This window comes from Aminobacter sp. LjRoot7 (assembly GCF_964252895.1).
Taxonomy (GTDB): Bacteria; Pseudomonadota; Alphaproteobacteria; order Rhizobiales; family Rhizobiaceae; genus Aminobacter; species Aminobacter aminovorans_B.
The window spans coordinates 1-53,606 of sequence record NZ_CAXUPX020000005.1 but is presented as its reverse complement, the minus strand read 5'-3'; the positions used below and the strand labels follow the sequence as shown (position 1 = coordinate 53,606).

61 protein-coding genes and 1 pseudogene (1 of these 62 running past the window's edge) are annotated in these 53,606 nt (G+C 64.4%); 27 read left to right on the top strand and 35 right to left on the bottom strand.

Annotation, left to right across the window (positions count from 1 at the left end):
* On the bottom strand, positions 1-311 hold the 5' portion of the coding sequence (gene gyrB / locus ACSQ3E_RS15720) for a DNA topoisomerase (ATP-hydrolyzing) subunit B (RefSeq protein ID WP_310319815.1). 2,137 nt of this gene lie to the left of the window's left edge; only the first 311 of its 2,448 coding nucleotides appear in the window; the start codon lies at positions 309-311; its stop codon lies beyond the left edge, outside the window.
* Positions 312-585: 274 nt separating this feature from the next.
* Positions 586-1,155, bottom strand: a complete 570-nt coding sequence (locus ACSQ3E_RS15715; RefSeq protein ID WP_436123419.1) for an NADPH-dependent FMN reductase — start codon at positions 1,153-1,155, stop codon at positions 586-588.
* Positions 1,156-1,395: 240 nt separating this feature from the next.
* On the opposite strand from ACSQ3E_RS15715, the gene ACSQ3E_RS15710 reads away from it, so the two are divergent.
* Positions 1,396-2,766, top strand: coding sequence for a cytochrome P450 (locus ACSQ3E_RS15710; RefSeq protein ID WP_436123418.1), 1,371 nt, complete (start codon positions 1,396-1,398; stop codon positions 2,764-2,766).
* A gap of 181 nt (positions 2,767-2,947) precedes the next feature.
* Complete coding sequence (locus tag ACSQ3E_RS15705; RefSeq protein ID WP_436123417.1) at positions 2,948-3,226, top strand: acylphosphatase; 279 nt, start codon at positions 2,948-2,950, stop codon at positions 3,224-3,226.
* A 167-nt stretch (positions 3,227-3,393) separates the two neighbouring features.
* On the opposite strand, the gene ACSQ3E_RS15700 is transcribed toward ACSQ3E_RS15705, so the two are convergent.
* The 4 genes from ACSQ3E_RS15700 to ACSQ3E_RS15685 all read right to left on the bottom strand — a co-directional run bounded on the left by ACSQ3E_RS15700 (position 3,394) and on the right by ACSQ3E_RS15685 (position 5,663).
* Positions 3,394-3,624, bottom strand: coding sequence for a DUF3297 family protein (locus ACSQ3E_RS15700; RefSeq protein ID WP_436123416.1), 231 nt, complete (start codon positions 3,622-3,624; stop codon positions 3,394-3,396).
* A 121-nt stretch (positions 3,625-3,745) separates the two neighbouring features.
* Positions 3,746-4,117: a YraN family protein gene (locus tag ACSQ3E_RS15695; protein WP_436123415.1), complete on the bottom strand. Its 372-nt coding sequence runs from the start codon at positions 4,115-4,117 to the stop codon at positions 3,746-3,748.
* Positions 4,110-5,009 (bottom strand): 16S rRNA (cytidine(1402)-2'-O)-methyltransferase, encoded by a 900-nt coding sequence (rsmI, locus tag ACSQ3E_RS15690; protein ID WP_436123414.1) that lies wholly within the window; start codon positions 5,007-5,009, stop codon positions 4,110-4,112. The genes ACSQ3E_RS15695 and rsmI overlap by 8 nt, the downstream gene beginning before the upstream one ends.
* Positions 5,010-5,225: 216 nt before the next feature.
* Positions 5,226-5,663, bottom strand: a complete 438-nt coding sequence (locus ACSQ3E_RS15685; RefSeq protein WP_310319794.1) for an EamA family transporter — start codon at positions 5,661-5,663, stop codon at positions 5,226-5,228.
* Between the two features lie 92 nt (positions 5,664-5,755).
* On the opposite strand from ACSQ3E_RS15685, the gene ACSQ3E_RS15680 reads away from it, so the two are divergent.
* On the top strand, positions 5,756-6,229 hold the full coding sequence (locus ACSQ3E_RS15680) for a GNAT family N-acetyltransferase (RefSeq protein ID WP_436123413.1): 474 nt from the start codon (positions 5,756-5,758) through the stop codon (positions 6,227-6,229).
* Between the two features lie 546 nt (positions 6,230-6,775).
* Here the strand turns inward: ACSQ3E_RS15680 and ACSQ3E_RS15675 are convergent.
* The 5 genes from ACSQ3E_RS15675 to rph are packed head-to-tail and all read right to left on the bottom strand — an operon-like array spanning position 6,776 to position 10,059.
* Positions 6,776-7,096 carry a low molecular weight protein tyrosine phosphatase family protein gene (locus tag ACSQ3E_RS15675; RefSeq protein WP_310319787.1) on the bottom strand — a complete coding sequence of 107 codons (321 nt, stop codon included), beginning with the start codon at positions 7,094-7,096 and terminating at the stop codon, positions 6,776-6,778.
* A gap of 12 nt (positions 7,097-7,108) precedes the next feature.
* The gene (gene hemW, locus ACSQ3E_RS15670) at positions 7,109-8,275 is read right to left on the bottom strand and encodes a radical SAM family heme chaperone HemW (protein ID WP_436123412.1); all 1,167 of its coding nucleotides are present in this window, start codon (positions 8,273-8,275) and stop codon (positions 7,109-7,111) included.
* Positions 8,275-8,922, bottom strand: a complete 648-nt coding sequence (gene rdgB, locus ACSQ3E_RS15665; protein WP_310319784.1) for an RdgB/HAM1 family non-canonical purine NTP pyrophosphatase — start codon at positions 8,920-8,922, stop codon at positions 8,275-8,277. Before rdgB ends, hemW begins: the two co-directional genes overlap by 1 nt.
* Positions 8,922-9,332, bottom strand: coding sequence for a VOC family protein (locus tag ACSQ3E_RS15660; RefSeq protein WP_436123411.1), 411 nt, complete (start codon positions 9,330-9,332; stop codon positions 8,922-8,924). The genes rdgB and ACSQ3E_RS15660 overlap by 1 nt, the downstream gene beginning before the upstream one ends.
* Positions 9,333-9,342: 10 nt before the next feature.
* The gene (gene rph / locus ACSQ3E_RS15655; RefSeq protein ID WP_310319778.1) at positions 9,343-10,059 is read right to left on the bottom strand and encodes a ribonuclease PH; all 717 of its coding nucleotides are present in this window, start codon (positions 10,057-10,059) and stop codon (positions 9,343-9,345) included.
* Positions 10,060-10,208: 149 nt separating this feature from the next.
* Here rph and hrcA point away from each other — a divergent pair, with 149 nt between their 5' ends.
* The gene (gene hrcA / locus ACSQ3E_RS15650) at positions 10,209-11,279 is read left to right on the top strand and encodes a heat-inducible transcriptional repressor HrcA (protein ID WP_115733499.1); all 1,071 of its coding nucleotides are present in this window, start codon (positions 10,209-10,211) and stop codon (positions 11,277-11,279) included.
* Positions 11,280-11,302: 23 nt separating this feature from the next.
* Positions 11,303-11,500, top strand: coding sequence for a hypothetical protein (locus ACSQ3E_RS15645; protein ID WP_192567143.1), 198 nt, complete (start codon positions 11,303-11,305; stop codon positions 11,498-11,500).
* A gap of 41 nt (positions 11,501-11,541) precedes the next feature.
* Here the strand turns inward: ACSQ3E_RS15645 and ACSQ3E_RS15640 are convergent, their stop codons facing one another.
* The 4 genes from ACSQ3E_RS15640 to ACSQ3E_RS15625 form a co-directional block, all read right to left on the bottom strand.
* Positions 11,542-12,870, bottom strand: coding sequence for a calcium-binding protein (locus ACSQ3E_RS15640; RefSeq protein WP_310319775.1), 1,329 nt, complete (start codon positions 12,868-12,870; stop codon positions 11,542-11,544).
* A 124-nt stretch (positions 12,871-12,994) separates the two neighbouring features.
* The gene (locus ACSQ3E_RS15635) at positions 12,995-13,786 is read right to left on the bottom strand and encodes a YiiX/YebB-like N1pC/P60 family cysteine hydrolase (protein WP_436123410.1); all 792 of its coding nucleotides are present in this window, start codon (positions 13,784-13,786) and stop codon (positions 12,995-12,997) included.
* Positions 13,787-13,837: 51 nt separating this feature from the next.
* Positions 13,838-14,767, bottom strand: coding sequence for a CHAD domain-containing protein (locus tag ACSQ3E_RS15630; protein ID WP_436123409.1), 930 nt, complete (start codon positions 14,765-14,767; stop codon positions 13,838-13,840).
* Positions 14,764-15,240 (bottom strand): CYTH domain-containing protein, encoded by a 477-nt coding sequence (locus ACSQ3E_RS15625; protein ID WP_436123408.1) that lies wholly within the window; start codon positions 15,238-15,240, stop codon positions 14,764-14,766. The genes ACSQ3E_RS15630 and ACSQ3E_RS15625 overlap by 4 nt, the downstream gene beginning before the upstream one ends.
* 78 nt (positions 15,241-15,318) lie before the next feature.
* On the opposite strand from ACSQ3E_RS15625, the gene ACSQ3E_RS15620 reads away from it, so the two are divergent.
* The 5 genes from ACSQ3E_RS15620 to ACSQ3E_RS15600 all read left to right on the top strand — a co-directional run bounded on the left by ACSQ3E_RS15620 (position 15,319) and on the right by ACSQ3E_RS15600 (position 19,993).
* Positions 15,319-16,002, top strand: coding sequence for a CerR family C-terminal domain-containing protein (locus ACSQ3E_RS15620; RefSeq protein WP_310319764.1), 684 nt, complete (start codon positions 15,319-15,321; stop codon positions 16,000-16,002).
* Positions 15,999-16,949, top strand: a complete 951-nt coding sequence (locus ACSQ3E_RS15615; protein WP_436123407.1) for an HlyD family secretion protein — start codon at positions 15,999-16,001, stop codon at positions 16,947-16,949. Before ACSQ3E_RS15620 ends, ACSQ3E_RS15615 begins: the two co-directional genes overlap by 4 nt.
* Positions 16,950-17,025: 76 nt before the next feature.
* Positions 17,026-17,943 (top strand): ATP-binding cassette domain-containing protein, encoded by a 918-nt coding sequence (locus tag ACSQ3E_RS15610; RefSeq protein ID WP_436123406.1) that lies wholly within the window; start codon positions 17,026-17,028, stop codon positions 17,941-17,943.
* Positions 17,940-19,082 carry an ABC transporter permease gene (locus ACSQ3E_RS15605; protein WP_436123405.1) on the top strand — a complete coding sequence of 381 codons (1,143 nt, stop codon included), beginning with the start codon at positions 17,940-17,942 and terminating at the stop codon, positions 19,080-19,082. The genes ACSQ3E_RS15610 and ACSQ3E_RS15605 overlap by 4 nt, the downstream gene beginning before the upstream one ends.
* 89 nt (positions 19,083-19,171) lie before the next feature.
* Positions 19,172-19,993 (top strand): DUF2066 domain-containing protein, encoded by an 822-nt coding sequence (locus ACSQ3E_RS15600; RefSeq protein WP_436123404.1) that lies wholly within the window; start codon positions 19,172-19,174, stop codon positions 19,991-19,993.
* Positions 19,994-20,065: 72 nt separating this feature from the next.
* On the opposite strand, the gene ACSQ3E_RS15595 is transcribed toward ACSQ3E_RS15600, so the two are convergent.
* Positions 20,066-20,389 (bottom strand): hypothetical protein, encoded by a 324-nt coding sequence (locus ACSQ3E_RS15595; RefSeq protein WP_310319749.1) that lies wholly within the window; start codon positions 20,387-20,389, stop codon positions 20,066-20,068.
* A 176-nt stretch (positions 20,390-20,565) separates the two neighbouring features.
* On the opposite strand from ACSQ3E_RS15595, the gene mbfA reads away from it, so the two are divergent.
* The gene (gene mbfA, locus ACSQ3E_RS15590) at positions 20,566-21,549 is read left to right on the top strand and encodes an iron exporter MbfA (protein WP_310319746.1); all 984 of its coding nucleotides are present in this window, start codon (positions 20,566-20,568) and stop codon (positions 21,547-21,549) included.
* A gap of 204 nt (positions 21,550-21,753) precedes the next feature.
* On the opposite strand, the gene ACSQ3E_RS15585 is transcribed toward mbfA, so the two are convergent.
* From ACSQ3E_RS15585 to ACSQ3E_RS15575, 3 genes are all read right to left on the bottom strand, one after another.
* Entirely contained in the window at positions 21,754-22,098 is a 345-nt protein-coding gene (locus ACSQ3E_RS15585) for an antibiotic biosynthesis monooxygenase family protein (RefSeq protein ID WP_310319743.1), read from the bottom strand.
* On the bottom strand, positions 22,095-22,427 hold the full coding sequence (locus tag ACSQ3E_RS15580) for an NIPSNAP family protein (RefSeq protein WP_436123403.1): 333 nt from the start codon (positions 22,425-22,427) through the stop codon (positions 22,095-22,097). The genes ACSQ3E_RS15585 and ACSQ3E_RS15580 overlap by 4 nt, the downstream gene beginning before the upstream one ends.
* Before the next feature lie 64 nt (positions 22,428-22,491).
* A complete protein-coding gene (locus ACSQ3E_RS15575) occupies positions 22,492-22,695 on the bottom strand; it encodes a DUF1127 domain-containing protein (RefSeq protein WP_310319739.1) in 204 nt (67 codons plus the stop codon).
* An 85-nt stretch (positions 22,696-22,780) separates the two neighbouring features.
* Between ACSQ3E_RS15575 and ACSQ3E_RS15570 the strand changes: the two genes are divergently transcribed.
* Complete coding sequence (locus tag ACSQ3E_RS15570) at positions 22,781-23,461, top strand: ArsR/SmtB family transcription factor (protein ID WP_436123402.1); 681 nt, start codon at positions 22,781-22,783, stop codon at positions 23,459-23,461.
* A 287-nt stretch (positions 23,462-23,748) separates the two neighbouring features.
* Positions 23,749-23,901 carry a hypothetical protein gene (locus ACSQ3E_RS15565; RefSeq protein ID WP_165915964.1) on the top strand — a complete coding sequence of 51 codons (153 nt, stop codon included), beginning with the start codon at positions 23,749-23,751 and terminating at the stop codon, positions 23,899-23,901.
* Positions 23,902-24,134: 233 nt separating this feature from the next.
* Here the strand turns inward: ACSQ3E_RS15565 and ACSQ3E_RS15560 are convergent, their stop codons facing one another.
* Entirely contained in the window at positions 24,135-24,755 is a 621-nt protein-coding gene (locus tag ACSQ3E_RS15560; protein ID WP_436123401.1) for a glutathione S-transferase family protein, read from the bottom strand.
* 271 nt (positions 24,756-25,026) lie between these two features.
* Between ACSQ3E_RS15560 and ACSQ3E_RS15555 the strand changes: the two genes are divergently transcribed.
* Together ACSQ3E_RS15555 and ACSQ3E_RS15550 are read left to right on the top strand one after the other, a co-directional pair.
* The gene (locus ACSQ3E_RS15555; RefSeq protein WP_310319726.1) at positions 25,027-25,377 is read left to right on the top strand and encodes a YciI family protein; all 351 of its coding nucleotides are present in this window, start codon (positions 25,027-25,029) and stop codon (positions 25,375-25,377) included.
* Position 25,378: 1 nt separating this feature from the next.
* Positions 25,379-26,623, top strand: coding sequence for an RNA polymerase sigma factor (locus ACSQ3E_RS15550; protein ID WP_436123400.1), 1,245 nt, complete (start codon positions 25,379-25,381; stop codon positions 26,621-26,623).
* 174 nt (positions 26,624-26,797) lie between these two features.
* Here the strand turns inward: ACSQ3E_RS15550 and cysK are convergent, their stop codons facing one another.
* The gene (gene cysK, locus ACSQ3E_RS15545; protein ID WP_436123399.1) at positions 26,798-27,778 is read right to left on the bottom strand and encodes a cysteine synthase A; all 981 of its coding nucleotides are present in this window, start codon (positions 27,776-27,778) and stop codon (positions 26,798-26,800) included.
* Positions 27,779-27,932: 154 nt separating this feature from the next.
* Entirely contained in the window at positions 27,933-28,550 is a 618-nt protein-coding gene (locus tag ACSQ3E_RS15540; protein ID WP_436123398.1) for a LysE family translocator, read from the bottom strand.
* A 214-nt stretch (positions 28,551-28,764) separates the two neighbouring features.
* Between ACSQ3E_RS15540 and ACSQ3E_RS15535 the strand changes: the two genes are divergently transcribed.
* A complete protein-coding gene (locus tag ACSQ3E_RS15535; RefSeq protein ID WP_436123397.1) occupies positions 28,765-30,021 on the top strand; it encodes an Hsp70 family protein in 1,257 nt (418 codons plus the stop codon).
* Positions 30,022-30,048: 27 nt separating this feature from the next.
* Here the strand turns inward: ACSQ3E_RS15535 and ACSQ3E_RS15530 are convergent, their stop codons facing one another.
* The 3 genes from ACSQ3E_RS15530 to ACSQ3E_RS15520 all read right to left on the bottom strand — a co-directional run bounded on the left by ACSQ3E_RS15530 (position 30,049) and on the right by ACSQ3E_RS15520 (position 32,869).
* The gene (locus ACSQ3E_RS15530; protein WP_436123396.1) at positions 30,049-31,764 is read right to left on the bottom strand and encodes a SulP family inorganic anion transporter; all 1,716 of its coding nucleotides are present in this window, start codon (positions 31,762-31,764) and stop codon (positions 30,049-30,051) included.
* An 85-nt stretch (positions 31,765-31,849) separates the two neighbouring features.
* Positions 31,850-32,095, bottom strand: a complete 246-nt coding sequence (locus ACSQ3E_RS15525) for a helix-turn-helix domain-containing protein (protein ID WP_310319707.1) — start codon at positions 32,093-32,095, stop codon at positions 31,850-31,852.
* A gap of 90 nt (positions 32,096-32,185) precedes the next feature.
* Entirely contained in the window at positions 32,186-32,869 is a 684-nt protein-coding gene (locus ACSQ3E_RS15520; protein WP_436123395.1) for a phosphatase PAP2 family protein, read from the bottom strand.
* Between the two features lie 252 nt (positions 32,870-33,121).
* Between ACSQ3E_RS15520 and ACSQ3E_RS15515 the strand changes: the two genes are divergently transcribed.
* Entirely contained in the window at positions 33,122-35,107 is a 1,986-nt protein-coding gene (locus ACSQ3E_RS15515; protein WP_436123394.1) for a PhoX family protein, read from the top strand.
* Positions 35,108-35,155: 48 nt separating this feature from the next.
* Here the strand turns inward: ACSQ3E_RS15515 and ACSQ3E_RS15510 are convergent, their stop codons facing one another.
* From ACSQ3E_RS15510 to ACSQ3E_RS15475, 8 genes are all read right to left on the bottom strand, one after another.
* Positions 35,156-35,494, bottom strand: coding sequence for a hypothetical protein (locus ACSQ3E_RS15510; RefSeq protein WP_310319698.1), 339 nt, complete (start codon positions 35,492-35,494; stop codon positions 35,156-35,158).
* A 167-nt stretch (positions 35,495-35,661) separates the two neighbouring features.
* Entirely contained in the window at positions 35,662-35,970 is a 309-nt protein-coding gene (locus ACSQ3E_RS15505) for a hypothetical protein (protein ID WP_436123393.1), read from the bottom strand.
* 158 nt (positions 35,971-36,128) lie between these two features.
* Positions 36,129-36,878: a hypothetical protein gene (locus tag ACSQ3E_RS15500; RefSeq protein ID WP_436123392.1), complete on the bottom strand. Its 750-nt coding sequence runs from the start codon at positions 36,876-36,878 to the stop codon at positions 36,129-36,131.
* Positions 36,879-36,915: 37 nt separating this feature from the next.
* Positions 36,916-37,518 (bottom strand): GNAT family N-acetyltransferase, encoded by a 603-nt coding sequence (locus ACSQ3E_RS15495; RefSeq protein WP_436123391.1) that lies wholly within the window; start codon positions 37,516-37,518, stop codon positions 36,916-36,918.
* A 96-nt stretch (positions 37,519-37,614) separates the two neighbouring features.
* Positions 37,615-38,094 (bottom strand): DoxX family protein, encoded by a 480-nt coding sequence (locus ACSQ3E_RS15490; protein ID WP_436123649.1) that lies wholly within the window; start codon positions 38,092-38,094, stop codon positions 37,615-37,617.
* A 36-nt stretch (positions 38,095-38,130) separates the two neighbouring features.
* Positions 38,131-38,880: an HvfC/BufC family peptide modification chaperone gene (locus ACSQ3E_RS15485; protein ID WP_436123390.1), complete on the bottom strand. Its 750-nt coding sequence runs from the start codon at positions 38,878-38,880 to the stop codon at positions 38,131-38,133.
* Between the two features lie 2 nt (positions 38,881-38,882).
* Positions 38,883-39,770, bottom strand: a complete 888-nt coding sequence (bufB, locus tag ACSQ3E_RS15480; protein ID WP_436123389.1) for an MNIO family bufferin maturase — start codon at positions 39,768-39,770, stop codon at positions 38,883-38,885.
* 74 nt (positions 39,771-39,844) lie between these two features.
* Positions 39,845-40,132: a BufA1 family periplasmic bufferin-type metallophore gene (locus tag ACSQ3E_RS15475; RefSeq protein WP_310320482.1), complete on the bottom strand. Its 288-nt coding sequence runs from the start codon at positions 40,130-40,132 to the stop codon at positions 39,845-39,847.
* A gap of 193 nt (positions 40,133-40,325) precedes the next feature.
* On the opposite strand from ACSQ3E_RS15475, the gene ACSQ3E_RS15470 reads away from it, so the two are divergent.
* The 4 genes from ACSQ3E_RS15470 (at position 40,326) to ACSQ3E_RS15455 (ending at position 45,621) form a co-directional block, all read left to right on the top strand.
* Complete coding sequence (locus ACSQ3E_RS15470; RefSeq protein ID WP_310319678.1) at positions 40,326-40,862, top strand: sigma-70 family RNA polymerase sigma factor; 537 nt, start codon at positions 40,326-40,328, stop codon at positions 40,860-40,862.
* Positions 40,863-40,872: 10 nt separating this feature from the next.
* Entirely contained in the window at positions 40,873-41,511 is a 639-nt protein-coding gene (locus tag ACSQ3E_RS15465) for an NrsF family protein (RefSeq protein WP_436123388.1), read from the top strand.
* Between the two features lie 89 nt (positions 41,512-41,600).
* Complete coding sequence (lepA, locus tag ACSQ3E_RS15460; RefSeq protein WP_436123387.1) at positions 41,601-43,409, top strand: translation elongation factor 4; 1,809 nt, start codon at positions 41,601-41,603, stop codon at positions 43,407-43,409.
* Between the two features lie 238 nt (positions 43,410-43,647).
* On the top strand, positions 43,648-45,621 hold the full coding sequence (locus ACSQ3E_RS15455; protein ID WP_436123386.1) for an NAD(P)-binding protein: 1,974 nt from the start codon (positions 43,648-43,650) through the stop codon (positions 45,619-45,621).
* A 687-nt stretch (positions 45,622-46,308) separates the two neighbouring features.
* Here ACSQ3E_RS15455 and ACSQ3E_RS15450 read toward each other — a convergent pair.
* Positions 46,309-46,587, bottom strand: a pseudogene (locus ACSQ3E_RS15450) (GIY-YIG nuclease family protein); the annotation flags it as partial.
* A gap of 307 nt (positions 46,588-46,894) precedes the next feature.
* On the opposite strand from ACSQ3E_RS15450, the gene ACSQ3E_RS15445 reads away from it, so the two are divergent.
* The gene (locus ACSQ3E_RS15445; protein ID WP_436123385.1) at positions 46,895-48,496 is read left to right on the top strand and encodes a P-loop NTPase fold protein; all 1,602 of its coding nucleotides are present in this window, start codon (positions 46,895-46,897) and stop codon (positions 48,494-48,496) included.
* Positions 48,497-48,598: 102 nt separating this feature from the next.
* Here the strand turns inward: ACSQ3E_RS15445 and ACSQ3E_RS15440 are convergent, their stop codons facing one another.
* A complete protein-coding gene (locus ACSQ3E_RS15440; protein ID WP_436123384.1) occupies positions 48,599-49,063 on the bottom strand; it encodes a hypothetical protein in 465 nt (154 codons plus the stop codon).
* 148 nt (positions 49,064-49,211) lie between these two features.
* Between ACSQ3E_RS15440 and ACSQ3E_RS15435 the strand changes: the two genes are divergently transcribed.
* The 5 genes from ACSQ3E_RS15435 to ACSQ3E_RS15415 all read left to right on the top strand — a co-directional run.
* Positions 49,212-49,391: a hypothetical protein gene (locus ACSQ3E_RS15435; protein WP_436123383.1), complete on the top strand. Its 180-nt coding sequence runs from the start codon at positions 49,212-49,214 to the stop codon at positions 49,389-49,391.
* 689 nt (positions 49,392-50,080) lie between these two features.
* Complete coding sequence (locus tag ACSQ3E_RS15430; RefSeq protein ID WP_436123382.1) at positions 50,081-50,488, top strand: hypothetical protein; 408 nt, start codon at positions 50,081-50,083, stop codon at positions 50,486-50,488.
* A gap of 20 nt (positions 50,489-50,508) precedes the next feature.
* Positions 50,509-51,138 (top strand): CDGSH iron-sulfur domain-containing protein, encoded by a 630-nt coding sequence (locus ACSQ3E_RS15425; RefSeq protein ID WP_436123381.1) that lies wholly within the window; start codon positions 50,509-50,511, stop codon positions 51,136-51,138.
* 142 nt (positions 51,139-51,280) lie between these two features.
* On the top strand, positions 51,281-53,299 hold the full coding sequence (locus ACSQ3E_RS15420) for a hydantoinase/oxoprolinase N-terminal domain-containing protein (RefSeq protein WP_436123380.1): 2,019 nt from the start codon (positions 51,281-51,283) through the stop codon (positions 53,297-53,299).
* Between the two features lie 147 nt (positions 53,300-53,446).
* A partial coding sequence (locus ACSQ3E_RS15415; protein ID WP_436123648.1) for a hypothetical protein occupies positions 53,447-53,606 on the top strand: 160 nt, incomplete at its 3' end.

Below are 53,606 nucleotides of genomic sequence, written 5' to 3'. Positions count from 1 at the left end.
ATCACCTCGGCGGCGGAAACGCCTTCCGAGGGGTGGATATCGGTCGGAATCCCGCGGCCGTTGTCCGTCACGGTCACCGAACCATCCGGATTGAGCGACACCGTCACCAGCGTGGCATGGCCGGCCAGCGCCTCGTCGATGGCGTTGTCGACGACCTCATAGACCATGTGGTGCAGGCCCGAGCCGTCGTCAGTGTCGCCGATATACATGCCTGGGCGCTTGCGGACGGCGTCCAACCCCTTCAAAACCTTGATGGAATCTGCGCCGTACTCGGCTTCTGCGCCGGGAAGGTTCTCGGACTGGTCGCTCATGAAAAACTTTCGTCTGACTGCCGCAGGAGGACGCGGCAAAATCGGCCCCGAATCGCACGCCCGTTGGTCCCCAAGATATAGGCGTTAAGTGTGGTTTTTCCAAGTTTTACCGGGCTTTTGGGCGGGGATAATGGGCTCCCTGCGGGCCGGTCGCAGTCACCGTGCGGGCGATGATTGCAGGTGGTGAAAACGACGCTGTCACCGTCGGGACAGGCAAGGTCTTTCCAGGTGGTCGGTTGCCGCCCCGATGATGCTCCGGGGCGGCACGGGCGTGTCAGGCGGCGCGCAGCGGCTTCAGCGCTTCGCTCCAGCGGTGCAACTCGTCAAGCATGGTCCTGGCGCTGTCCTTGACCAGATCGTTGGCCTTGAACGCGCCGTCCTCGTCGAGGTGCTGGGCAAAGGCCGGGATCGCGATCGCCTCGGGGATCGGCATGATCTTCAGCGTCGTCAAAAGCATCTTCTCCGACTGCACGGCGCGCAGGCCGGCGGAGACGCCGCCATAGCTCAGGAAGCCCGCCGGCTTGTAGTTCCACTCGCGCGCCAGGTAGTTGACGGCGTTCACCAGCGCAGGGGCTGCGAAGAAATTGTACTCCGGCGTCACGAACACGAAGGCGTCGCCGGCGTTGATCGCCTCGGACCATTTCTTGGTGTGCTCGTTCTCGTACTGGCCAAGCCTCGGGTGCCTGGGCTCGTCGAAGATCGGCAGGCCGAAGGCCTCGATGTCGGTGATCACGGGTTCGAACTTGCCGTGCTCGCGCGCATAGACATCGAGCCAGCGGGCGAAAACAGGTCCGACGCGGCCGGGACGGGTGCTGGCCACGACGATATTGAGCTGGTGTTTCAAGATTTCAGTCCTTGGGCAGATAATGGGGGCGGTATCAAAAAGTGACCGGCAGGACATAGTCGTCCGAACCCTCCAGTGGCAAGAAGGCACCTTTTGGTGACCTATGCATGACCCAGAAAATCGGAGCCGATTTTCGGAAAGGATCATGCACAAAGTACGTCACATCTAGGTCATCGCCCCGTTCCGCCGCATGGACGCGCCCACTCTCCATGCCTACATTCGACGGGTGAGGCAGATTTGATGGACACGAGACCCGAACCCTTCGTCCCGCCCGCGCCGACGCCGCGCACCACGCCGCCGTCGACGCTGGAGATGATGCGGATCGTCTACCGCAACCCGCTCGAACTGTGGGGCGAGCCGTCCTACAACGAGCCGTGGATTTCGGTGAACGGCGTCGGCGGGCCGCTGGTCATCGCCAACGATCCCGGCCTCATCCGCCACGTGCTGGTCGATAACGCCAAGAACTACAAGATGGCGACCGTGCGCCAGATGATCCTGCGCCCGATCCTGCGTGACGGGCTCCTGACCGCCGAGGGCGACGTCTGGAAGCGCTCGCGCAAGGCCATGGCGCCTGTGTTCACGCCGCGCCACATCTTCGGCTTCGCCCAGCCGATGCTCGCCCGCACCCTCGATTTCGTCAAACGCTACGACGGTGTGTCAGGCACCGTCGATGTCGCCCACGACATGACCATGCTGACCTACGAGATCTTGGCCGAGACACTGTTTTCGGGCGAGATCGCGGGGGAGGCCGGCAGCTTCGCCCACGAGATCGACAGGCTGTTCGAGACCATGGGCCGTGTCGACCCGCTCGACCTGTTGCGCGCGCCCGAATGGCTGCCGCGCCTCACCCGCATCCGCGGCCGCAAGACCATGGCCTACTTCCGCAAGATCGTCACCGACACGGTGGCGATGCGCAGCGAGAAGCTGGCGCGTGATCCCGACGGCGCGCCGGAGGATTTCCTGACGCTCCTGCTGCGCGCCGAAGGCCCCGATGGCCTGTCGCGCCAGGAGATCGAGGACAACATCATCACCTTCATCGGCGCCGGCCACGAGACCACGGCGAGGGCGCTCGGCTGGACGATCTATTGCCTCGCCGAGGCCACCTGGGAGCGCGACCGCATCGAACAGGAGATCGACGAGGTGCTGGCCCGCTCACCCGATCCGGTCAAATGGCTCGACGCCATGCCGCTCACCCGCGCCGCCTTCGAGGAGGCGCTCAGGCTTTACCCGCCAGCGCCCTCGATCAACCGCGAACCGATCGCCGAGGACGAGTACAGGGGCTTCAGGATCCCGCGCAAGGCGCAGGTCCTCGTCATGCCCTGGACGGTCCACCGCCACCGCAAGCTTTGGGACAGGCCGGAAGCCTTCATGCCCGAGCGATTCCATCCCGAGAACCGCGACAAGATCGACCGCTACCAGTACCTGCCCTTCGGCGCCGGCCCGCGCGTCTGCATCGGCATGAGCTTTGCCATGCAGGAAGCGATCATCGCCCTTGCCATCCTACTTTCCCGCTTCCGCTTCGACACCGTCGCCGAAACCAAGCCATGGCCCGTGCAGAAGCTGACGACCCAGCCGCAAGGCGGCCTGCCGATGCGGGTGACGAGGCGCTAGGCGGCCTCATCCTGAGCCTGTCGAAGGATGGAAAGGCGCGACGCCAACGCCGCCTCCCCTTGTGGGGAGGGATACCGGGTGGGGGTAGTCGTAGAGCGATGCGGTGCCAGAGGCACCCCCACCCCTAACCCCTCCCCACAAGGGGGGAGGGGAAACCCAGGGCCATCAAAGGGAGGCAAAGATGAGCGACCGCGCGCTTCTCGTCCGCATCACCGGCCGCGTTCAGGGCGTTAGCTTCCGCGTCTGGACACAGCGCGAAGCTAAGCGCCTTGGCCTGAATGGCTGGGTCCGCAACGAGCGTGACGGCTCCGTCAGCACACTGATTTCAGGTTCGAAGGAAGCGGTCGCCTCGATGCTCGAGGCATGCTGGCAAGGGCCGCCCGGTGCCGACGTCAGAAGTGTTGTGCCTGAGCCTGCTGATTCGGCGGCTGTACCAGCTGGCTTCGATATCACCAGCTGACAAGTGTACGTCAGGTCGCGTTCGCGCCCTATGCCCCGCTGCTAGTGGGCAGCGGCAGTGACGACTATAGCTTCCTCTCCTCCGGACAGGGGGAGAGGTGGTTCGCGCAGCGAACCGGAGTGGAGGTGCTTATCGGCGCTGACCCACGCGGGCCTAGCGCATCAGCATCAGGGCTTCGGGAACGCCTCGACCATACCCTTGAGCTTGATCGTGATCGGCTCGCCGTAACGATCCTTGGACTTGCCTGCCGGCACGCGGATCCAGCCTTCGCTGACGCAATACTCGCTGACGTCCTGGCGCTCCTTGCCGTTGAACAGGATCCCGACACCTGCCTGCAGCGCCTCGGCGTTGAAAAAGGGGCTGCGCGGGTCGTTGCTCAGGCGGTCGGGAAGGGTCATTGCCATCTCCAGTAAATCGGGCGCCCTCAGGCGCGAACCTCGATTGCCCGCAGCGCGGGCTTTGCGAGGCCTGTTAAGGGCATTGGCCGCAGGCGTAAAGGCCTAACGGGGCGCTCGATGCTCAGTTCCGGCCCTGAAAGGCGTTCTCGACATGCACCGGCCAGCGCCGTGGCAGCACCGCCACCATGTCGAAGCGCACCGAAAGTTTTCCGTAATCGGGCTGCCGCGCCAGCCACAGGTCGGCGGCGCCCTCGATGCGGCGCTCGGAACCGTAGCCGACGGCCTCCATCGCCTCGACCAGTGTTTTCCGCACCTTCACCTCGACGATCAGCACCAGATCGCCGCGACGCGCAATCAGGTCGATCTCGCCGAGCTTGGTCTTGTAGCGCCGGGTAACGATCCGGTAGCCCTTGAGCATCAGCGCGAGCGCGGCCAGCCATTCGCCGCGGTGGCCACGGCTTTGTGCTTTCTGCCGGGCGAGCCGGTCAGTCACCGGACCCTTCCCGGAGCTCCAGCAGCCGGCGATAGAGCGCAGGCTTCTGCCCGCCTGTCATGCGCGCGGCTTCCGCCGCCGCCTTCGATGCCGGCATTTCCTTGGCCAGCGACAGCAAAAGCTTGTCGACATCGTCGGCCGTCTCGGTCCGCTCCTCGGGTGGCGCCACGCAGATGACGATCTCGCCCTTCGGCGTGTCGGCCTCGGCATAATGCACGGCGAGCTCGGACAGCGTGCCGGTGCGGATTTCCTCGAAGGCCTTGGTCAGTTCGCGCCCGATCGCCGCCTGGCGCGCGCCGAGAACGTCGGCCATGGCTTCGAGCGTATCGGCCAGCCGGCGTGGCGATTCGAAAAAGATCAGCGTTCCCGGCACGGCCCTGACCTCTTCGAGCCGCGTCCGCTTCTGCCCGTCCTTGACCGGCAGGAAGCCGGCGAAGAAAAACGCATCCGAGGGCAGCCCCGAGGCGGTCAGCGCGGCCAGCACCGCCGACGCGCCGGGGATCGGCACGACGCGGATGCCGCGCTCTTGCGCCTGTCCGACGAGGCGGAAGCCGGGGTCCGAGACCAGCGGCGTGCCGGCGTCCGACACCAGTGCCACGCTGCGCCCGTTCTCCAGCGCTTCGATCAGCCGCGGCCCGGCTTCGCTGGCATTGTGTTCGTGATAGGCGGTCGGCCGCTGGCGGATACCGTAGCGATCGAGCAAGACGCGCGTCACCCGGGTGTCCTCGCAGGCGACATGGTCGGCGCCGGCCAGCGTCTCCAGCGCGCGCAGCGTGATGTCGCCCAAATTGCCGATCGGCGTCGCCACCAGATAGAGCGCGGGCACAAGCGGCCGTGCTGCAATCTCGGTCTGGCCGATGACATAGACCCGCTTGTTTTCGTTGTTCTGCACGCCGCCTCGCTTTCAATCCTTCCTTGGCATGGTCCGGTCTGGCTTGCAAAAGGATGTGATCGATTCTGCCATGGCTTTGCCACAGTGCGGGAAGCAAATCGCCGCCGCGGATCGGAACATAGCGATTCGTGAACAGAGGCAATCGTACCGGCCATGCCCCATCGCTTCGACGCTTTCATCTCCCGCCTTGACGCCGCCACCAAGGCTGCCCCGCCCTCACGCCTTGTAGGCGACCAGCACCGCGCCCGCCGCGATCAGCGCGACGCCGAGCCAGTTCGCCGTGCCAAGTCGCTCGCCAAGGAAAATGACGCCAAACACCGCGACAAGAACGACGCTTAGCTTGTCGATCGGCGCCACCTGCGCCGCGTTTCCGAGCTTCAGCGCGCGGAAGTAGCACAGCCACGACGCCCCCGTAGCCAGCCCCGACAGGACCAGGAAGGCATAGGTCTTCCCCGAAATCGACCCCAGCGCCTGCGCCTGCCCGGTGGCGGCCACGATGCCCGCCAGCACCAGGAGGATCACGACGGTCCTGATCAGCGTGGCGAAATCCGAGTTGACGTTCTCGATGCCGACCTTGGCGAAGATCGCCGTCAGCGCCGCAAAGACGGCCGAAAGCACTGCCCAGAACTGCCAGGATGCGAATGCGGTGTTCATGTTGGCTCCGTTGTTCTGATCTATTGGATGCTGGATCGTTGCTTGCCCATGCTGTAACGGGCGCCTGTAATCTTCGAAATCAGGCTGACACCATGGCGACGCACAAGACCTATTCCATCTCCGATCTTCGCGACAGGCCGGAATTCGCCGGCGACGTCGCCGACCGCATCTGGAATGCCTGGTGGCGCGCAGACGGCCACGAGCTTGCTTTCATCAGGGGCCTAGTCGACGAGAATTTCACCTCGACCGGCCTGCCCATGGCGTTCGTCGCCCATGATGGCGACACCTTCCTCGGCACTGCCCACCTGATCGACAAAGATCTCGAATCGCGCCCGCAATATTCACCGTGGGTGGCGGCGTTGTGGGTCGATGAGGTTGCGCGCAAGTCCGGCCTCGGCGCAGCACTTGCGCGTGCAGCGGCCGAGGCCGCGTTCAAGCAAGGCTTCGAGACTGTCTATCTCTGCGCCAAGCCCCGCCTGACGGCCTACTACGAAGGCATGGGCTGGCAGAAGATCGAGGAAGATGTCGAAGGAACCAACGTGTTTTCGATGCGGCGGAAGGTTTGACGGAGAGGACGTCATGCCGGCGCCACGCGCGGGTATGACACTAGTGTCTTCGTTGCTGTCGGTGCCGCGCTGAAGGACAGCCGCTGTCTGGACGGCGATGGATGCAAGAGCATCCTGAGCCGTCGAGGCCGGCCGTTCTGTCACGGCATGGATCCCCGGGTCTCCGCAGTCGCTTCGCTCCTGCTCCGCCCGAGGATGACGAAGCTGTGGGGTCTTCCGCCAATCGCCCACGGCAGCGCATCCGCCGACATTTTCGCTGGCTCTAGCGATTTTCCAACCGCTGCGTTTGTGATTAGCGGCGGCGCCCCTTCCCCTCGTCATCCTCGGGCGGAGCAGGAGCGAAGCGACTGCGGAGACCCGGGGATCCATGCCGTGAAGTTGCAGCTGCCGCTGAGGTCAAAATGCTGCACTCGACTACGGTGGTCGCCAACGCGCCAGCTGATCGCGAACCGTTTTGGACTATGCGTCTGGGTTGGTCCGCGCGGTCCGTCACCGCCATCTGTGTCGGCCTGGGCGGTTCAGCAGATCTGCTCGGGCGTCGACAAGTCAGCGCAGGTGCCTCGGCACCCGCTCTTCCAGCAGCGCTATCAGCGCCGGGTCCATGAAGTCGTAGTCGTCGGGAATGTCGAGGCAGATGACGCGCGCCTTCAGCGCCTTGGCAAACTTCTTCTGCAGCTTGGCGCGGTGGGTCTTCTCCATCACGAAGATGATGTCGGCCCAAGCCACCAGTTCAGAGGTCAGTGGGTTCTCGGCGTCGTGGTTGGTCCCGGCGGAGTCGACTTCGATGTCGCTGCGAGTGGCAAACACCTGCTCGGCAGTCGGGCTGCGCAACTTGTTCTGGCTGCAGACGAAGAGCACGTTCTTCACCGCGGTCTCCGCCTACCGCGCCAGATCCGCAACAACCGCGTCGAGCACGATCATGCCCTCCGGCGTGGCGCGCAGGCGTGAATTGCCGATCGGCGCCACCAGCCCTTCGCCCTGCAGGATCGACAGCCGCGCCGAAGACAGCGACTTGCCGGAAAGCTGCTCGTAGCGGGCGAGGTCGATGCCCTCGACGAGCCTGAGACCCATCAGCAGGAACTCGTCGGCCTCTTCGGAGCGGTTCAGCGTCTCGCCGCCCACGACCCCGTGGCCCTGTTGCTCGACCAGCTCGACCCAGCGTTCCGGCAGCTTCTCGGCGATGGTGACGATGCGCGTGCCTTCTTCCAGGAAGCGCCCATGCGCGCCGGGGCCGACGCCGACATATTCGCCATAGCGCCAGTAGGTCAGGTTATGCCGGCTCTCGGCGCCTGGTTTGGCGTGATTGGAAATCTCGTAGGCCGGCAGGCCATGCGCCGCCGTCACCTCTTGCGTGATCGCATAGAGCTCCGCCGCATGCTCGCCGTCGGGGATCTCGAATTTGCCGGCATTGTAGAGCTGGAAGAAGCGCGTGCCCTCTTCAATGGTCAGTTGGTACAGCGACAGATGGTCGACGGCATAGCCGATCGCCTGCTTCAGCTCCGCCGCCCAGGCATCAGGTTGCTGGCCCGGCCGGGCATAAATCAGGTCGAACGACAGGCGCGGGAAGATTTCGCGCGCAAGCCCGATGGCATGCAGCGCCTCCTCGACATTGTGCAGCCGTCCGAGAAAGCGCAGGTCGGCATCGTTCAGCGCCTGCACGCCCAACGACACGCGGTTGACGCCGGCCGCGCGATAGCCGCGGAAACGCTCGGCCTCCACCGAAGACGGGTTCGCCTCGAGCGTGATTTCGGCGTTGTCGGCGATCGTCCAGTTGGCGGCGATGGCCTCCAGCACGGCGCCCACGGTTTCGGGCCGCATCAGCGACGGCGTGCCGCCGCCGAGGAACACGCTCGTCACCTCGCGCGGCCCGGTGCGGGCACGCATGTTTGCGAGCTCGGTGGCAAAGGCACGCGCAAAGCGTTCCTGGTCCACCGGCTGGTGGCGGACATGGCTGTTGAAGTCGCAGTAAGGGCATTTGGCCGCGCAGAACGGCCAGTGCACATAGACGCCGAAGCCGGGGTCGCGGCTGAGCGACGCAAATGCCATCAGGCCGAACCGAGCATGGCGCGGGCGAATTTCTGGAAGGCGCGCGCCCGGTGCGACAGCGCGTCGGCCTGGCCCGGCTTCCAGCCATGCTTTTCCTCGGCACTCATCTCGCCAAAGGTCTTGTCGAAGCCTTCCGGCAAAAACACCGGGTCGTAGCCAAAGCCCTTTTCGCCGCGCGGCGGCCAGACCAGATTTCCCTCGGCCTCGCCACGGAAGTACTCGGCGTGCCCGTCGGGCCATGCCAGGCAAATGACGGCGACGAAGCGGCCGGTACGCTGCTCGGCCACCTTGGCGCCGCGCTCCTGCAGCGCGTCTTCGGTGCGCTGCATCGCCATGGCGAAGTCGCGCGTGCCGTCTTCCTTTTCGGCCCAGTTGGCGGTGTAGACGCCCGGTGCGCCGTCGAGTGCGTCGACCACCAGCCCGGAATCGTCCGACATCGCCGGCAGGCCGGTCGCGGTCGCCGCGGCAAGCGCCTTGATGTAGGCGTTTTCCTCGAAGGTCGTGCCGGTCTCGTCGGGTTCGGGCAGGCCGTATTCCTTGGCCGATTTGGCGCCGATGCCGAACGGTGCCATCAGGTCGGCGAACTCACGCAGCTTGCCGGCATTGTGGCTGGCGATCACGATCTCATTGTCGGCAAGCTTGCGCATCAAAGGCCCCATATTTTCGGCTCGGCGATCTCAAGCGAATTGCCCGACGGATCGCGGAAATAGATGGAACGGCCGCCATTAGGCCATTCGAAATCGGCTTCGATGGCGATGCCTTCGCCTTCGAGCCGCGACTTCCAGTTCTCGACTTCCTCAGCCGTGCCGGCAAAGCACAGATGCCCCGGGCCCGATGTGCCATGCGGCGGCACCGGCAGCCTGGCATCGGGCTTGGGCGGCTGACGTGTCGCCTCCGCGTTGAACAGGAGCAGCACGCCCTGGCCGCAGCGGAAGAACACATGCCGCCCTGGCACCTTGGCGATCCGCTCCAGCCCCATCACCTCGCCGTAGAACGCTTCTGCGGCATCGAGGTCGGTGACGTAGAGCGCGGATTCGAGGATCGCCGAGGGCCGCATGGCGAATGCCTCAGCCCACCGCCATCTTCTGCAGGTCGACCAGACGCGCAATGCCCTTGCGGGCGAGGCCCATCAACTGCAGGAACTCTTCCTCGGAGAACGGCGTGCCTTCGGCAGTGCCCTGGATCTCGACGATCCCGCCCTTGCCGGTCATGACGAAATTGGCGTCGGTGCCGGCCGAGGAGTCTTCGAGATAGTCGAGGTCGATGACCGGCTGGCCGTCATGGATGCCGCAGGAAATCGCCGCGACATGGTCCTTTAGCACCTTTTCGACGCTGACCATCTGGCGCGCTTCCATCCAGCGCAGGCAGTCGTAAAGCGCAATCCACGCACCGGTGATCGAGGCCGTGCGAGTGCCGCCATCGGCCTGGATCACGTCGCAGTCGACGGTGATCTGGCGTTCGCCGAGCGCGCCCATGTCGACGACGGCGCGCAAGCTGCGGCCGATCAGGCGCTGGATTTCCAGCGTGCGTCCGCCCTGCTTGCCAGAAGAGGCCTCGCGGCGCATGCGCTCGCCGGTCGAACGCGGCAGCATGCCGTATTCCGCCGTCACCCAGCCCTTGCCGGTGTTGCGCATCCAACCAGGCACCTTTTCTTCCAGGCTCGCCGCGCACAAAACATGGGTGTCGCCGAACTTGACCAGGCACGAGCCTTCGGCGTGCTTGGAGATGTTGCGCTCGAAGGAGATGGCGCGCATTTCGTCGAACTGGCGTTTGGAGGGGCGCATACGGCTACTTTCTATGGCGAAATCGGAAATTGTTGCCGGCTTGTAGCTCCATGGCAGGACCAGCGCAAAGGAAAACCGGTTCCGCCGCTGGAGCTGTTGTGTTCGCGGCCACGCGGTCTATATCATTTTGGACGGAGACCATGAAGCAGATGACCAAAGCGGTACCCGATCCCACGCTGCAATCGCTCGACATGCGGTCGCGTGACATCTTCCGGCGCATCGTCGATTCCTACCTCAGGGATGGCGAGCCCGTGGGTTCGCGCAACCTGTCGCGCATGCTGCCGTCATCGCTGTCGCCGGCCACCGTGCGCAACGTCATGAGCGACCTCGAACATCTCGGACTGGTCTACGCCCCGCATATCTCCGCCGGTCGCCTGCCGACGCAGAAGGGCCTGCGCTTCTTCGTCGATGCCTTCATGGAACTAGGCGACCTGTCCGACGACGAACGTCGGGTCATCGAAGCCCAGGTCAAGGCTTCGGGCGAGGGCGCCACGCTCGAGCACATGCTGACCGAGGCGAGCCAGATGCTGTCGGGCATGTCGCGCGGTGCGGGCCTCGTGCTTGCCGCCAAGAACGAGGTCGCCCTCAAGCACATCGAGTTCATCCAGCTCGAACCGACAAAGGCACTCGCCGTGCTGGTGTCGCAGAACGGCGACGTCGAAAACCGCGTCGTCGAACTGCCGCTCGGCGTCACCGTCTCCCAGCTGCACGAGGCCTCCAACTTCCTCAACGCTCATATCCGTGGCCGCACGCTGGCCGAAGCCCGGCTCGAGATCGCCCGCATCAAGGACGAGACCAAGGCAGCGCTCGACACGCTGTCGCAGGATCTCGTCGAAAAGGGCCTTGCCGTCTGGGCCGGTGCCGAAAGCGGCCTGCCGGCGCGCCTCATCGTGCGTGGCCGCGCCAATTTGCTCGAAAACGTCACCGCCCAGGCCGACATAGAGCTGCTCAAGCACCTGTTCGAGGACATGGAAACCCAGGACGGGCTGATCCAGTTGCTCGACCTTGCCGAGGAAGGCTCGGGCGTGCGCATCTTCATCGGCTCGGAAAACCGGCTGTTTTCGCTGTCCGGCTCGTCGCTGGTCGTCGCGCCCTACCGCGACAAGGACGCCCGCGTCGTTGGCGCGCTCGGCGTCATCGGCCCGACCCGGCTCAACTATGCCCGCATCGTGCCGATGGTCGACTATACGGCGCAGCTGATTTCGCGCATGCTGAGGTGAGTTGAAACCACGGAGGACCGACCATGGCGCTCGAACAGATCAAGGCCCAGATAGCGGTCCTGCTCCAGGAAATGGTCAACCAGCCCGAGGACTCGCACGAATTGCAGGAACAGCTGCGCGAGAAGCTGAGCGAACTGCGCGCCCAGGGCCTGCCGCTGCCCAAGGACCTCGTCGACCTCGAAAAGCGTCTCGACGACGATTTTTCCGAACAGGAAGATTGAGCCCAGCGCTCGGGCCAGGCTGTTCGCCGAACGTCCGTTCGTTACGACTGGCCGTTCGCCGGGCCAACTACCAGATTACCGTTCTCGATGCGCATGCCGATCTCGTGGCCGGCCATGGCGCCGGTGAACTTGACGGTCACGCTGTCGCTGCTGCCCTCGAAGCTGACCGTGACGGTGCCGTCGTCATTGTGGGCAAGCGTGGCATTCGCGGGATCAAGGCGAGCCGTGCCGTCGCTGCTGTAGCGGGCAATGTTCAGTGAAGTATTGCTCTCGACGACATCGTTGCCGTCACCTTCCGCCATCCTCAGGGTTGCGACCTGGCCGGACGTGCTGTCGAGCTTGATCCGGTCGTTGCCCGTCCCGCCAACTGCCATCAGGTCGTGGCCGGATAGCTGCAGGGTATCATTGCCGTCGCCCCCACCAGCTCTCACCTCTCGGCCGGAAAGGCTCAGCACGTCGTTGCCGTCGCCGCCGCTTGCAAATGCTTGCCACTTGGCGGTGACGCTAATGGTGTCGTTGCCGTCGCCGCCATCGATCAAGCTGGTATCGTCGGCGCTGATGCTGATGACGTCGTCGCCGTCACCCCCGTCAAGCATGGACACACTGCCCTTGGCGGAAACGGCGATCGTATCGCGCCCATCGCCGCCATCGATCAGGTTAACGTCCCGGCCCGCGGCAATGGCAATGGCGTCGTTTCCATCTCCGCCCTCGAGACGCAGAACGTAGCCGGCGGTGGAAATGGCGATGGCGTCGTTACCGTCACCGCCACTGACGCGGTCCACGTCGCCCTGAGCTGTGATGGCAATGGCGTCATTTCCGTCACCGCCCTCTACGACATCCACTTCGCCTCGGCTTGCGATAGCGATGGTGTCGTTGCCGTCATCGCCGCTGACAAATCCGACGGTGTGGTCGTCGAGCTTTTTGCTTGCGAGGCCAACGATCTGGATATGGTCGTTGCCTCGCTCCCCGGACACGCCGCTCACCCGGTTTCCAACGACCTGGATAATGTCATTGCCTCCCGCCGTAACGACGGAGATGCTTTCCTTGCGCGACGACACAACCGCCAGATCAACATCGCCCGAACCAGCCGCCCTGACCTGCGTGATATGGTCGTTTTCCCCGTGGGTGTAGCGCTCGATCTCCATCCGAAGCGAGTTGCCGGTCGAATTTGCGGAAGCCGTGACGCCTTCCGACCCCATGAGGATGCGCATGATCGCGGACGCCGCAGCACTTGGGGCGAACTTCAGGCCGGGAAGCGATTGGCTCTTTGGCGCGTCGGTGCCGGCTGGGTACCCGCCACGCGCGTTGAGCTGCTGCAGCAGATTGACCGAAACGGACGTGTAGGAAACCGTTGGATTGTAAATCTTCATCGCTGTCCAAATTCCGGGAAGGACCTACCGCAATCCCGGAATCATGATCTGCAAAGGCTAATGGAAAATGAAAAATTCGCCGTCGCGAATATTTTAAAAGTATATTCGCAGTAGCTTTTTAGTATTATCCCTTGGCCCTGTCTTGTTCGCCCCAAGTCACTTGCCGGTAGTCGAAGCCGTATTCCAGCGTTGGTTTGACGATGCGGAAATAGGGTGACAGATCGAAGTCGCGCGGCGTGTACAGCGAGTGATGGCGGATGTGCATGATCTCCTGGCGCATGTAGGTCGACTGCGCCGAGGCGCGGCCGGGCGCGCGGGTGATCTCGGGCAGGATCGGATAGCGGATCTCGCCATAGGCCTCAGCGATCATCGTCGAGCAGATGGCGCGTGTCGGGTCGCCCGAGCCGAAGGCCAGCATGCGGCGGCGCCAGCGCACCGGCACCGGCGGCCGCGGGATGAAATAGCGCAGCATGTCGGTGATGTTCTTGAGGTCGTATTTCAGGCCGAGCCGCTGCACCATGAACCTTACGACATGGTCGCGATCCTCGGGCGAGAGGCCGTTGGCCCGGCAGATGCGGGTGTTGTAGGTGCGGTATTTCGACAGTGGCACGGCGACACAGCCTTCGCCGAGATTGACCTCGATCAGCCGCGGCCGCTCCGAGCCGTCTTCCGGCTCCGGCAGCGCGTCGCCGATGTAGAGTGCGGAATGCGACCAGGTCGACTGCGTCAGGTACTTGATGACGGCCGAAATCCGCTGGTTGCCTTCGATCAGAAGGATATCGCCGGGTTCCAGCGTCCGGCGCAGCGTGTCGGGGTCCGAAGGTGTGTAGGGCTCGTAGCCGGACGATTCGACCTGCAGCCGGGCGGCGAGCCAACGGCCGAGGCGGTCGAGCAGGGTGTCGGTCTTTTGCGTCATGACGCACAGGACGTAACATGAGCCGGGCCGGCGATGCCAGCGGGGCAGATGCTAGTCGGCTTCGGTATCCGCCATGGTTCCGAGGTCGTCGCGGACCTTCTTGGCCAGCCTGCGCACAGTCCGCCGGGGCTTGTCCTCGAACAGCTCGGCGGCATCGGCGAGGCACAGCTTGCGCAGCGCCTTCTCGGAACGCTTGAGCAGCCTGACCAGATGTTTCGGCTCAGGCCCGTCGAACGGCGCTTCGCCTGCCTCGATCAGCTGGCGCATGACGAACACGTCATGCAGTTCGCCCAGGCTTTCACCGAGCGCCTCTACCCGCTCGCGGCGCGGCTTGACCGGCGAGGGCCAGAGTTTCCGCAGCAGGGAGAGGTGCGCGGCATGCCGCTTCACCGCCTTGCGCAGGTCATGGAAATCGTCGGCTTCGCCGCGCTCACGCGATTGCTGCAGTGCCTTGCGCGCCCGCCTGAGCGTCGCCAAGGCGCCTTCGGCCAAAACGTCGGCGGCATTCTCCGGCAGGTCGGGCAACGCGAGTGTCTGCAGTGCCGCGAAGCCTGCCTGGCATTCGGCGATTGCCGTGTCGAGCGCTGCGTCCAGCCCGGCTTCGGCGTGGGCGGCCTGGGCGCGGTGGCGCACCAGCATGGCGCGGATCGTGGTCAGCCCGGCGTCCGCTGCGTTCTCGGCGAAATCCTCGGCCAGCCGGTCGATGGTTTCGATCAGCGCGGTGGCCTGGCGCGGGCCGGCGATCGACACCGAGATGGCGCGGTAGCGGTCGTTCTCCGTGCGGCAGAAGGCCTCGTCGCCTGGCCAGACGAGATGCAACAGCGCACGCAGCGCCTTGAGCCGCCGGCGGGCCCTGTGCAGCCCCTTGTCGGGATTGTCGCGGGCGGTGTTCAGGTGCGCGGCGATCTTCTCGATCTCTTCGCCGGCGATACGGCGGACCTCGCCGGTAAGCGCCAGGCGCGGATCGATGCGAAAGCTCATGCAACGGCCTCCGGGACGTCGTCGCCATGGGCGAGCGACGCGTTGTAGTAGCGCGGATCGCCGGTCACCTCGCGGCCGATCCAAGCCGGCAGTTCGGATGCCGGAACATCCTCCGGCGTCTCGAGTTCAGCGATGATCAGCCCCCTCAGTTCGCCGCCGAAAACGTCGATCTCATAGAGACGGCCACGATGGCTAACATGGTGACGTGTCTTCTCGATGACACGGCCGATGGCGAAATCCATCATCTCCTCGGCCTCGGCGAGGGGCACCTGGTACTCGAATTCGTCGCGAACGCGCCCCCTGGAGCCGAACTTCAGCGTCAGCGTCGCCACCTCACCGTCGGAGATGCGCAGCCGCACGGAGCGGCCGGTATTCGATGCGAGATAGAACTGCCGGATGCGAATCCTGCCTTCGACAAGGCTTCGCCACTCCTGTCCGCTCACCAGGAACTTGCGTTCGACTTCCTTGGCCATGGCGCCAATAAAGCGCGGCCCGGCAGCCGGCGCAACATTTCATTTGACTTTAATCAATCGATTGATTAAATCATCGCCATGAGCAAGACACAGACCCCACAGAATCCCTCCGCAGCTGACGCCACCCGCATGGCGCTGGTGATGGCTGCACTGAAACTGTTTGGCCGCCAGGGTTTCGACGGCACTTCGACGCGCGAGATCGCCACCGCCGCCAACGCCAACATCGGCTCGATCGCCTATCATTTCGGCGGCAAGGAAGGCCTGAGGCTGGCCGCCGCCGATCATGTCGTGGCGACCATTCAGTCGATCGCCAGCCAGGCGCTCGGCAACACCGGGCTGGCCCTGCCGCAGGCGGTCACGCCCGAAGAGGCCGAAGCCCAGATCGATGCTGCGGTGGAGCGCATGGTCGGCTTTATGGTTGCCCGTCCCGAAGCCGGCGAGATCGTCCAGTTCGTGCTGCGCGAGCTGTCGACGCCGACCGATGCGCTCGACCGTATCTACAGCGGCGTGTTCGAGCCGGTGCACCGCAGGCTGTGTCTCCTCTGGGCCGCCGCCACCGGCGAGGAGGCCGAGAGTGAGCGCGTCAGGATCAGCGTCTTCATGATGATCGGCCAGGTCGTCTACTTCCGCATCGCCCGCGCCGCCGTGCTGCGGCGCATGGACTGGGCCGACATCGGCCCCGCCGAAGTCGGCAAGGTCATCGGCATCGCCAAGGAAAATGTCGCCGCCATCATCGCCGCGCGAAAGGCAGGAAAGCCATGAGTATCCTTTGTTCCATACTCTTTGCCGCACAGCTGTTTTCGGCCTGTGCCGGCCCGGCACCTCTGGCCGTCGGCTATGTCGAGGGCGACTATGTCCAACTCGCCCCGATCGAGGTCGCGCAGGTTGAAACGGTTTCCGTCCGCCGCGGCGACCGCGTCGAGGCGGGCAAGCCCGTCGTCACGCTTGAAAGCGGCGACGCCAGGATCGCGGTGACACAGGCCGAGGCAGCCCTTGCCCAGGCCGAGGCACAGCTCGCCGACCTTAAGATCGGCAAGCGTCCCGACGAGATCGCAGCCCTTGAGGCCGCCGTGCGCTCCAGCCAGGCCCAGGCCGACGATGCCCAGCGCAGCCTGACCCGTACCCAGGATCTCGCCCGGCGCTCGATTGCCACCCAGGCCCAGCTCGACGATGCAACGACCAAGCTCGAGGTCGCCCAGGCGGCCTTTGGCCAGGCCACCGCCAATCTCGCCGTTGGCCGCCTGCCGGCCCGCAGCGAGGTGATCAAGGCCGCTGAAAAGCAGGTCGAGCAGGCCCGCTCGGCGCTCGGCCAGGCCGAGTGGCGGTTGTCCAAGCGCACGCTGACGGCACCCGCCGCCGGCCGCATCGACGACGTCATACGCAACGCCGGCGACACCGCCGGCCCGTCGTCGCCAGTGCTGTCGGTGCTGCCCGACGGCGCGGTCAAGCTGACTTTGTTCATCCCGGAGAGTGCGTTTTCGTCCGTCCATGTCGGCACCCGGCTCGCCGTGCGCTGCGACGGCTGCGCCGACGGGCTCACCGCCAAGGTCAGCTACGTCGCGCCCGATCCCGAATTCACCCCGCCGGTCATCTACTCGCTCGAGAACCGGCAAAAGCTCGTCTACCTCGTCGAGGCCCGCCCCGAAGACGCCAACTCGGCGCTGCAGCCGGGCCAGATCGTCGATGTGGCAGTGGAGGCAGGGCAGTAGGGGAACAAGGCAGTAGGGCAGCCTTCGAATGACTGCCCTACTGCCTTACTGCCCTACACCCTTGCCGGAGGCACCCATGAACGCCATCGAAGTCACCAACCTCGTCAAGCGCTTCGGCGACAAGACCGTCGTCGACCATGTCACCATGACCGTCGCCGAGGGCGAGATCGTCGGTTTCCTCGGGCCCAACGGCTCGGGCAAGACCACCACCATCCGTATCATGTGCGGCTTGCTGACGCCCGACCAGGGCGAGGGGCAGGTACTGGGCTACGACCTGCGCACCGACAGCCTCAAGATCAAGCGCGAGGTCGGCTACATGACGCAGAAGTTCTCGTTCTACGAGGACCTGACGATCGGCGAGAACCTCGAATTCGTCGCCCGGCTCTACAAGCTCAGACCTGTCGAGGAGCACGTCGCGCGGACCCTTGAGGAGCTCGGCCTGACCACCCGCCGCAACCAGCTCGCCGGCACGCTGTCGGGTGGCTGGAAGCAGCGCCTGGCGCTCGCCGCCTGCATCATGCACAAGCCTAAGCTGCTTCTGCTCGATGAGCCCACCGCCGGCGTCGACCCCAAGGCGCGGCGCGAGTTCTGGGACGAGATCCACCGCCTGGCGCGCGGCGGGCTCACCGTGCTCGTCTCCACCCACTACATGGACGAAGCCGAGCGCTGCCACCGCATCAGCTACATCTCGTACGGCAAGATGCTGGCGTCGGGCACCGTCGAGGACGTCGTGCGCAATGCCGGGCTGACCACCTTCGTCGTCTCGGGTCCGAGGCTCGACCAGATCGCCTCCGCCCTTGAAGGCCGGCCCGGCGTCGAACAGGTCGCCCCCTTCGGCGCCACGCTCCATGTCGTCGGCTCCGACAAAGATAAGCTCGAAGCCGCCCTTGCCGACATCGGCAGCCGCGAAGGCGTGACCGTCGAGCCGGGCGAGACCAGCCTCGAGGACGTCTTCATCCAGTTCATGGCCGCTTCCAGGGACAACATGTCATGACCGCCAACGGCTTCTTTTCCTTTGCGCGGCTCCGTGCGCTGCTGACCAAGGAATTCATCCAGATGCGGCGTGACCGCATCACCTTCGCCATGATGCTGGGCGTGCCGCTGATGCAGCTGGTGCTGTTCGGCTTTGCCATCAACAGCGACCCCAAGAGCTTGCCCGCAGCACTGCTCGCCACCAGCAATGACCAGTACACCCGTGCCATGGTCTCGGCGCTGCAGAACACCAACTACTATCGCTTCGACCACATCGCTGAAACCGCTGCCGAAGCCGAGGAGCTGATGGCCAGCGGCGAGGTCGCCTTCGTCGTCACCATCCCGGCCGATTTCGGCCGCCGGGTCGCTGCCGGCGACGCGCCACAGATCCTGATCGAGGCCGACGCCACCGATCCCTCGGCCTCCAGCGGCGCCGTGTCGACGCTTGGCACGGTGGCCAACCAGGCGCTGCTCAGGGCCCAAGGCATGGAAGCCGCCTCCGCCGAGACGGCCAAGGGACAGCTCGAGGTCGTCGTCCATCGCCGTTACAATCCCGAGGGCATCTCGCAATACAACATTGTGCCCGGCCTGCTCGGCGTCATCCTGCAGATGACCATGGTGATGATGACCTCGATGGCGCTGACCCGCGAAACCGAGCGCGGCACCATGGAAAACCTGCTCGCCATGCCGGCGAGCCCGGCCGAGATCATGCTCGGCAAGGTGTTGCCCTATCTCGTCGTCGGCGCGGTGCAGGTGACGGTGGTGCTGGTCGCCTCAAAGCTGTTGTTCGCCATCCCCTTCATCGGCTCGCTGCCGCTGCTTTTGTCGGCGATCCTGGTCTTCGTGCTGGCGCTTGTGCTGCTCGGCTACACCATCTCGACGATCGCCCGCACCCAGATGCAGGCGATGCAGCTGACCTTCTTCTTCTTCCTGCCGTCGATCCTGCTGTCGGGCTTCATGTTTCCCTATCGCGGCATGCCCGGCTGGGCCCAGGCGCTGGGCGAAATCCTGCCGCTGACGCATTTCCTGCGCATCATCCGCGCCGTCATGCTGAAGGGCGCCGAGTTCCCGGCGATCGCCATGGAGGTCGGCATACTCGGCCTGTTCGTCGCCGTGTTCGCCGGGCTCGCTCTGTTCCGCTTCCGCCGCACGCTGGACTGAAACAGCCCTGGCAGTTGCCTTGTGCCGCATGCTTTTGCGCCGCCCATGGCTCTGCTAGGCTGCCTGCTTCCCGGCGGAAGGTGCGGCACATGCTTCGCGGCGGACTACGCAACGCGCTTGCAGCGCTCCTGCTGCTTACCGCTGGCCTCGGTCACGCGGGGGCAGCCGACCTCTATTCCGTAGGCACTATCACCAGCGGCACCGCGCCCGAACGCCGCGACATCGGTTTTGCCAATTGCCTGCGCGACGTCGTTGTCCGCGCCACCGGCGACACCAGGCTGCTCAATGAAAAGCGCCTTGCCGAACAGGCCAGGCATGCTGGCGATCTGATCGCCAGCTACAGCTTCCGTGACCGGATGAGCGGCACACCTATCCACGACGAGCAGGGCAGCTACGACCGCCCGCACGACCTGACCTGTATCTTCGACCAGACAAAACTCGACGCCTTCCTGAAGTCGTTCGAGCGCGAGCCCTGGCTCAAGCGCCCGCGGCTCGTCGCCGTCATCGGCATCCGCGACATGAAGGGGGCTGCAAGCATGCTTGCCAGCGACAGCCTTGCCCCGCGCGACAAGGACATGCGCACAGCACTCATCAGCGCCGCCGACAAGCTCGCGCTGCCGATCCTGCTGCCGTCGCAGCAACAGTTGATGTTGGCGGGGCTGGCGCTTCCGGCTTTGGCAAAGACCGACCCGGCGCGCCTCGGCACCCTGGCCCGCATGGCCGGCGGCGAACGCGCGCTCGTCGGCACCATGGTCTGGAACAGCAAGCCTGCCGGCTGGGTCGCCGAATGGCGCATCGCCGACGCGCCGCCCGCCACGCGCTGGGGCATATCAGGCGTCGGCTTCGACGACGCCTTCCGCAATGCCGTCTCAGGCGCTGCGCAAGTGCTGTCGGGGCATGAAGAGCCGTAGAGAGCTAATTACCCCTTGTGGCGGGGCGACCGTGATTACCCCTTCTCCCACAAGGGGAGAAGGGACGTCTCCTCATCCCATCAACGACCTTACCCGCCTCTCGCCGCCGGCCTTGCGCCACGCATTGAACCTGTGCGTCGCCGCCGCGAACGAAATCTTCATCGCCTGGGCCACCGAGTAGCGCGACTTGCCTTCGTCGAACATGCGGTAGCAGCATTCGACGCCGTCGGGCGTCAGCTTGCCGTCGCAGGTCTTGTTGTGCGGGTTGGCCGGGTCGAACTGTTCCGGCTGAGGTTGGAGCATGCCCTTGAGGCGGGCGAGGTCTGCTTCGATGCTGGCGATCAGCTCGAGCACGGGCTTGGGGTCAATGTGATGCGCGTGCTGCTTGGCCGCCATTGTGCAATCCTTCTATCAGGTGAGATTAGGCTATATAGCCACACATTTCCCTACAACAAGGGACACGGCAGCACCTAATTTGGCATGCGGCAAATGGATCACACCCGGCCCGCGCGCATTGACCGGTGAGCGCCAAATACCTAGTTTAGAATAATTCTAATCTGGAAGATTCGCAGATGTTGTCCCGTGTATTCGGCTTCGGCCGCCGCGCTTTCGATTCCTTGTCCGAGCAGGAGATCCTGGCTCTCGCCATTTCATCGGAGGAGGATGACGGACGTATCTACCGCGCCTATGCCGACGGCTTGCGCGACGAGTTTCCGCAATCGGCAAAGGTGTTTGAGGATATGGCCGAGGAGGAGGACGGCCATCGCGACCAACTCATCGAGCAGCACCGCAAGCGCTTTGGCGAACGCATTCCGCTGATCCGGCGCGAGCATGTGCGCGGCTATTACGAGCGCAAGCCCGACTGGCTGGTGCGGCCGCTCGGCATCGACAAGGTGCGCGAGCAGGCCGAAGAGATGGAGCGGCAGGCTTATCGTTTCTATGTCGAGGCGTCCAAGCGCACCGGCGATGCCACCACCCGCAAGCTGCTCGACGATTTGGCACTGGCCGAACAGGGCCATGAATCGCTCGCCCAGAAGCTCGAGCAGAAGCACGTGCCGGCGCATGTCAGCGAAAAGGAAACCTTGGCCGAGCGCCGTCAGTTCATCCTGACGTATGTCCAGCCGGGCCTTGCCGGGCTGATGGACGGCTCGGTGTCGACGCTGGCGCCGATCTTCGCCGCCGCCTTCGCCACCCACGACACCTGGCAGACCTTCCTCGTCGGCCTCGCCGCCTCGATCGGCGCCGGCATCTCGATGGGCTTCACCGAAGTCGCCTCGGACGATGGCAAGCTGTCGGGCCGCGGCTCGCCGATCAAGCGCGGCCTCACCACCGGCCTGATGACGACGCTCGGTGGCCTCGGCCACGCGTTGCCCTACCTGATCCCGCATTTCTGGACCGCGACGATGGTCGCGGCGGTCGTGGTGTTCTTCGAGCTCTGGATCATCGCCTACATCCAGAACCGCTACATGCAGACCCCTTTCCTCCGCGCCGCCTTCCAGGTGGTCCTCGGTGGCGCGCTGGTCTTTGCCGCTGGCGTGCTGATCGGGAATGCCTGAGGCCTTTGCGCTGCCCCTCACCCTTACCCTCTCCCCGTGAAAGACGGGGAGAGGGGGCTTCAGCGTTGCGGCCATCCTCTTTCTCCCCGTCATTACGGGGAGAAAGTCCGGCAGGGGATGAGGGGCAGCGCAAACGCCGACGATGGCCTAATCCCCTTGTGGGGGAGATATCAGGCAGGGCGAGGGAAGGCGAAGGATGGCGACCTACCCATTCACCTCTCGGCTATCCCCCGGCGCTTCCGTCCGCTCGTTCAGCCCATAATCCCGCACCACCTGGGCAATGCGCAGCCGATATCCCGAAAACACCCCACCGCGCCCGGCCATCTGCGCCTGCCTGTGCTCTTCGGTGTTGCGCCATGCCTTCACCGCCTCCTCATCGCGCCAGAACGACAGCGACAGCAGCCGCTTCGGATCGGCCAGGCTCTGGAACCGCTCGATCGACAGGAAGCCATCGATGCCATCGAGCAGCGGGCGCAGGTCGGCGGCGATGCCGAGATAGGCGTCGCGCCGGCCCTCCGCCGGCTCGACCTCGAAGATCACCGCAATCATGGCTTCACCAGTTGCGCATGCGGCCCCGAAGCCAGCTTCAGGAAGATGCGGTCCTCCTTGAGGATGAACTTCTCGCGCCGCGCGAATTCATAGTTCTCGCGGCCGAGCGGGTCGCCGGCGAGCCGTGCCCGGTAGGCTTCGTAGGCCGCCAGGCTGTCGACGTTGTAGACACCGTAGGCGGTCGTCGCCGAGCCCTCATGCGGGGCGAAGTAGCCGACAAGGTCGGCGCCGCAGTGCGGGATCGCCTGGCCCCAGTTGCGGGCATACTCCTCGAAAGCCGCCTTGCCGAACGGGTCGATCTCGTAGCGGATGAAGCAGGTGATGGTCATCTTGGTCTCCGGAAATGTTGGCAATGGTTCGGCCGGCATCGAAGCGTCCGGTCAATGCGGCGTGCTAGCGCCAGAAGGGTTTTGCGACTTCACGCTCGGCGTCGCGGCGGCTGAGGCCGATGTCGTCGAGCTGTTCGTCGGTCAGTTCGGAAAGGTCGAGCCGTTGCAGATGCCTGTCGTAGCCGCGGGACAGTAACGTCAGCACCCGGCCGAATGCACCCAGCGCCAGGCGCTTCGGCGCGGTGGCGAATTCGGTTTTTGTCGGCATGGCTCACTCCTTTGTCTGGTTGGAGACTACGCCTTGCCTGACGAGAATGCTTCGACTACCATCGAACCATGGAGGTAGTTGTGCCATGAAGGAAGGTCCTGATATCGCCCGCATCGCCAGCCTGGTCGGCGACCCGGCGCGCGCCAACATGCTGACCGCGCTGATGGATGGTGGGGCGCTGACAGCCAGCGAGCTGGCGCTCGAAGCCGGGGTGTCGCTGCCGACGGCCAGTTCGCATCTCGCCAAGCTGATGGACGGCAAGCTGCTCACGGTGGCGAGCCAGGGCAGGCACCGCTACTACGCGCTGTCAGGCACCGAGGTCGCCAACATGATCGAGGCGATCAGCGGCGTCGCCGCCCATTCCGGGCCCAAGCGCGCGCGTCCCGGTCCGCGTGACAAGTCGATGCGCGAAGCCCGCGTCTGCTACGACCACCTCGCCGGCGACCATGCGGTGGCGATGTTCGACCGCTTCGTCGCCGAGGAGATCATCGTCCGCGACGACGAAGAGATCCGGCTCGGGCCGGCAGGCCAAGGCTTCTTCGCCGCCATCGGCATCGACACGTCAGGCCTTAGCAATTCGCGCCGGCCGATGTGCCGCGCCTGCCTCGACTGGAGCGTCAGGCGTTCGCATCTGGCGGGCTCGCTCGGCACCGCCATCCTCGACAAGATCCTCGCCGAGAAATGGGCGCGCCGCCCTAACGGCAGCCGCGTCGTCGAATTCACTCCGCCCGGACGCAAGGCTTTCGAGAAACTCTTCCTCGCCTGACGCTCGGTCAGTCGCAGCGACCCCGCTGACAGCCCCCGCCGATGTAACCGCGCCGCGAAACCTGTGGATAGTTTCGCGGCAATTGGCCGTTACATCGGTGGCGCAAAAGACACATCTTAACCAATGCCGCCCGATCCGGCCTAAATGCCTAGAAAAAAACACTATTCAGCCCTGATCGGGCGCATTTTCACACGAAGATTAACATCGCGTTCACCGAAGATTCACACCCGCCGGCTATGATCGCTTTCACGTTCGGGACGAGCCCCGGACGGACAGGGATAAGAACAATGGCTATCTGGAACCACCTCACTTACGCCGCTGTGGCGTTTCGCGAATTCATCGCACCGACCTACCGCCCCGAGCGTCACTATATGCGCGGCCCGGGACCTGCCTGCGCGCGCCGCACAAACACGCTTCAGTCGCGCGTGACGTTCCACTGATCATGACTGTTACCGGACGTCACGAAAGCCGCATCGCGCGGCCCACCAGCGATCACCGCTCGACCACCTTGCGTGGCGAACGCCAGGCGATTGTCGCCACGCGCCTCTAAGGCTTGCCCGCCCGCCGGCGGCGCAAGCCCGGCTGCTTCAAGACAAACGACGATCTGGCGCCCCGCATCTTCGCCGACGCGGGCGCCTTGCCAATCGGCCCGTTCATACGGGCCGTTTCGCCTTCACCACATTGCGTGACTGGCGTTCAGCTCTTTCAGCACTGCATCTTCCCTGAGAACCGCGCACAGGCGCGCGATGTTCGGCCACGCCACAGCGAGCTTGGCCGGCTCCGGGTGCCAGTACGCCAGCATCAGCAGATAGACGTCGGCGATCGACATATGCGTGCCGGCCAGCCAGTCCCGGCCTTCCAGTGCCGCGTCGACGACGCTGAAGCTGCGCTCGGCCTCGGCAACCGCCGCCGCCTGTACTGCCTCGATGCCGCCGGCGTCGGTCGTGTAGCGATGGGCGTAATATTCGCGCAGCAGCGCCGGGTAGGTCACCGATGTCAGGAAGGCCATCCAGCGCAGGAAGTCGGCGCGCCCGGGCGCATCCACTGATGGCGCCAGCCGGGCATAGGGGTGGCGCTCGGCGATCAGCTGGCACATCGCCGCCGACTCGGTCATCGCTAGCCCGTCAGGCAGCATTAGCGCCGGCACCTGGCCAAGCGGGCTGATGTTGCGGAATTCTGCGGCGGGCTCGATGCCCTTGACCACCTCGATGCGCTCGAATGGCACGCCGGCCAGCTTTAACGCCGCCTCGACGACAAAGCCGCCGCTGCCGGCGCGTGTGTAAAGCCTGTGCATGTCCGTCCCCCTGCCGCAATCCCCGGGCGCCCGGATATGACATGCCACCGACGTCCTCCTCAAGGCGGGCAGGGGCTCGCCAGAATTGATTTTTCGCCGGTCCAGCCGCAAAGGCGCAACTGCGCTGCACGATCCCGCGAAATCCGGATCGATTTTCGCATTCGACTGGCGCGCGGCCGAAAAAATCTCTGCTAGCCTGTCGAAATCCGTCAAGGTGGCGCGACTTCCGTTCGGCCCGCGACGAAGCGGCCGGGAACAACAGGAGACGACAATGCAGTACATGCTTCTGCTTCACCACGACGACACGCCGTTTACGGCGGCAAGCCCGGAAGACCAGGAGAAGATGAGCGCGCCCTACATGGCCTACAACGAAGCGCTGATCAAAGCCGGGGCCATGGTCTCGGGCGAGCGCCTGCGCGGCGCGTCGTCGGCCACCACGGTTCGTGTCCGCGACGGCAAGACCGAAGTGCTCGACGGTCCGTTCGCTACGACCAAGGAACAGCTCGGCGGCTTCTACATCATCGAGGCGCCGGACCTCGATGCCGCACTCGGTTGGGCAGCACGCTGCCCCAGCGCCAACTATGGCATCGTCGAAGTCCGTCCGATCTGGCCGACCCGCTAGCATGGCGGCAGGTGCCGAACAGGCGCGGGCGGCGGCCGAAGCCGCTGCCCGCCAGAGCTACGGCAGGCTCGTCGCCTATCTTTCGGCGCGCACCCGCGATGTCGCCGGTGCCGAGGACGCACTCGCCGATGCCTTTGCCGCGGCCTTGTCGAGATGGCCCGAGACGGGCGTGCCGGACCATCCCGAGGCCTGGCTGCTGACGGTTGCGCGGCGCCGTTCCATCGACCAGCGGCGGCGGCGCATGACCGGCGAGGCGGGTCAGGCCCATCTCAGGCTGATCGGCGAGGAACTGGAGCAGGAGATGGCGCGCGAAAAATTTCCCGACGACCGGCTCGCCCTGATCTTCGCCTGCGCCCATCCGGCGATCGAGGCCGGCGTGCGCGCGCCGCTGATCCTGCAGGCAGTGCTCGGCTTCGATGCCGCGACAATCGCCTCGGCCTTTTTGGTCTCGCCTGCGACGATGAGCCAGCGCCTGGTGCGGGCCAAGTCGCGCATCAAGCAGGCCGGCATCCCGTTCCGCATCCCCGAAAAGGCCGAGCTCCACGAAAGGCTGTCGGCCGTGCTGGAGGCGATCTACGCCGCCTTCGCCGAAGGCTGGACCGACGCCAGCGGTGCCGAATCCCGCCGCCGCAACCTCGCTTCCGAAGCCATCTGGCTCGGCCGGCTGGTGGTCGACCTGCTGCCAAACGAACCGGAAGCACTGTGCCTGCTGTCGCTGATGCTGCATGCCGAGGCGCGCCGGCCCGCCCGCCGCAGCCCGTTGGGCGAGTTCGTGCCGCTCAGCGAGCAGGACACCTTGTTGTGGGACGCGGGGCTGATCGGCGAGGCCGACGCATTGCTCCAGAGCGCCGGCGCCTTGGACGGCATCGGCCGCTACCAGATCGAGGCGGCGATCCAGTCGGCCCACGCCGCGCGGCGCTTTGCCGGCCGTACCGACTGGGCGGCGATCGCAACGCTTTACGCCGGCCTGATGACGCTCTCGGCCTCGCCGGTCGTTGCCGTCAACCATGCGGTGGCTGTGGCCTATGCCGGCGCGCTCGAACAAGGCCTTGCCCTGCTCGACGCCATCGACGATGCCCGGCTCAACGAGTACCAGCCCTACTGGGCCGCCCGCGCCGAATTGCTCTCGCTATCAGGCAACCTCACCGAAGCCGACAGAGCCTACCAGCTCGCCATTGGCCTAGAGCCCGACCAGGCCGTGCGACAATTCCTCAAGCGCAAGCGGGCGGCTGTCAGCACCCGCTGATTGGATAAGGTATGTTCTCGGTGGAAGCTCGCGCCGCCCCTCATCCGCCTGCCGGCACTTTCTCCCCGTATTGACGGGGAGAAAGAACAAGCGGCGACGTCGACACCCCTCTCACCCGTTCTTCACGGGAAGAGAGTAAGGGTGAGGGGCAATCTTAGATACAGACTCGTTCGCTCAGCCGCCCAAGCCTTCGAACAGCACCGTCGAAAGATACCGCTCGGCGAAGGACGGGATCACCACCACGATGTTCTTGCCGGCATTCTCCGGCCGCGAGCCGACGATCACCGCCGCCTGCAGCGCTGCACCCGAGGAGATGCCGACCGGCACGCCTTCGAGGCGCGCGACAAGGCGGGCATTCGCCACCGCGTCCTCGTTCGAAACCTTGATGATTTCGTCATAGACGGTCGTGTCGAGCACCTTGGGTGCGAAGCCGGCGCCGATGCCCTGGATCTTGTGCGGGCCGGGCTGGCCGCCCGACAGCACCGGCGAACCCTCCGGCTCGACCGCCACGACGTGCAGCGAAGGCTTGCGCGCCTTGATCACCTGGCCGACGCCGGTGATCGTGCCGCCGGTGCCGATGCCGGCAACGAAGATGTCGATCGAGCCTTGCGTGTCGTTCCAGATCTCCTCGGCCGTCGTCTGGCGATGGATCTCGGGGTTGGCCGGGTTTTCAAACTGCTGCGGAATGATGGCGTTCGGAATTGTCTGCACCAGCTCTTCGGCCTTGGCGATGGCGCCCTTCATGCCCTTGGCGCCTTCCGTCAGCACCAGTTCGGCGCCGAGCAGCGCCAGCATCTTGCGGCGTTCGATCGACATCGTCTCGGGCATGGTCAGGATCAGCTTGTAGCCCTTGGCGGCGGCGGCGAAGGCAAGCGCGATGCCGGTGTTGCCGGAGGTCGGCTCGATCAGCGTGCTCTTGCCCGGCTCGATGCGGCCGTCCGCCTCCAGCGCCTCGACCATGGCGACGCCGATGCGGTCCTTGACCGATGCGATCGGGTTGAAGAACTCCAGCTTGGCGATCAGGTTCGCTGCAACGCCCTTCTCCTTGGCGAACTTGTCGAGCCGCACCAGCGGCGTGTCGCCGATCGTTTCGGTGATGGAGCCATAGATGCGTCCGCGACCTGGTACGCGCGTGGAGGTAACGGGCTTGTTCATCGATTTCGCTCCCGAAAAAGGCCTGAGATGTGAACTGCGAAGATAGGGGGTCGCAGGGCAAATTCCGAGTGGGTGCCGTGCTGATTAGGCAAGGTTCACGGAAACATGTTTCCGTGAACGCCAATTATGGGGAATGAAATTCCAGTCCGCCTGTCTACTGGCGGACGGCGATGGCAGCGGCAGCACCAACCATGAAACCGGCGGCGGTGCGGTTGAGCAGCTTGAGCGCACGCGGCGTCTTGAGAAACCAGCGCGCCTGCGAAGCCAGCGCCAGATAGGGCACAAGCACGATCAGCAGCACGGCAATCGTGACGGCGACCAGAATGCCATAGTCGCCCAGCGTCAGCGCATGCAGGTCGACCACCGTCGGCATGATCGCCATGTAGAAGATCATCGACTTGGGATTGCCCAAGGTCACCGTCAGCCCGGCAAGGAAGCTCGAGAACAGGCCACCCTTGCCCTTCTTCGCCTCGATCGTCTCCGGCGTGATGCCGCTGGTCCAGAAGTTCCAGGCGAGGTAGGCGAGATAGGCGACGCCGAGCCATTTGATCGCCAAAAACACCATGCCGAAGGACTGGGCGACAAAGGCAAGGCCAAGCACGACGGCGGTGAGATAGGTCAGGTCGCCGACCACCAGGCCAAGCGACATGGCCAGCGACGAGCGGAAGCCCGAGCCGAGCGCGCGCGCCACAAGTGCCGTCACGCCCGGGCCGGGAATGGCGGCAGCGATGGCAAGTGCACCGCTATAGGCGAGGAAACCTGTAAGGGTCATGGCGGATACTCGGCACGGTTGAATGGCTGCGATATCGCACGAAACCGGTTTCCAGGGAATGCCGCGGGGATTGGGCCAGCGATCACATTTTCCCGGAAAATGCCTCGCAGACATCGACAATCGTCGCCCCGTCGTGTAGGCGCACGGTCCGATTGCGGCCCGGCATAAGCTTGGGGTCGCCCATTCATTCATGCAGAAAATTCAGGACTAGGTGATGCGACCGGCTTTCGGCGGCATAGACTTCGGCACTTCCAATTCGACCGTCGGCGTTATCGAGAACGGCCGTCCGCGCCTCGTTGCGCTCGAGGGTGAAAACGTCACGCTGCCGTCGGCCATCTTCTTCAATTTCGAGGACAACCAGACAGCACTCGGCCGCCGCGCCATCGGCGAATACACCGACGGCGCCGAAGGCCGCCTGATGCGCGCCCTCAAGAGCGTGCTCGGCTCGTCGCTGGTGCATGAAAAGACCCGCATCAAGGCGCGCTACATCGCCTTCACCGATATCGTCGGCATGTTCGTCGGCCATCTCAAGGATCGCCTCGAAAACCATGTCGGCGAGCCGGTTGAAAACGTCGTGCTCGGCCGCCCGGTGCAGTTCGTCGACGACAATCCCGAGGCCGATGCTGCTGCCCAGAGCGAGCTCGAGAAGGCCGCCCGCGCGCAGGGCTTCAAGCACATCGATTTCCAGTTCGAGCCGATCGCGGCAGCCCTCGACTACGAGCGCACGGTGACGCGCGAAGAGCTGGCGCTGATCGTCGACATGGGCGGCGGCACCTCCGATTTCTCCATCGTCCGCGTCTCGCCCGAGCGTGCCGCCGCCAGCGACCGCAAGGCCGATATCTTGGCCAATCGCGGTGTCCACATCGGCGGAACCGATTTCGACCGCCTGCTGTCGATCGCCCACGTCATGCCCGAGCTCGGCTATCTCACGCCGACCAAGGACGGCAAGCGCAACCTGCCGGCGGGCTACTTCATCGACCTCGCCACCTGGCAGCGCATCAACCTGCTCTATACGCCCAAGGCGATGCTCGACCTGCGCGCGATCCGTTTCGAGGCGCAGCGCCCCGATCTCATTGACAGGATGATTGAGGTCGTCGACCAGCGTTTTGGCCACGCACTGGCAACCAAGGTCGAAAAGGCCAAGATCGAGCTGACCGACGCCGCTGAAGCCGCCATCGACGTCAAGCTGCCGGGCGCGAAGTTCACCGCATCGCTGACCAGGCAAGGTCTGGAAGACACGATCCGCACTGCCGTCGAGCGTGTCACCGCTACCGTCGCCGACACGCTTGCCGAAGCCCAGGTCGGTGCCAAGGACATCACCGCCGTCTTCCTGACCGGCGGCTCGACCGCCATCCCGCTGGCGCGCGAAAGCATCCTGGCCCTGGTGCCGGGCGCCCAGATCGTCCAGGGCGACGCCTTCGGCTCTGTAGGCCTCGGCCTCGCCCTCGACGCCCAGCGCAAGTTCGGCTGACGCTCCGTCTCATGAAGGCAACTGGTTTCATGTTGCCTTCTCCGCCCTCACCAGTTCGACCGCTTCCGCCACCGAGGCCGCGTAGCTGACCTCAGGCTGCCGGACGCCATGGGTGATCAGCATTCGCCGTGCTTGCGGCGAAGCACCTGTTATGAAGAACCTGACGCCGGCCTTGCCGGCCTTGCGCGCCGCGCCCTCGATGACATTGGCCGCCGTTGAGTCGAGCAGGGGCACGCGGCTGCAGTCGAGGATGAAGTTCTTGCGCTGGTCGGCGATGCGGTCGAGCACGGCTCCAACCGTCGAGGCGGCCCCGAAGAAGAACGCGCCCGAGATCCGGTAAATCACGGTGCCGGCGTCGCCCGCGTCGCTGGCCTCATAGGCATGGCGGCCGCCGTTGGTCGTGTCGGCGACGTCTTCCTGCGCCAGCGGAACTTCGGCCTCGACCGCGACGTTCTTTGCCATGCGGTCGATGAACAGCAGCGCGCCTAGCGCGAAGCCAACGACGATGCCTTCGGTCAGGTCGCGGAACACCACCAGCAGGAAGGTGACCGTCAACACAAGCGCGTCGCCCCGCGACGAACGGATCAGCGCGGCGAAAGCCTGCTTCTCGACCATGTTCCAGGCCACCACCGCCAGCACGCCGGCGAGTGCGGCCAGCGGAATGTAGCTCGCCAGGGGTGCTGCCAGCAGCATGAACGCGAGCAGGAACAGCGAATGCAGCATGCCGGACACCGGCCCGTACGCCCCGGCCCGCACGTTGGTGGCGGTGCGCGCGATGGTGCCGGTCACGCAGATGCCGCCGAACAGCGCCGAACCGATATTGGCGAAACCCTGAGCCACCAGTTCGCAGTTCGAGCGGTGGCGTCGTCCGGTCATGCCGTCGGCAACCACAGCCGACAGCAGCGACTCGATGGCGCCAAGCAGCGCGAAGGCGACGGCGTCCGGCAGCACTGACATCGCCTTGTCCAGACTGAAGACGGGTAGGGCAGGCCATGGCAGGGTGCGGGGAATGCCGCCGAAACGCGTGCCGATGGTCTCGACCGGCAGCGCCAGCAAGGCGACGACAATGGATCCGACGCCGACCGCGATTAGCATGCCGGGCCAGTGTGGCCGCCAGCGCTTGAGCGCCAGGATTGTTGCGATCGTGAGTGCAGTCACCGCTACCGACGAGACGTTCACCGTGCCAGCTGCTTTCGCCAGCGCCATCAGCTTCGGCAGCAGCGGCCCCGGCTCTTTGCCCGGCAGCGTCAGCCCGAACATCTCGCTCAGCTGGCTGGCGAAGATGATGACGGCGATGCCCGCGGTGAAACCCACGGTGACGGGGTAGGGGATGAACTTGATGTAGGTGCCGAGCCTGAGATAGCCGATGGCAATCAGGATGACGCCCGCCATGACAGTGGCGAGGATCAGGCCTTCGACGCCCTCGCGCGAAACCGTAGCCGCCACCAGCACGATGAAGGCGCCGGCCGGGCCGCCGATCTGGAAGCGACTGCCGCCCATTGCCGAGACGATGAAGCCGCCGATGATTGCCGTGAACGGGCCCTTGTCCGGCGACACGCCGGAAGCGATGGCAATCGCCATGGAAAGTGGCAGCGCCACGATCGCCACCGTCAGCCCCGATATCGCGTCGGCCTTCAACTGTGCCGCGCCGTAGCCTTCGCGGAAAACCGTCACCAGCTTGGGCGTGAACAGTTCGGCGAATGTCGGTTTGTTGTGCTGTTGTCGATTCCCTGCTGTGTCCATCTTCCGCACCATGTCGAATGCGGCGGGATCGTCGGCAAAACTGTCGGCGGTCGCCGTCGCGACTACATCTTGCGGATCGCCAGGCTCAGCCGGCCTTTTTCTTCAGTCGCACGCCCCGGCCGCCGGCCTCGGTCTCGCCGATCAGCTCGATGCCGGCGGCATCGAGCGCCTCTATGACCTTGGTCAGCGTGTCGACCACGCCGCGCACGACGCCCTCGCTCGCTTCCATGCGCTGGATGGTCGGCACCGAGACGCCGGCCAGTTCGGCGAGCGTCTTCTGGTCGATGCCTGCCAGCGCTCTTGCGGCGCGCATCTGTGCGGCTGTGATCACTTGAACAGGTCCCGTCTCAATCCGCAGTATGAATGTATCATCCATTCATACTGATGTTTCAAGCATCATTATTGATGCCTGTGCCCCAAGCTATTCCTCGCCCTCGACCGGCCGCATGAAGCGCCGGCTGACCAGCCAGCACAATGTTGCCCAGGCAAAGCCGGCGCACCAGCCGGCAAGTACGTCGGACGGCCAGTGCACGCCGAGATAGACCCGGCTGATGCCGACCATGAGCGTGGTCAAGATGGCGACACCGAAGACGAAGATGGTCGCCGCCCGCCCGGGCAGGAAGCGCGCCAACAGCGCACCGAGCGTCATGTACGTCACCGCCGACAGCATCGCATGCCCGCTCGGAAAGCTCATCGTGTGCACCTGCGCCAGATGTGGCACGAGGTCGGGGCGTGGCCTATCGATGCCAAGCTTGAGCAAGCTCGACAGCACCTGGCCGCCGGCCACCGAGGCGAACACGAACAGTGCTGGCCCCCAGCGCTTGCTCATGGCGAGATAGATGACGCTGATCGCGGTGATGTAGATCAGCACCGAGGCACTGCCGAGTGCCGTGATGTCGCGCATCGCCTCTTCGACCCATGACGGGCCGATCGGGTCGGCGGTGTTGCCGGCCTCGCGGAAGAACAGCAGTATGTCGGTGTCGAAGCTGCGTGGTGCCTCGCGGGCGATCTCGGACAGCTCGACGAAGCCCCACAGGCCGCCGGCAATGATGATGCCCGCCGCCAAAAGCGAAAACTCGATCCTGTTCCACAATCTGTCGTGCATCGTCCTGCCGTGTCTCGGGGCTGTTCCGCCCTTGGGATGGCCGCTTCAGGGCCGGTTCGCAACAGGTGGGGATGGCTTTCCCAAAGAAAAGGCGTCCATGCAAAAGGTCGCAGCAGAACTGGTTGGCATAGTCGTGCCGGTCACGCTTTTGAGCGCTGCGGATTTTCGGTCAATCTGTCATGCTGTTGTTATGCACGGCAACTAGCGGTCTCGGCGAACCCCAAGCCGAACACCCAGCCAGAGGTCGACGCCATGAACCAGCCCCACGATCAGAAATTCCGCACCTCGATGCTCGAGGAGAATGACGGTCCCGGCCACAACCCGACCGACAACCGCACCATGGGCGACATCATCGCCAAGCGCTTCTCCCGCCGCGGCTTCCTCCAGGGCTCGCTCGCCGTCTCGGCCATTGCGGCAACCGTAAGCCCCATCGCCATCCTGCTCGCCGACGATGCCCGCGCTGCTTCGGCGTCGGCCTTCGCCTTCGACGAGATCGAGGCCGGCATCGATGACAAGCATCATGTCGCCGCCGGCTACGACGCCGATGTGCTGCTGCGCTGGGGCGATCCGATCTTCGCCGACGCGCCCGAATTCGATCCGGCCAACCAGTCGGCGGAAGCCCAAGCCAAGCAGTTCGGCTACAACAACGACTATGTCGGCTACATCGCGCTCGAAGGCTCGGCCGAGCACGGCCTGCTCGTCGTCAACCACGAGTACACCAACGAGCACCTGATGTTCCCCGGCATTGTCAAGATCGTCGAGGGCAAGATCGAAGTCGCTCCGGCCGACCAGAAGCGCGTCGATATCGAAATGGCGGCCCATGGCGGCACCATCGTCGAGATCCGCAAGGAGGCGGGCAAGTGGCAGCCGGTCCGCGATGGCAAGCTCAACCGCCGCATCACCTCGACCACCGAGATGCAGCTGACCGGCCCGGCCGCCGGCCACGACCGCCTGAAGACCAATGCCGATGCGACCGGCACCAAGGTGTTCGGCACCCTCAACAACTGCGCTGGCGGTGTCACGCCCTGGGGCACCTACATCATGGCCGAGGAGAACTTCCATGGCTATTTCGGCGGCGAGCTGCCGGCCGATCATGCCGAAGCCGCCAACTACAAGCGCCTTGGCCTGCCGGAAGGCACCTATGAGTGGTTCAAGTTCTACGACCGCTTCGACGTCTCCAAGGAGCCGAACGAGCCCAACCGCTTCGGCTGGATCGTCGAGGTCGACGTCAACGATCCGAACTCGCTGCCGAAGAAGCGCACGGCACTCGGTCGCTTCAAGCACGAGGGCGCCGAATCCATCGTGGCTGCCGACGGCCGTGTCGTCTTCTATCTCGGCGACGATGAGCGCTTCGACTACGTCTACAAGTTTGTGACCAAGGGCAAGTTCAACCCCAACGACCGCGCCGCCAATCTCGGCCTGCTCGACGAAGGCACGCTCTACGTCGCCAAGTTCGCCGAGGACGGCACCTTCGCCTGGCTGCCGCTGGTCCAGGGCGAGGGCCCGCTGACCGCCGACAACGGCTTCGTCAGCCAGGCCGACGTGGTCATCGAGGCGCGCCGCGCCGGCGACCTGCTCGGCGCCACCAAGATGGACCGTCCCGAAGACATCCAGCCCAATGCCGTCAACGGCAAAGTCTATGTCATGCTGACCAACAACACCAAGCGCAAGGCCGACCAGGTCGACGCCGCCAACCCGCGCGCCGAAAACGCCTTCGGCCACATCATCGAGCTGATCGAGGACGGCAGCGATTTCACTGCTGCCAAGGGCAAGTGGGAAGTGTTGCTCAAGTGCGGCGACCCCTCTGTTGCCGAGGTCGGCGCCTCGTTCTCGACCTCGACCACCCAGAATGGCTGGTTCGGCATGCCCGACAACTGCGCGGTCGATTCCGCCGGCCGCCTCTGGGTCGCCACCGACGGCAACAACCCCAAGGCCACCGGCCGCACCGACGGCCTCTGGGCCGTCGACACCGAAGGCGAGGCGCGCGCCACCTCGAAGCTGTTCTTCCGCGTGCCGGTGGGTGCTGAAATGTGCGGCCCGCTGTTCGCCCCTGACGACCAGACCGCCTTCGTCGCCGTCCAGCATCCGGGTGATGGTGGCGAGGACTGGGAAGGTTTTGGCCGCCCGTCCTACTACGAGGACCTGTCGACCCGCTGGCCCGACTTCAAGCCCGACATGCCGGTCCGCCCGGCCGTCGTCGCCATCACCAGGCAGGGCGGCGGCAAGATCGCCGTCTGATGGCTGCTACAAATTGATCAAGGAGACGGCCGCGTTCAGCGGCCGTTTTCATTTTCCGGCCAGCGCCGGCCCAAGCGTGATCAGCGCCACCGCCACCACTGCGAGCCCCACGCCGATGCCCTGTATGCCGCTCAGCTTCTCGCCGAAATAGACGATGGCCACGAGGTTGACGGCGATCAGCTGGATCACCGCCGACAGCGAAAACGACACCGACATGCCGAAGTCGCGCACCAGGCGCAGCATGATCAGGTTGCCGAGCGAATAGAGGATCAGCGTCACCACCAGCTTGCCGATGGTCGGCTCGATGCCCCAGGTCTTGGCCACCATCGCGGCGATCAGGAAGATGACGGTCGAAAAACCGAGCAGCGAAAGGCCGATGACGGACATTTTTCAGGCAAGCTCCCACGAATGCCCGGCGATTTGCTCCGAATGCCGCGCTGGCGTCAAGCAGAGCGGCGACACGCTTGAGCGTTCTGGCGCCATGGCGCGCAAAAACCCTCCCGTCCGGAGACGGGAGGGCGCTTGGCTTCAGGTCTTGGGAGCCCCTGATTCCATCAGGGATAGGTACACTTGCCCTTCTGCGGTTCGCCCTGCGGGCCCGGCGTGCCGGTCTCTTCCCAGTCGCCGCCATGGCCGGCGCAATAAGCGATCATCAGGTTGCACGAGGCCTTGTTGTTGCAGGTCTCGACATGGCCGTGGGTCTGTCCGCCACCGCCCGGCGCCTTGAGGCCGAACTGGTGTGGCGGCGGTGCCGGCACGCGGGCCTTGAGCTGGGCGGCCGATGCAGCACCGGCAAAGGCCGACATCGAAAGGGCAAGCGTCGCGATCAGCGACGAGCGGATGATGGTGTTGGTCATGTTCATTTCGGTTCTCCTCTGGTCACCTTTGATCTTGCGGCTCGATGGCCGCCACGATCATGTGTGTCGGGGCCGGAGAAGAAGGTTCACGACGGAGATGGAAAAAAGATGGGGCGCATGAAGACAGCCTCGCGCCGGGCTATCCGCGAGGTCAAACCGACGGTCTAACCCCCACCCATGGGGATCGTCGCAACCACCCGCCCGGAAAGCGCCAGGTCGTCATTCGTCGCCATCATTGCCAGCGACGTCACCGGCAGCTCGGCCAGCACTACCCGCTGCCACCGCTGCACCAGTCCAGCGAGATCAGCCGTCTCCGCAACGGTCAGCGCCGCCGCTAAATGATAAGTGCCAACCACATAAAAGCGGCTCAGCCGCGCGCCGCAGGCCTGCTGCACCAGCCCGAAGATGTCCTTGCCGTCGTGGCAACAGGGATAGACCGGCAGGTAGATCCGGCCGGTGTTGATCCGGCCGAGGAACGGCCCGCCGATGCGCAGGGAAAGTGCGCCCTGCGGTGCGAGCGCTGCGGCCGCAGCCTCCACGCACCGCGCGATGTCAGGCTCGGACAGCCCGCCGACGATGGTCGCATGCAGCTTGCCGGCGCGCTCGCGGCCGAGCTGCCAGGCGATCTTGTCGCTGAACGAAAACGAGCGAAGCTCTGACTCGAATGCCTGGAATTCCCCGGCGCGGCCCAACGCTTCGGCATCGATGGGTACCACCAGCGAATGCCGCGGCGTGTCATAGCGTCCGTAGCGATAATCCGTCCCGTCCTTGCCGGCGATGATCTCGGGGTGGCCAGGTGCCGCTAGCGGCAGATGGGCGAGCCGGTAGGCGTCGTCGAAGGTCAACGCCTCGCCCGGACCGAGGATCCGGCGCGAGGCGTCATACGCCATGACGGTGTCGTCGCAGAATTTCATCTTGAAATGCCCATGTGGCAGGGGCTCCGGGGCGTGTTCATCCCGCCCGTGGCTTGACCATCAACACCCAATTCTCGCCGGTACCTGTCCAGCCCTCCTTGACCATCGGCTCTGAGGCGATCTCGCGGTAGCCGACGCTTTCATAGAGGTGGCGGGCCTTGGTGTTGGCGTCCGAAACGATGAGGCTGGTGCCGGTGCAGCCGGTGGCTTCGGCGATCGCATCGGCCATGGCCAGCAGCCGCGAGCCGTAGCCGCGGGCCCGTGCCTCCGGCAGCGTCGCCATCACGTTGACGTACCAGGTGCCTACAGCCATCGCCTCGAGCATGTTGAACGGCACAAACATGGCGGGTGTGTCGGGGTCGGGCAGCGACGGCTCGATCGGATAGCCGATCAGGCAGGCAATCACCTTGCCATGCTCCAGCACCACCGCGTTGCGGTAGGAAAAGCTGCCTTGCTCGCGTTGCGCCCGCTGGCGGCCGACCTCCCAGGGGTCGCCGCCCTCGGCTATCTTGGTCCAGAGATAGAGCGGCAGCCCGTCGCCAGCCATGTTGACCAGCTTGGTCAGGATCGCTGCGTCTTCCTTGGTGGCGGGCCGCGCCTCGGCAGTCAAACCCTCGTCGCTGTGAGCCTTTTCGGGCATGACACGCTCCTCCAGTCCACAGCGTCCCCTCGCTGCGGGCGGTATAGGAGCGTGCGCTGCCTGCGGCGTCAACCGTCGACTGCGCGTGCGTTGTCCTCAGCCCTTGCGCGCGCCGAGCCCGAAAAACCTGTCCAGCGAGAGCTGTCCGCCGCCATAGACGGCGAGCGCCAGCGCCATCGCCGCCCAAGGCAGGTGGAAGTTGGCCCAGCCCTCCGGCACCGTCAGCTGGATCACTGCGATCATCGCCAGGATGCCGAGCGCGGCAAAGCGCGTGCCGAGCCCCAGAACCAACAGGATCGGCAGCACGATCTCGCCGATACCGGCCAGCGTCGCCATCAGGATCGGTTCTGGGTAGGGGTACTGGTTACCGAAAATGTGCAGCGAAAATTCCTGGGTGAACAGATAGCGCGCGCCGTTCGACAGCGTCAGGAAGCCGTCCCATTTTGTCAGCCCCGACTTGAAGAACGGAACGGCGATGGCAAAGCGCAACGCCAACAGCGGCAGCGCCTCGGGGATCGCCGCAATGGTGGTCTCGATGCGCCGGATCGCGCAGCCTAGGCCGGCCTTGTGCGCCATCGGCGCGTGGTTGATCTCGGTCATTTCTTTATCTCCTTATTGGTCGGCAAAGCCGGCAAAGGTGCCGAGCGACACCAGGCCGACCATGGCGTGGCCGAAGTCGAATGCCGGGTTAGTGTCGAAGGCTGCTGCCGCTGCCTCGCCGATGCGGTCGCCGCGCAGAAGTGCTGTTGCGAACGCCGCGTCCGCCTCTGCGATGACATGCACCTGAACGACGATGTCCGGCCGGGTGATCACGATGTTCTCCGGCGCCATCACCGTCTGCACGCTGACCTCGTCGCCTTGGTGGGCCTGCCAGATGGTGCCGATGGAATAGTTCGAGCGCACAAGGGCCGCCGCCGGATGCGGGACGAGTGTGGTGTTGCCAAGCCGCTCGGGCGCAATCGCAGCCAGCGCTCCAACGGCCAGCGGGATCACGTCGGCGGCATGGTAGGCGCGGGTCCATTGAGCCTCCAGCCGCGCCGTGTCGGCGAGATAGGGCAGGGCCGCCGCAGGCGTAAAGCCGGTGATGAAATCGGGAAAGCTGTCGCCGTAGTCAAACATCAGCGGGCTGTCGGGCAGCGTCGTTGCAATGAAGGCGCGGGCCATGCCATTGAAGAAATCGTCGCCAACCAGCCGCTGCACGACTGGAAAACGCTGGCTCAGCGCCTTGGAGAGCGAGACCGCGACATTGTTGCGGTAGACCGCGAACCGCGCCGCATCGGCCTCGCCGCGCGCGCTGGTCACACCATCAGGCACTGGTTGCCCGGCATCGAGCAGGGCCTTGGTGAAGGTTTCCTGGTCCATCGTCACGCCCGCCTGACGAAACTGGCATTGCGCCGCTGTGCCGCCTCGTCGAGCACGGCTTCGGCACGGGTCGCCTCAGCCAGCAGCACCGCAAAGGCCGGCACGTCATTGTCCCATTCGATCAGCGTCGGCACCGGGCCGGTGCGGCCGATCGTGTGGCGGTAGAGCGAAAAGACGTCGTCGGCGACAGTCGAATTGTGCGCGTCGATCAGCAGCCGGTCGCCGGCGCCATCGACGGTTTCGTCATAGCCGGCGAGGTGGATTTCGCCGACGCGCTCGACCGGAAAGCGGTCGACATAGGCGAAGGCATCGAGCTGGTGGTTGACCGCCGACACCATCACATTGTTGACGTCGAGCAGCAGACCGCAGCCGGTCCGTTCGGCGATCGCATCTAGGAAGTCGATCTCGTCGATCGTACTGTCTTCGAACAGGATGTAGGTCGAAGGGTTTTCCAGCAGCATGCGCCGTCCCACGGTCTGCTGCACCTCGTCGACATGGGCGCTGACGCGCTCCAGCGTCTGTTTCGTGTAGGGCAGCGGCAAAAGGTCGTTGAGAAAGCCGCTCTCATGCGTCGACCAGGCCAAATGTTCGGAAAGGGACTGCGGCCGGTAGCGCTCGACCAGCGCCTTCAGCCGCGCCAGATGGGCCTTGTCGAGTGGCCGTTCGGCCCCGATCGACAGGCCGACGCCATGCAGCGACAGCGGATAGCGCGCGACGATCTCCGCCAGTGCGCGGTGTGGCGCGCCGCCGTCGCCCATATAGTTTTCGGCATGGACCTCGAAGAAGCCGATATCGGGTTCCGTCGTCAGGATCTCGTCGAGATGTTCTGGCTTGAGGCCGAGGCCGGCGCGAACGGGCAGGGCCCCGGCGCCGTCGATTGCGAATGTCATCGTGGTCGCTCGGATTGATTGGCAGGCGGGAAGGGGCCCGGTGCACCGGGCCCCATTGCATCAGCTCGGACGCATTACATCTTTGCCGGTTCGAGCATGCCCTTGTGGCCGCCGACGTCCATTGTCGTGCAGGTGCCGGCCGGCACGGCCTTCCAGGCGTTGCCCTGGTAGTCCATGGTCGAGGTACCGGCGCAGGTGGTGCCGGCGCCAGCGGCGCAATCGTTCTGGCCCTTCAGCGAAATGCCGTAGCACTTTTCCATGCCGACCAGCTTTTCAGCCGGCAGCGGAGCGGCAAAAGCCGACGAGGTGAGTGCGGTGGCGAGCGAGCCGGCAAGGGCGAGCGCGAGTGTCTGGCGGTTCATCATGTTCTCCTGCTAAAGGATTGACAGGGAAGCGTTCTGCATCCCATGCCGACGACTTCGCCAGCGTCTCGCCATTCGTTACGCTGGCCATCGAACACGCTTTCGTGAGTAAGCTTGCCGGCGATGTGAGAATATTTCTGCATCGCCCGAAGTAACAAAACGCGTTGCTTCGACGTAGAGGAGGAAACCGAGCTTGACGAGGACGGATGATGCCGAACTCGCCCGGCTTTTCAGGGCGGCGATTTCAGGTGACCACGGCGCCTACGCATTGTTTCTCGAAAGCGTAGGTCAGCTGGTGCGCGGATACTGCCGCAGGCGTATCGTGCATGGTGGCGTTGACCCGGAGGATGTCGTGCAGGAGGTTCTGCTTGCGATTCATCTGAAGCGTCATACATGGCGCCAGGATGAAGCGGTGACGCCTTGGGTCTATGCTATTGCCCGCTACAAGCTGATCGACGCCTTCCGCCGTCGCGGCAAGCGCATCGAGGTCGACATTGCCGATTTCGCCGAGACGCTGGCCGAACCGGAGAAGGATGAGCTCGGCAGCCGCGACATCGGCCGTGCGCTCGACGGACTGGCGCCGGTGCAGCGCAGTGTCGTCGCCTCGGTTTCGGTCGAGGGCGCCTCGATCGGCGAGACGGCCAGTGCGCTGGGCATGACCGAGACGGCGGTGCGCGTGGCGCTGCATCGCGGCCTCAAGGCGATCGCGCGTCGCTTCGGACAGGACTGACGGAACGGAAATGGAAACGAAGGATCTCATCAAGGCAATTTCCAGCGACGCGGCACCGGTCCGCCGTCCGCTCGGTACGCTGCTGCTCGCCGCATTCGGTGCGGCAGGCGTCATTGCCGTGGTCGTGTTTTCCATCGTCGCCGGCCCGCGTCCTGATTTCGCTGCCGCCGCCGAAACCTGGCGCTTCCTCCTCAAATTTGTCGTCACCTTGGCGCTGGTCGGCACAACGGGCGCTCTGGCACTCAGCCTTGCCCGGCCCGGCGCGCGGGTCGGCATGCGCCTCGGCCTGCTCGCCGTGGCGCCCACCATCCTGCTCGGCGCCATCCTCATCGAACTCACCACCATTCCGTCGGCCGAATGGGCGACGAGGCTCGTCGGCACCAATGCCCGTATCTGCCTGACGCTGATCCCGCTCATCGGCCTCGGCCCGCTCGCTGTCCTGCTCACCGCCATGCGCCAGGGCGCGCCGACGCGCCCGACGCTCGCCGGTGCCGCCTGCGGCCTGCTCGCCGGTGGCCTCGCCGCCACGCTTTATGCCGCGCACTGCTTCGACGATTCCCCGTTCTTCGTCGCCACCTGGTACACGCTGGCCATCGCCATCCTGACCGTCGTCGGCGCCATCGCCGGCCGCTTCGTCCTACGCTGGTAGCCAAGGGCGTCGCAAACGCGCGCCGCGTTTCCGCTGCTTGTTAACCGCCCTGCTTGTTAAGCAAAGCCGCCCCTGCTAAAGCGCGGCGCATGACCACACCGCTCGACCACATCCGCAATTTCTCCATCGTTGCCCACATCGATCACGGCAAGTCGACGCTTGCCGACCGCCTGATCCAGTCCACCGGTGGACTGGAAGCGCGCGAGATGACCGAGCAGGTCCTCGACAACATGGACATCGAGCGCGAGCGCGGCATCACCATCAAGGCCCAGACCGTTCGGCTCAATTACCGCGCCAACAATGGCGAGGATTACATCCTCAACCTGATCGACACGCCCGGCCACGTCGACTTCGCCTATGAAGTCTCGCGTTCGCTGTCGGCCTGCGAGGGTTCGCTGCTCGTCGTCGACGCCAGCCAGGGCGTCGAGGCGCAGACGCTCGCCAACGTCTACCAGGCGATCGACAACAACCACGAGATCGTTGTCGTCCTCAACAAGATCGACCTGCCCGCCGCCGAGCCCGAGCGCATCAAGGAGCAGGTCGAGGAAGTCATCGGCATCGACGCGTCGCAGGCCGTCTACATCTCGGCCAAGACGGGTCTCGGCATTCCCGACGTGCTGGAGGCGATCGTCACCCAGCTGCCGCCGCCGCGCGAGGGCGACGCGGATGCGCCGCTCAAGGCGATGCTGGTCGACAGCTGGTACGACACCTATCTCGGCGTTATCGTCCTGGTCCGCATCATCGATGGTAAGCTCAAGAAGGGCCAGACCATCCGCATGATGGAGACCAACGCCAAGTACCTGGTCGAGCGCACTGGCGTCTTCACGCCCAAGATGATCCAGGTCGACGAGCTTGGCCCTGGCGAGTTCGGCTTCTTCACCGGCTCGATCAAGGAAGTGGCCGACACCCGCGTCGGCGACACCATCACCGAGGACAAGCGCTCGACCGCCAAGGCCCTGCCGGGCTTCAAGCCGGCCCAGCCGGTGGTGTTCTGCGGCCTGTTCCCGGTCGACGCCGCCGACTTCGAGGACCTGCGCGCTGCCATGGGCAAGCTGCGCCTCAACGACGCCTCGTTCTCGTTCGAAATGGAAACCTCGGCCGCTCTCGGCTTCGGCTTCCGCTGCGGCTTCCTGGGTCTCTTGCACCTCGAGATCATCCAGGAGCGGCTCGAGCGCGAGTTCAACCTCGACCTCATCGCCACCGCCCCTTCGGTCGTCTACCGCATGAACCTCAATGACGGTTCGGTGAAGGAACTGCACAACCCCGCCGACATGCCCGACGTGGTCAAGATCGCCGCGATCGAGGAGCCGTGGATCCGCGCCACCATCCTCACCCCTGACGACTATCTCGGCTCGATCCTCAAGCTCTGCCAGGAGCGCCGCGGCATCCAGGCCGACCTCTCCTATGTCGGCAAGCGCGCCATGCTTGTCTACGACCTGCCGCTCAACGAAGTCGTGTTCGACTTCTACGATCGCCTGAAGTCGATCTCCAAGGGCTATGCCTCCTTCGACTACCACCTCACCGACTACCGCGAGGGCGACCTCGTCAAGATGTCGATCCTGGTCAACGAGGAGCCGGTCGACGCGCTCTCCATGCTCGTCCACCGCACCGCTGCCGAAAAGCGCGGCCGCGTCATGGTCGAGAAGCTGAAGGAGCTGATCCCGCAGCACATGTTCAAGATCCCGATCCAGGCCGCCATCGGCGGCAAGGTCATTGCCCGCGAGACCATCTCGGCGCTGCGCAAGGATGTCACCGCCAAGTGCTACGGCGGCGACGTCACCCGCAAGCGCAAGCTGCTCGAGAAGCAGAAAGAGGGCAAGAAGCGCATGCGCCAGTTCGGCAAGGTCGACATCCCGCAGGAAGCCTTCATCCAGGCGCTCAAGATGGGCGATAACTAGGCGCCAGCCTTACCCTCCCCCTTGTGGGGAGGGTGGCGGCGCAGCCGCCGGGTGGGGGTTCGCTCCGCACACCCCTCCAAGCATACCCATCTCACTCAACCAGTCATCCCGCAGTGCAAACTTGTACTGCACCGCAGCGTCGAATTATTCGCCGCCGCGCGTCTTCGACTGTTCTGTCGATTTACTGACGCCGTGAAGATGGCTAGCCTTCCCTTCGCATTCTGCCCGAGGGAACATCATGAACTGGACTGAAAAGGACAAGAAGCTGGGTATGGATCGCGCCATATCCAGGCGCGATTTCATGGACGGCGTGGCGATGGCGATCGGCGGTGCTGTGGCGTTGCGCGCCATGGGTCCCGGTCAGGCGCATGCGCAAACCGCCGCCGCCACCTACCCGCCCGCCGCTGCCGGCCTGCAGGGCCAGACCGACGCTGCCCAGAACGTCATGCACGCCGTCCGCGACGGCACCTGGTGGTCCGACGCCGGCCCGGTCACCGCAAGCGGCGAGAGCTACGACCTGGTGGTCGTCGGCGCCGGCATTTCAGGCCTTGCCGCCGCCCACACCTTCCGCAAGCAGGCCGGCGCCGACAAGCGCGTGCTGGTCATCGACCCGCTCGAGGATTTCGGCGGCCACGCCAAGCGCAACGAATTCACTGCCTCGAACGGCGCCAAGCTCATCGGCTATGGCGGCAGCCAGTCGATGCAGACGCCGAGCTTTTTCAGCCCCGCCGTCAACGCGCTGCTCGCCGACATCGGCATCGAACCGAAACGCTTCGAAACCTTCTACGACCAGAAATGGTCCGAGGATCGCGGCCTGTCAGGCGCCATCTTCTTCTCCAAGGAGCAGTGGGGCGAAGACAAGCTGGTCATCCGCACCGGCAAGACGCCTGAATGGGTGGCCAAGACGCCGCTCAACGACAAGGCCAAGGCCGACCTGATCCAGCTTATCGAAGCGCCCGGCGACTATCTGCCCGGCCTGACCAGCGAGCAGCGCCTGGAGAAGCTGTCGGAGATCACCTACAGGGCGTTCCTGCTCGACCACGCCAAGGTCGACCCTCAGGTCGCCAACTACTTCGCCACCTCCACCAACGGCTATTTCGGCGTCGGCATCGATGCGGCGAGCGCGCTCGACGCGCGCGCCAACGGCAATCCGGGCTTCGACGGCATGGACCTCGGCGAAGCCGTGTCGAAATACAACAGCCCCTCGGGGCGTCTCGCCTTCACCGACCCCGACGACTACATCTACCACTTCCCCGACGGCAACGCCGGCATCGCCCGCGCCCTGGTGCGCGCGCTGGTGCCGGGCGCGCTCGCCGGCACCACGATGGAGGAGCTGGTCACCGAAACCGTCGACTATTCAGCCCTCGACAAGCCGGAAAACCCGGTCCGCATCAGGCTGAATTCGACGGTCGTCAAGGTCGTCCATGATGGCGCGCCAGGCAGCGCCGGCTCGGTCACCGTCACCTATGCCGATATCAAGGGCAGGCCGGTCAGCGTCAAGGCCGGCCACGTCGTGCTCGCCTGCTGGCACCGCGTCATCCCCTACCTCACCGACGAGCTCGGCGCCGAGCAGGTCGCCGCCCTCAACGACCAGCAGAAGGTGCCACTGATCTACACCAACGTGCAGCTGCGCAACTGGCAGGCCTTCGACAAGCTCAAGATTGACGGTTTCAGGGCACGCGGCGATTTCTGGAGCGGCGCCGACATCGATTTTCCTGTCTCGATGGGCGCCTACAAATTCGCCGACAAGCCCGATGATCCGGTCATCCTGCACCTCTCCAAGGTGATGACCAGCCCGGGCCTTGCCCCGCGCGAACAGGCGCTGGCCGGGCGGCGGGCACTGATGACGCTGAGCTTCGAGGAGATGGAGCGCTCGATCCGCGACCTGCTCGGCCGCGCCCTGTCAGGCGGCGGCTTCGACCCCGCCCGCGACATCGAGGCCATCACCTGCAATCGCTGGTCGCACGGTTACGCCTACGAATACATGCGTCCCGGCGACCGCTTCTGGCCCGACGGCCCACTGCCCATCGAAGCCGCCCGCAAGCCCTGGGGCCGCATATCAATCGCCAACGCCGACAGCGGCGCCTACGCCTACGCCCACTCGGCAATCGACCAGGGCGTCCGTGCGGTGCGTGACCTGCTGGGGACACCGGAGGGCGCGCCCGACTACGCGCGCTTCCCGGGACCGCCGGCGGAGAAGATTGGGCTGTGAGGTAGGCGATCTTTTTCCTTCTCCCCTCCTGAGCTTGTCGAAGGGATGGGGAGAAGGTGGCCCGCATGGCCGGATGAGGGGCGGCGCAAGCGCCCCAGCCAAGCCAAGCGCCCCAGCCAAGCTCCGTCAAAAGATAAACAGTGCGCGTCGAATGGCTGGCTCCCCAAAACTTTATTGTGAGCCTGTCGAACCACAGGTCTTGGGGCCCGCAGAACATGGCGCCTGACGCCCTCGTGGTTCGACAGGCTCACCATGAGGGCTACTGAGGCGCCTCCGCCCTCTCGTCGTCAAGACGGGGAGAAGGTGGTTCGCAGGGCTGGATGAGGGCGATGCAACCGCACCAGCCAGAACTTCCCCATCAGCGGTGCTCGTCGACGGTGCGCTCCCCCAAAACCTCATGGTGAGCCTGTCGAACCACGAGGTTTTGGGGCTAGCAAAATTTGGCGCCTGACGCCCTCGTGGTTCGACAGGCTCACCATGAGGGCTATTGAAGCGCCTCCGCCCTTTCTCCGCTCAGCACTCAGTTGCGGCGTCCCAAAACTCGTCCCGCACCTAAAAGCCCATGTAATGAGGCTGCCGAACCCGTCATGTTGAGCCTGCCGCGCCTCATGGTGAGCCTGTCGAACCATCGGATTTTGAGCCATCGTCGTCCGAACGCTTCCACCACGGCGTGAATTCAACCCCTTGCCTATTCTTCGCGAGTTCCGGCAGCCGTTCATACGCCAGCGCAATCAGCGCTTCCTTTTTGGCGCGGCTCCAGCCCTTGATCTGCCGCTCGCGTTCGATCGCCTCGACAATCCGGTCATATGTCTCGGTGAACACCAGCTCCACCGGTCGTCGTTTACGTGTATAGCCGTCATAGACGCCTTCATCGTGCTCCCACACACGCGCCTCAATGCCCTGTTTGGTCAGGCCGGTGTAGTAGGAACTATCCGCGCATCGCAGGATGTAGACAGTGACCTCCATGCGTGCCGCCTCCTCCAAAAAGCTGCAGCCCAGACCCTCATCCTGAGCCTATCGAAGGATGAGCATGGCGCGAGTCCTGAGGTAATGGGCGCCCGCTGCCTCGGAGCTCTGGCTATACCAATCAGCATACGAAGCCCCTGCGCCGCTGATAACTACGCAAGACGCCTTCATCTCAAATCTCGCTCGCCAGCTCGCCGGTGTGCGAGCCATTCATGCATCGCAGCCGCACCCGGCATCTCTTGTTGACCATGTATTCGTCCCTGCGCAGGTATGTCGCAGGAAATACTCTCTTGCAAAAGAGGAGCCGGTGGATACCAATGTCAGCGCGTGTTGGGGGCAAGGCATAATGGTAAAAAGAAAAGGTGAGTCGTTTATCGAGAGCGAGAGAGCAGATCAATTTGCTGCGACATTGGAGGAGGCGACACGATCAACTACCGAAGGAGTCAAGTACTTCATCGAGCCTGCCAAGGGAACGCTCTCGCGCGGAAAAACCAGACGACATCATTTTATCTTTGGTAGGCGAGGGTCTGGGAAATCCAGCTTGCTTAACAAGCTTCGGTCTGAGTTGACCCTAGATAGAATGCCCGTGGCGTATATCGATCTTGAAACGTTTAAAGGGCATAGTTATCCGGACGTTTTGGTAAGCATACTCATAAAGACGCTTGATAGCTATTCAGATTGGTTTTCAACGGCCGGTGTTTTTCCTGCGTCAAAACAGTCATTCTGGCAGAAATTGTTTGGTGCAAAGCCGAGAGTGAAGTCGATCGATGGTCGAAAGGCTAGCGATTTGGTGAAGAGATTGGGTGATATTAGGTCCGAGTTGGCCAATCTTTTGTCGGAACCGGAGGAGCTATCTCGAACGAGGCGAGCCAAGCAAGCTAAAGAGCGCAAGATTGATGGGGCGGGCTCTCTAGATTTTGGCGGCGGGCAAGCATCTGCCAGTGCATCGCGTTCTCTAGCTACCGAAAGAGAAATAGCGGACAGCTACAACTCAAAAAAGATTGAAGTACTCCATCGAAGAATAATAGATTTCAAGCAGATTTTTTCTGATCTTTCGTCTGTTTCTGGAAAGCCAAGTTATCTATTTTTGGATGATTTGTATCATATAAGATCGTCAAACCAAGCGGAGGTGGTTGATTATTTTCACAGAATTACCAAGGGTACCAATACGTGGATGAAGGTTGGTACCATTAAGCATAGAACTCAATGGTATTTTTTTGGACAGCCGCCAATCGGCATGAAATTGGGGGATGACGCCGACGAAATAGATCTTGATTTTACGTTAGAGAAGTACGATTTAACTAAGGAGTTTCTCGTTAAGGTACTCGACCAGTTTTGTCGGGAGCATGAAAGTAAAGTTTCAGATATTCTGTCCGACGGTGCAAGAGATAGGTTGGTGTTGGCTAGCGGTGGTGTGGCTAGAGATTTCTTGAGCATTGTTCGAAGGTCAATTGATGTTACAAGGCAAAGGTTAGCGAGCAATGATCGATTTCGTGGAGACAGAATTTCGGCCGAAGACGTAAATAAAGCTGCTGGTGAATTGGATGGGTTCAAGAGAGAGGATTTCAGTCGAGATACATCAGACGATGATTCTCAGTCACTGAACGACTTATTTGAAGAGGTAAAGAAATTTTGCCTGGAAAAAAATAGTTGTAATTGTTTTCTTGTGAATAAAGAGTCTAAAAATACGCAGGCCACAATGATAAAGGAGCTTGTTGATCTGAAATTTCTTCACCACGTGAGGTCGCGCGTCACGGCAAGAGATAAGGCTGGGCAGATATACGATGCTTACATGCTAGATATTAGTCAGTACTCAGGCGAGCGTAAACGAAGGAACATGGACATGATCGAGTTTTGGCAAAAAGACGGAGAAAATCAGCTCAGGCGAGGGACACTCGTCTTCACGTAAGTTAATTTGCTACTTGGTCGCCGAGGCTAAGGAGATGCAGCGTTTCGTGGGCTTTCTGTCGCGCGCGAACGTCACCCCTTCAATTAGTGCACCCCTGTTTCACTACCTCCCAAACCGCATCACCCAGTTCACCTCCCACGTCTCGCCGCCACCCCTAGACATCGCCTGTTCCCAGCGCGGGCTTTCATCAGGCGTCCAGAGATACCGCACACGCACCGGTACACCGCCCTCGACATCGTCGCCATAAAACTCGCCACACCCATCTGCGAACCGCCCGACGACCGGCGGGAACAACCTGAAATTCCTGGTGTCGTTCCAGTAGATCGACCACAGCCCGGTCTCGGGGTTGTAGAGCCGGAGCGTCATGCCGGTGAACCCGCGCTCGGGCACCGCCATCTGGTCGAGATTGCCGCCAAAGGTGCCGTCGGGCGCCTGCATCACCTTTTCGATGTGCGAAAACGCGGTGAACGTCTCCCATTCGTCCGAGCCCACCAGCCGCTCGCGCAGGCGGGTGTTGGTCACCGTCCAGTCGCCGATCAGGAAATCGAAATCGTCAAAGCCGCTCATGCCATCCTCCCCTGGGGTTTGATCAGGAATAGCAGACCCCTCCTGACAGGCTGCTGTCAGCATCTGTCAGGGATGGCTTGACCTTGGCGGCAGCGCGGGCTCATCTGCCGCCGCGATGCCGCCACAGCTTTCGCCTAACGCCCGCTCCATGAAACTTGTCGCCGCCCTCCTTGCCCTGGCAACCCTGTCCGCCTGTGCTGCCCGCGCGCCGGAGCCGCCAGCGCCCGTCGCCGCCCCGCCGGCCGCCGTGCAACCCGCCATCGAACCGCTGCCTGAAGGCGTCAAGCCGCTGACCGTCGAGCAGGACGAGCAGATTTCGCAGGGCTGAGCGGGGAGAATTTCTCCACGGATCTGCGTTTTTTGCACATTTTCTTTTGACGTCCCGTTCCTTCGCGCCCCCCTCTGGCCTGCCGGCCATCTCCCCCTCAGGTGGGGAGATCACGCCGTCATCGGCGCGGCGGCCAGTCGCCGAGGCAGCAAGCGGAATCCCGGCAATCTTGCAGGACGAAGGCCGCCGGCGACGCGACTAATCTCCCCACCTGAGGGGGAGATGCCCGGCAGGCCAGAGGGGGCGCGACAGAACGCAACCTGGCAGGATTTGCGAATCCACTCACCATCCCCCGTGAACACCCACCCCCGTTTCTCCACGCCCTCAAAACCTGCGCCATAATCCATCCCGTTCCTCCCAACGGGAACGCCGGTCGCGACGGTGATCAGTGGGGAGGGGCCGGCGCCTCCGGCGGCGGGCAAACGTGGCCCGTCGCCCGGGGAGGTTCCGTCCAAGGGTTCCCCTCCGGGTATTACGGCCCGGGTGCGCTGGACGATGCGCTAGTGGGGCCGGCAAGGGGCGCCAATGCCCAAGACGGCCTGCGGAAGCGGAACGGACGGGAACAGAAATCGCCGGACGGGCGGTCGCGAGATCGCACTTACACATAGCCGAGCGATCTCGCGACCGCCCGTCTTCCCGACCTTTCCACCCTAACCCGGCTCGCTTCGAGCGCGGCAACGGAGGCGCATGTGTCCGACAAACCCTGGCAGCATCCCGTCTTTGCCATTCCCAAGATGGAGCGCGAGCCCTGGCGCACCGACGCGCAGTGGGCCTGCGTAGTCCGCGACCAGGAGCGCCACGCCGAAGCCAAGGGCGTCTATCTCGGCCTGTTCCAGCTGCTGTGCAGCCATCTCGGATTTTTCCGCCGTTGCCCGCTGCGCGGTTGCCGCCGGCTGAAACAATGCGTCGGCCGCCGCGCCGAGGACGATTGGTCCTTCGCCTTCCGCCCGTTCATCCCGCCATGCGTTCCGCTCGAGGAAGGCATCGTCGAGGCGATGCGGACCGAAATCCGTGCCGAGGTCGCGCGCCTCAATGCAGCGGACGGCGCGCAAGCAACCCTTGCCAGCGCTCCACGGCAGCGTAAGCTCGGCGCCTGATCACGGAGGAAGCGAACGAAATGGCCAAGGGCATGGTCGAGGGCGAAAAGATCGACGTCGGCTTTTCCGGGCGCCGCTGCATCCATTCGCGCAACTGCGTGCTCGCCAATCCGCATGTCTTCGAGCCCAACGCGCCGGGCGAGTGGATCCACCCCGACGCAGCGTCGGTCGAGCAGATCGTGGCGATCGCCGAAAGCTGCCCCTCGGGCGCCATCACCTATCGCCGCAGGGATGGCGGGCCGGATGAGGCGCCGCCGGTGGTCAACACCGTGCGTATCCGCGAGAACGGGCCGCTCGCCGTGCATGCCGAGATCGTGTTCAACGGCGAGACCTTCCACCGCGCCACCTTGTGCCGCTGCGGTGCCTCCCAAAACAAACCTTTCTGCGACGGCAGCCACAGCAAGACAGGCTTTGCCGCCACCGGCGAGCCAGCGCTGAAAGAATCCCAGCCGCTCGCCGCCCGCGATGGCCCGCTGGTTCTCACGCCGCAGCCCAATGGCAACCTCAAGCTCGAGGGCAATGTCGAGATCGTCACCGGCACCGGCCACACGGTCGACCGCGCGACAAAAGTCTGGCTCTGCCGCTGCGGCCAGTCGGCCAACAAGCCTTGGTGCGACAACACCCACAAGAGGATCGGCTTCGTGGCATGACGGGTGGACGCTGCACCGGCGAGGCGGATGCGGGGAGAGGTACCTGGGACTGACCCTCTGCTTGGCTGCAACTGGCCAATTTTCCTTTGGCCGGGATATCGGCTAAGCGGGACGGAGAACGCGAACTCCGGAAGCCCAGCGCATGCACGCCAGCCATCCCCTCTATCTCGGTATCGACACCGGCGGCACCTACACCGACGCGGTGCTGTGGTCCGAGGCGCATGGCCCGCAGGGCAAGGTGCTGGCCAAGGCCAAGTCGCTGACCACCCGCCACGACCTGGCCGTCGGCATTTCGGGCGCGGTCGATGCGGTGCTGGACAAGGCCGGCGTCAACCCCGCCGCCATCAAGCTGGTGTCGATGTCGACGACGCTTGCCACCAACGCTTTGGTCGAGGGCCAGGGCGGGCGCTCAGCACTTGTCATGATCGGCTTCTCCGAGCCCGACCTCGCCCGCGATGGGCTCAAGACAGCGCTTGGCACCGACCCACTGGTGTTGTGCGAGGGCGGCCATGACGTCCACGGCAATGCCCGCCCCCTCGATCTCGCAGCGCTCGAAGCCGCCCTGCCGGAACTGGCGAAATCAGTCTCGGGTTTCGCCGTCTGCGCCTATTTCGCCACCCGCAACCCCGCCCATGAGATTCTTGCACGCGATTTGATCCGCGAAAAAACAGGCCTGCCGGTCACCGCCAGCCACGAACTCTCCGCCAAGCTCGGCGGCCCGCGCCGGGCGCTGACGACGCTGCTCAATGCCCGCCTGATCTCGATGATCGACCGCCTCGTCGCCGCGACCGTGGGCTTTCTCGACAAACGCAAGATCAATGCGCCCTTGATGGTGGTGCGCGGCGATGGTGCCTTGGTCTCCGCCCAATTCGCCCGCCAGCGGCCGATCGAGACAATCCTCTCCGGCCCCGCCGCCAGCCTCGTCGGCGCCCGCCACATGACTGGGCTCGACAATGCCGTCGTCTCCGACATCGGCGGCACCACCACCGACGTCGCCGTGCTTGACCATGGCCGCCCGCGGCTCGACCCGGAAGGCGCCACCGTCGGCGGGTTCCGCACCATGGTCGAGGCCGTCGCCATGCGCACCTTCGGTCTTGGCGGCGATTCCGAAGTTTCGCTGGAGGAGGGCGGGCTGAAGCCCAGGATGTCGCTCGGCCCGCGCCGCCTGGTGCCGCTGGCGCTCGCCGGCATGGTCCATGGCGAGGCGGTGACGGAGGAGCTGGAGCGCCAGTTGCGCGCGCCCAATCCCGGCCGCATGGATGGTCGCTTCGCCGTGCGCACCGGCGTGCCGGAGCAACTGGCGGCAGGGCTGACGGCGCCGGAGGCAAAGCTCTACGACCAGATCGGGGCGGTGCCGCAGCCTATCGACCGGCTGCTGACCTCCAATGCCCAGAACGCCACGCTCAATCGGCTGGTGTCGCGCGGGCTTGTCCATGTCTGCGGCTTCACCCCGTCTGATGCCGCCCATGTGCTCGGCCGGCAGGCCAACTGGGACGAGGCGGCAGCACGACTTGGCGCCGAGCTGTTCGCCCGCAAGCGCGACGGCCGCGGCCAGCCGATTGCAGCCACGCCCGAAGCATTGTCCGAGCGCGTGCTGGTCACGCTCACCCGCCTCTCCGCCGAAGTCATTCTGGAAACGGCCTTCGCCGAGGACGGGCTCGACGGTGCGGCGACCGTTGCGCATGCGCTGGTCCAGCGCGCGGTCGACGCCCATCCCGGCATCGCCCGCTTCACCGTCGCGCTCGACCGCCCCGTCATCGGCCTCGGTGCATCGGCGCCGCTGCATTATGCCGGCCTGCCGCCGTTGGTCGGCAATGAGTGCGTGGTGCCCGAGGATACCGATGTCGCCAATGCGCTGGGTGCCGTGGTCGGCCAGGTCCGCGTGACGGCCGAAGCCCGCGTCAGCCAACCCAAGGAAGGTCTGTTCCGGGTGGCCGTTGGCGAATTGCTACGCGATTTCACCGATGAGGCCGCCGCGATGGCGTTGGCGGAAGCCGAAGCGCGCGCCATCGTTGCCGCGAGAGCCCGCGATGCCGGCACCGATGCCGCCGAGATCGACGTGGCTGTCGACCTCAAGGTCTCGACTGTCGAAAGCCAGCGCATGTTCATCGAGGCGCATGTGCTTGCCACCGCCAGTGGTCGGCCCCGGATCGCGGTTTGACGGCTAAATCGATTTGCAGCGGCGACGTCAGTAAATCATTGCTGCCTTGCAACATTCGACGAATTGACCCTGCGCGTTTTGCGTGCCAAACGCCCAAAAACTTTATTTAGAACGCCCCTGCGGCGCCGGAATTCTGGAGCGCATCTCATGACCGATACTGTCTCCCTTCATGGCCTTTCTGTCGCGCGCGAGCTCCACGACTTCGTGGTCTCGGAGGCTCTGCCGGGGACGGGTGTGGATGCGGAGGCGTTCTGGGAAGGGTTTGCGGCGATCGTGCACGACCTCGCGCCAAAGAACCGGGCGCTCT

Excerpts from the sequence above, each read along its gene's own strand:
- ACSQ3E_RS15710 (WP_436123418.1), top strand. The coding sequence starts at position 1,396 with ATGGACACGAGACCCGAACCCTTCGTCCCGCCCGCGCCGACGCCGCGC.
- ACSQ3E_RS15705 (WP_436123417.1), top strand. The coding sequence starts at position 2,948 with ATGAGCGACCGCGCGCTTCTCGTCCGCATCACCGGCCGCGTTCAGGGC.
- ACSQ3E_RS15700 (WP_436123416.1), bottom strand. The coding sequence starts at position 3,624 with ATGACCCTTCCCGACCGCCTGAGCAACGACCCGCGCAGCCCCTTTTTC.
- ACSQ3E_RS15685 (WP_310319794.1), bottom strand. The coding sequence starts at position 5,663 with ATGAACACCGCATTCGCATCCTGGCAGTTCTGGGCAGTGCTTTCGGCC.
- ACSQ3E_RS15680 (WP_436123413.1), top strand. The coding sequence starts at position 5,756 with ATGGCGACGCACAAGACCTATTCCATCTCCGATCTTCGCGACAGGCCG.
- hemW (WP_436123412.1), bottom strand. The coding sequence starts at position 8,275 with ATGGCATTTGCGTCGCTCAGCCGCGACCCCGGCTTCGGCGTCTATGTG.
- rdgB (WP_310319784.1), bottom strand. The coding sequence starts at position 8,922 with ATGCGCAAGCTTGCCGACAATGAGATCGTGATCGCCAGCCACAATGCC.
- ACSQ3E_RS15660 (WP_436123411.1), bottom strand. The coding sequence starts at position 9,332 with ATGCGGCCCTCGGCGATCCTCGAATCCGCGCTCTACGTCACCGACCTC.
- rph (WP_310319778.1), bottom strand. The coding sequence starts at position 10,059 with ATGCGCCCCTCCAAACGCCAGTTCGACGAAATGCGCGCCATCTCCTTC.
- hrcA (WP_115733499.1), top strand. The coding sequence starts at position 10,209 with ATGACCAAAGCGGTACCCGATCCCACGCTGCAATCGCTCGACATGCGG.
- ACSQ3E_RS15645 (WP_192567143.1), top strand. The coding sequence starts at position 11,303 with ATGGCGCTCGAACAGATCAAGGCCCAGATAGCGGTCCTGCTCCAGGAA.
- ACSQ3E_RS15640 (WP_310319775.1), bottom strand. The coding sequence starts at position 12,870 with ATGAAGATTTACAATCCAACGGTTTCCTACACGTCCGTTTCGGTCAAT.
- ACSQ3E_RS15635 (WP_436123410.1), bottom strand. The coding sequence starts at position 13,786 with ATGACGCAAAAGACCGACACCCTGCTCGACCGCCTCGGCCGTTGGCTC.
- ACSQ3E_RS15630 (WP_436123409.1), bottom strand. The coding sequence starts at position 14,767 with ATGAGCTTTCGCATCGATCCGCGCCTGGCGCTTACCGGCGAGGTCCGC.
- ACSQ3E_RS15625 (WP_436123408.1), bottom strand. The coding sequence starts at position 15,240 with ATGGCCAAGGAAGTCGAACGCAAGTTCCTGGTGAGCGGACAGGAGTGG.
- ACSQ3E_RS15620 (WP_310319764.1), top strand. The coding sequence starts at position 15,319 with ATGAGCAAGACACAGACCCCACAGAATCCCTCCGCAGCTGACGCCACC.
- ACSQ3E_RS15615 (WP_436123407.1), top strand. The coding sequence starts at position 15,999 with ATGAGTATCCTTTGTTCCATACTCTTTGCCGCACAGCTGTTTTCGGCC.
- ACSQ3E_RS15610 (WP_436123406.1), top strand. The coding sequence starts at position 17,026 with ATGAACGCCATCGAAGTCACCAACCTCGTCAAGCGCTTCGGCGACAAG.
- ACSQ3E_RS15605 (WP_436123405.1), top strand. The coding sequence starts at position 17,940 with ATGACCGCCAACGGCTTCTTTTCCTTTGCGCGGCTCCGTGCGCTGCTG.
- ACSQ3E_RS15600 (WP_436123404.1), top strand. The coding sequence starts at position 19,172 with ATGCTTCGCGGCGGACTACGCAACGCGCTTGCAGCGCTCCTGCTGCTT.
- ACSQ3E_RS15595 (WP_310319749.1), bottom strand. The coding sequence starts at position 20,389 with ATGGCGGCCAAGCAGCACGCGCATCACATTGACCCCAAGCCCGTGCTC.
- mbfA (WP_310319746.1), top strand. The coding sequence starts at position 20,566 with ATGTTGTCCCGTGTATTCGGCTTCGGCCGCCGCGCTTTCGATTCCTTG.
- ACSQ3E_RS15585 (WP_310319743.1), bottom strand. The coding sequence starts at position 22,098 with ATGATTGCGGTGATCTTCGAGGTCGAGCCGGCGGAGGGCCGGCGCGAC.
- ACSQ3E_RS15580 (WP_436123403.1), bottom strand. The coding sequence starts at position 22,427 with ATGACCATCACCTGCTTCATCCGCTACGAGATCGACCCGTTCGGCAAG.
- ACSQ3E_RS15575 (WP_310319739.1), bottom strand. The coding sequence starts at position 22,695 with ATGCCGACAAAAACCGAATTCGCCACCGCGCCGAAGCGCCTGGCGCTG.
- ACSQ3E_RS15570 (WP_436123402.1), top strand. The coding sequence starts at position 22,781 with ATGAAGGAAGGTCCTGATATCGCCCGCATCGCCAGCCTGGTCGGCGAC.
- ACSQ3E_RS15565 (WP_165915964.1), top strand. The coding sequence starts at position 23,749 with ATGGCTATCTGGAACCACCTCACTTACGCCGCTGTGGCGTTTCGCGAA.
- ACSQ3E_RS15560 (WP_436123401.1), bottom strand. The coding sequence starts at position 24,755 with ATGCACAGGCTTTACACACGCGCCGGCAGCGGCGGCTTTGTCGTCGAG.
- ACSQ3E_RS15555 (WP_310319726.1), top strand. The coding sequence starts at position 25,027 with ATGCAGTACATGCTTCTGCTTCACCACGACGACACGCCGTTTACGGCG.
- ACSQ3E_RS15550 (WP_436123400.1), top strand. The coding sequence starts at position 25,379 with ATGGCGGCAGGTGCCGAACAGGCGCGGGCGGCGGCCGAAGCCGCTGCC.
- cysK (WP_436123399.1), bottom strand. The coding sequence starts at position 27,778 with ATGAACAAGCCCGTTACCTCCACGCGCGTACCAGGTCGCGGACGCATC.
- ACSQ3E_RS15540 (WP_436123398.1), bottom strand. The coding sequence starts at position 28,550 with ATGACCCTTACAGGTTTCCTCGCCTATAGCGGTGCACTTGCCATCGCT.
- ACSQ3E_RS15535 (WP_436123397.1), top strand. The coding sequence starts at position 28,765 with ATGCGACCGGCTTTCGGCGGCATAGACTTCGGCACTTCCAATTCGACC.
- ACSQ3E_RS15530 (WP_436123396.1), bottom strand. The coding sequence starts at position 31,764 with ATGGACACAGCAGGGAATCGACAACAGCACAACAAACCGACATTCGCC.
- ACSQ3E_RS15520 (WP_436123395.1), bottom strand. The coding sequence starts at position 32,869 with ATGCACGACAGATTGTGGAACAGGATCGAGTTTTCGCTTTTGGCGGCG.
- ACSQ3E_RS15515 (WP_436123394.1), top strand. The coding sequence starts at position 33,122 with ATGAACCAGCCCCACGATCAGAAATTCCGCACCTCGATGCTCGAGGAG.
- ACSQ3E_RS15510 (WP_310319698.1), bottom strand. The coding sequence starts at position 35,494 with ATGTCCGTCATCGGCCTTTCGCTGCTCGGTTTTTCGACCGTCATCTTC.
- ACSQ3E_RS15505 (WP_436123393.1), bottom strand. The coding sequence starts at position 35,970 with ATGAACATGACCAACACCATCATCCGCTCGTCGCTGATCGCGACGCTT.
- ACSQ3E_RS15500 (WP_436123392.1), bottom strand. The coding sequence starts at position 36,878 with ATGAAATTCTGCGACGACACCGTCATGGCGTATGACGCCTCGCGCCGG.
- ACSQ3E_RS15495 (WP_436123391.1), bottom strand. The coding sequence starts at position 37,518 with ATGCCCGAAAAGGCTCACAGCGACGAGGGTTTGACTGCCGAGGCGCGG.
- ACSQ3E_RS15490 (WP_436123649.1), bottom strand. The coding sequence starts at position 38,094 with ATGGCGCACAAGGCCGGCCTAGGCTGCGCGATCCGGCGCATCGAGACC.
- ACSQ3E_RS15485 (WP_436123390.1), bottom strand. The coding sequence starts at position 38,880 with ATGGACCAGGAAACCTTCACCAAGGCCCTGCTCGATGCCGGGCAACCA.
- bufB (WP_436123389.1), bottom strand. The coding sequence starts at position 39,770 with ATGACATTCGCAATCGACGGCGCCGGGGCCCTGCCCGTTCGCGCCGGC.
- ACSQ3E_RS15475 (WP_310320482.1), bottom strand. The coding sequence starts at position 40,132 with ATGAACCGCCAGACACTCGCGCTCGCCCTTGCCGGCTCGCTCGCCACC.
- ACSQ3E_RS15465 (WP_436123388.1), top strand. The coding sequence starts at position 40,873 with ATGGAAACGAAGGATCTCATCAAGGCAATTTCCAGCGACGCGGCACCG.
- lepA (WP_436123387.1), top strand. The coding sequence starts at position 41,601 with ATGACCACACCGCTCGACCACATCCGCAATTTCTCCATCGTTGCCCAC.
- ACSQ3E_RS15455 (WP_436123386.1), top strand. The coding sequence starts at position 43,648 with ATGAACTGGACTGAAAAGGACAAGAAGCTGGGTATGGATCGCGCCATA.
- ACSQ3E_RS15440 (WP_436123384.1), bottom strand. The coding sequence starts at position 49,063 with ATGAGCGGCTTTGACGATTTCGATTTCCTGATCGGCGACTGGACGGTG.
- ACSQ3E_RS15435 (WP_436123383.1), top strand. The coding sequence starts at position 49,212 with ATGAAACTTGTCGCCGCCCTCCTTGCCCTGGCAACCCTGTCCGCCTGT.
- ACSQ3E_RS15425 (WP_436123381.1), top strand. The coding sequence starts at position 50,509 with ATGGCCAAGGGCATGGTCGAGGGCGAAAAGATCGACGTCGGCTTTTCC.
- ACSQ3E_RS15420 (WP_436123380.1), top strand. The coding sequence starts at position 51,281 with ATGCACGCCAGCCATCCCCTCTATCTCGGTATCGACACCGGCGGCACC.